Raw genomic sequence first — 56,141 nt, 5'->3', positions numbered from 1 at the left:
AAAATAGATGTGCGGGCAGGGTTGGCATCGATCAAGAGGTTGGCCCGGGCAAAGGGCACTTTATTGGCATGGGCCAATTGCTCCGATACGGACCGGTTGGAGGAGCCATCGTCGATATAGCCGATGCCGCGCGCGCCGAGCTCTTCCATGATGGGGCCGAAATCACCGGCCGAAGCGGTGAAGCGCGCGCCCATATTGTTGATGACGCCGAAATAGCCACCAAAGCGGGCCATGAGCCAGAAAAGCTTGTCGAGATTTTCGCGCGGGGCCTCGCCCGTCAGGAGCGTATGCGGGCCTGGATCGCTTTGCGGAAAGTCGAAGGGCTCGAGAGGGACTTCGAGCATGACTTCATGGCCACCATTGCGCGCGGCGGCGACAGTATTGGCCAAGCCCTTGCCGTATGGCGCAAAGGCCAACGTCACGAAATCGGGCAATTGGCCAATGGCGTCGAGTGAGCCCTGCTCGTTGATGCCAAGCCCCGTCACAATCAGTGCGACGCGGGGACCATTGCCGACGCTGGCGGCATCGAAGGGGTGCCGATAAGCGGCATAGGGCGTCTCGCCCGTGCCGGACATGCGCGGGATCGGGCCATTGGCCGTTTCCTCGGAAAGATCAGGCACAATTCCGGATGCGTCAGGTGTTGCGCCGGTGGAAGCCGGCGATCCGGCAACCAAAGGCGCTGCACCCTCGGAGCCGTTGGCCGCGTATTGCTGGGGATCGGCTGTGATAGTGACAGGGCCCGTAGCTGCCGTATCTGCGACAGGATTTGCCGCCTTGTTATCGACAATGCCGACTTCCTGGCTCGGACGCCCACCCATGGGGTCGTCGACAAGGATCAGGCGCGCTGCAACACCGATGCCGATCAGCGCGATCAGCCCAAAGAGCGCGCGACCGATTGGCAGGCGCGGACGGGCCTTGGCCTCCTGCGCGCGTTGCTTGCGGCCTTTCAAGGGGGTGCTCAGATCATTGGCCATCGGCAGCCGGCCCTATAGGTCAGTGTCACAACGAAAAAGCGCGACGGCGAATCACGCCGTCGCGCTTTCAGTTTAGCATGGAGCGACCACTACTCCGCCTTTGGCGGATAGGCGGCGTTGGTCTCTCCGCCGTTGATCAGCTTGATCGCGTATTGAAGCTGAGCATCGTCGGCAGCTTCAGGCGGTACGTAGACGGACGAGCCGACCGTGCTTTCTTCCTGGCCTTCGATCTTGATGTGACCTGCAAGCCCGGCTTCACCGACGATCTCATCGCGGCCCTGGAGTTCTTCGGGCACAACCTGATGGATCTCGATATCGGGTGTGATCCCGAGCGCCTGGATCGAGCGGTTGTCCGGCGTGTAGTAGCGCGCCGTGGTGAGACGCATCGCGCCGTCGGGTCCGAGCGAGATGATCGACTGGACCGAGCCCTTGCCGAATGAACGGGTGCCGACAAGCGTCGCGCGCTTATGGTCCTGAAGAGCGCCGGCGACGATTTCCGAAGCCGAAGCCGAGCCGCCATTGATCAGGACGACCAGCGGCACATCGGCGAGCTGCGCATCGAGCGGATCGGGCTGGGCGTCATAACGGGCGCTCTCGGCCTCCGTCCGGCCGCGCGTCAGAACAACGGCACCCTGCTTGAGGAAGGCGTCTGCGACATAGACGGCCTGATCAACGAGACCGCCGGGATTGTTGCGCAGATCGAGAATGATGCCCTTTGGCGCCTTGCCGTCGCGTTCGGCATAGATGTCCTTGATGGCGTTTTCGATGCCGATATAGGCCTGGGCCGAGAAGCGCGAGAGACGCAGCACGGCAACATCGCCATCCATGCTCCAGCGCACGGCGCGCATGGCGATCGTAGCCCGGGTCAGGGTGAATTTGAGCGGATCGGTCACGCCTTCGCGCACCACGGTCACGGTGATATCCGTGCCGATCGGCCCGCGCATCTTGGCAACTGCCTCGTCGAGCGACAGGCCCTGGATCGAGGTGCCGTCGAGTTCGACGATAAAGTCATTGGCGAGAATACCGGCTTTGGCCGCAGGCGTTTCATCGATTGGAGAGATGACCTTGATGGCCCCTTCTTCCATGGTCACCTCGATGCCGAGGCCTCCGAATTCGCCCGATGTGTCTTCGCGCATCTCATCGTAATCAGCAGGCGGCAAATAGCCGGAATGCGGATCGAGCGAGGTGAGCATGCCCTGGATGGCGGCGCGGATCAGCTCCTGCTCATCCGGGGGATCGACATATTCGGCGCGGATACGGTCGAAAATCTCGCCAAAGAGATTCAGGTCCGAATAGACTTCCAGCGGGTCGCGCGGTTCTTTCTTGAGATCCTCGGGCGCCGGCGCAGGCTGTTCGCCACTGGGATTGGGTTGCTCCACCGGCGTTTCCGGCGCGGCGGGCGCAGGGGTCTGATCCTGTGCAAGCAGCCCGGCGGTCGGCACAAACAATGCCGCGCCAAGCAGGGCAGCGCGAAGGGTGGTCAAGCGCATGGAATATTATCCCGTCTGTTCACTCTGGGCCCACCAAGTTTCCGGGTCGATGGGTTGGTTGTTCTGTCGCAGCTCAATATAGAGGGTCGGCTGGGCGTTGCCAGCATTGGTGGTTACGGTCCGTCCAATTGTGCGTGATCCCATCTGGCCCAAAGGTTCGCCCATCAGCACAAACTGGCCGATATCGACCGAGATGCTGTCGAGCCCGGCTAGCAGTGCCGTATAGCCCTGGCCGGTATTGAGAATGATGATCTGGCCATAATTGAGGTAAGGCCCCTTATAGAGCACCCAGCCATCGGCGGGGGAGACCACCTGCGCCTCTGCGCGCGTCACGACCGACTGGCCCTGAGCAATACCCCCGAACCCGTCGCCGGCACCGAATTGCACCACGGTGACGCCATTGGCCGGCTGAGTCAGGTAGCCACGCGCCATCGGAAAAGGCACGGCAGGTTCGGTGCGCGCCGCATTGGCAAAGGCAACCTGAATGGCTTCAGGCGAAAGCTGCGGCATATCGGGCGACGTGGTGGCCGTCGGCGTCGTCGCCTGATTGGCGCGGGCCGAGAGTGCGTCGATCAGTTCGCGGAGGGTGCTGGCTCGCTCGGCGAGCTCGAGTGCTGCGGCTTCTTCGGTATCGAGCTGGGCGCCGACCTGTTGGATGCCTTGTTTGCGCGCAGCGATGAGTGTCGCAATGCGCAACTGCTCTTCTTCGAGCACGGCATAATTGGCCTTGAGCGTTTTCTCCTCGGCCAGCGCCTGCTCCTTGATAGTCATCAATTGCTTGAGGTCGGCCGAGACGGTCTCAGCTCTTTCGCGCAATTGTGGTACGATGGCAGCGATCAGCATGGCGCCGCGCGCCGAACCCAGGGCGTCGCTCGGATCAACCACGAGAGCAGGCGGCGGATTGAGCGAGATGCGCTCGAGCGCGGCAAGCACATTGGCGATCTCGGCATCAGCGCCATCGAGCCGGCCGCGCACTTCAAGTTCTTCGACGATGAGATTGGAGAGCCGATCTTCGACATCGGTCACTTCGATTTCGGCGAGCTTTACCCTTTGGCCTGCTGCAATCAGGGCGGCATTCTGCTTGGTGCGATCGCCTTCCATCTCGGCAATCTCTGCCTTGAGCTCGTCGATCCGTTCGCGGCTGAGCTGCAGGGTCGCTTCGACTTCGGCAAGATCGGCGGCGCTGGATGTAGCCGTGTCCGGTTCTGCAGGTGCGGCTGGATCCCCTGCCGACGGAGTGGCGGCGGGCGCTTCGGAAATGGGAACCGGTGTCGTTTCCGGCACGGCGTCCGTGGTCGCCGGCGCCGGCGTTGTGGCTGTCGGAGGCGTTGCTGGCTGAGCCGTGGACGGCGCGGGAACAGCCGTTTGTGCCAGAAGCGGAATGGCGAGACCCGCGGTCAGCAGGATGCCGCCGACCACTGCCTTGACCAAAATCTCCGGCCTCACCGGCATGTTTTCTCCGTCGCTGAGGCCGCTGGCCCCGAATCACTGACGCGCAGATTAGCAAGCGGGAAGAAAACCATAGGTTAACTCTGCTTAACCATGTTTGGTCCGGCTGTCTGCGGCCCTGCTAGACTGCGGTTGAGCTTAAACTAAGGCAGTCACAGCGATTTCAGTCGCCGCGATGATAGGGGTGGCCAGAGAGGATCGTGGTCGCGCGGTAAAGCTGCTCGGCCAGCATGATCCGCACCAGTTGGTGCGGCCAGACCATGGGCGAAAAGCTCAGCGACATTTCGGACGATCGAACGAAGTCGGGATCAATGCCATCGGCGCCGCCAATTACGAAGGACACGGCGGAACGTCCCTCATCGCGCCAACGCGCGAGGAGATTGGCAAACGCTTCCGAGCCTATGGATTTGCCGCGTTCGTCCAGCGTGACGAGAATACCATCGGGCAGCGCGGCGCGGAGACCCTTGGCCTCTTCGCTCTTGCGGGACGCAGCAGATCCGGCGCGAGACTCGTTGAGCTCCGAAACATCAAATCCCGTCAGTGCCAGCGGTTTTCCGCTCGCCACTGCTCGTTCGAGATACCGGGAGACGAGTTCGCGTTCGGGGCCGGACTTCATCCGGCCCACGGCGGCTATGGCGATACGCATGACATGCCTTCGAAGACGTCGAGCGGCCTAGTGCGCGTCAGCGGCGAAGTCGGCCTGCCACATCTTTTCGATGTTGTAGAATTCGCGCACTTCGGGGCGGAAGATGTGGACGATGACGTCGCCCGTATCGACCAGGACCCAATCGCAATGCGGCAGACCCTCGACCCGTGGCTTGCCGAAACCATTTTCGCGCAGGGCGCGGATGATCTGGTCGGCGACGGCGCCAACGTGGCGCTGCGAGCGGCCGGAAGTCACGATCATGTGGTCGGCGAGCGAGGACTTGCCGGTGATATCCACCGCCACGGTCTCTTCTGCCTTGGCATCATCGAGAATATTGAGAATGAGTTCGACGGGGGACTTTTCCGAAGACATTGTCGGAACAGCAGGGGTCGAAACGGTATCGGTGGGCAGCGCGGCCATCAGAAACGGCCTTCCGCCCATGCGCGAGCATGGGTCATGCGTTGGTTCAGCATCCTTGGTTGTTGACCGGAATATTGCGGCGTCTTGGCAAACGGCAAGCCGTTAGTTCCTGTTCCGAAGACACGATCATTGCGTTGAATATGCCCTTTCGCGGGGTTTTTCGCAAGGTCACGGTTGATTCTTGTTATTTATGCTTGCCGGCGGCGCGGATAGCGCTCGAAGACAGTGGTGATTGCCGCCCGTGCAAGTAGACCCAGGTTGGAGCCGGAAGGCTTGCAAGAATAGGTGCGTCTTCCTGATCGATCTGGGAGCGGGAAAGGGCCAGGGCAACGCGCGAGGCCAGGGCGCGGCGCGAGGAGCCGGGGCGGGCATAGACGGCGATGGGGAGCGTTGCCGCGATGTCCTGCCAGCGTTCCCAGTTGTGAAAGCCGGCGAGACTGTCGGCGCCCATGATCCAGACGAAGTGCCGGTCGGGTAGGGATTGGGCGAGAAACCGGACGGTTTGCCAAGTGTAGCGGAAGTTTTTCTGGGCCTCGAAGCCGGTGACGTGGATCCGCGGATTGGCGATCGCAGCGCGGGCGGCTTCTACGCGCTGGGTGAGGGGCGCTAGATCGTCGTGATTTTTCAGCGGGTTACCGGGCGTGACGAGCACCCATAGGGCGTCGAGTTCGAGGCGGCGGAGGGTTTCTTCCATGACCAGCACATGACCGGCATGGATGGGATTGAAGCTGCCGCCGAAGAGGCCGATGCGCATGCCGGCCGCGGACGGCGGGACGCGCGTAAAGGACTGATTGCTCAAGGGTTTATGGTCTGACTTGGCCGGTGCCGCGGACGCGATATTTGAAGGAAGTGAGCTGTTCGACGCCGACGGGGCCGCGGGCGTGCATCTTGCCGGTGGCGATGCCGATTTCGCCGCCGAAACCGAATTCGCCACCATCGGCGAATTGGGTCGAGGCGTTGTGCATGAGGATGGCACTATCGATCTCGTTGAAGAATTTCTCAACGGCGACAGGGTCTTCGGCGATGATCGCTTCGGTGTGGTGGCTGGAATAATGCTCGATATGGGCGATGGCGTCTTCGATGCTGTCGACGACTTTGACCGAGATGATGGCGTCTTCGTATTCGGTACGCCAGTCTTCCTCGGTGGCCAAAACTGTTACCATTCCGGTAGCGTTGAGCGCCGCATCGCCGCGAATCTGGCACCCTTTGGTTGCAAGGGCGTCAAGCACGGGCTTGAGGTGGGTCGAGACGACGTCCTTGTGGACGAGGAGGGTCTCGGCGGCGCCGCAAATGCCGGTACGGCGCATCTTGGAATTGAGCGTGATCGAGACGGCCTTTTCGAGATCGGCTGATCGATCGATATAGACGTGGACGAGCCCTTCTAGATGGGCAAAGACCGGGACACGCGCTTCGGACTGGACGCGGGCAACGAGCGACTTGCCGCCACGGGGGACGATCACGTCGATATTGCCCGAAAGCCCCGTCAGCATTTCGCCGACGGCGGCGCGATCGGAGGTGGGGACAAGCTGGATACCGTCTTCGGGAAGGCCCGCCTGCTTGAGGCCGAGGCGGAGGCAATCGACGAGGGCGCGTGAGGAGTGGGCGCTATCGCTGCCGCCGCGGAGGATAACGGCATTACCCGATTTGAGGCAAAGCGCACCGGCATCGGCCGTAACATTGGGGCGGCTTTCGTAGATGACGCCGATAACGCCGAGCGGGGTGCGGACACGCTCGATGTGAAGGCCATTGGGCCGGTCCCATTCGGCAATGATCGAGCCAACGGGATCGGGCAGTTCGGCAATGGTGCGCAGCGCGTCGACGATACCATTGAGGCGCGCTTCGGTGAGAAGCAGGCGATCCTGGAAGGCCTGGGTCATGCCTTTGGCACGGGCATTTTCCATGTCGAGCGCATTGGCGGCGAGGATTTCGGCCTGGTGGTCATTGACCGCCTGGGCGGCACCGATCAGGGCTGCATGCTTGCGCTCGGCACTGGCGGTCGCAAGCTTTGAGGCCGCGGCGCGCGCCTTGCGCCCGAGATCGAGCATGATGGCAGGGAGGTCGCCCGACAGGATTTCGGCTGAGATCATTGGGTCATCTCCTCGACGGCTGCCGTGAGTACCATATTGTCGCGATGGATCATCTCGGCGCGATTGCCGCTGCCAAGCAATTCGACCATCGTATTGCTGCGCTTGCCCATGACGAGGCGGGCATCCTCGCTGTCGAGCCCGGCAAGGCCACGGGCGATTTCGCGGCCATCAGGATCGAGAATAGCGAGGGCATCGCCACGATCGAAGGTGCCAGTAATTTTGGTGACACCGATCGGCAGAAGCGAGCGGCCATTTTTTAAAGCGCCCGCCGCGCCAGCATCGACCTGCAAGGTACCGGCGACGGTGAGCGTGCCCATGATCCAGCGCTTTCGCGCCTGCGCGCGCGAGCGGGCGGGGTGGAAGAGCGTATGCCGGCCGCCTTCCGTCAGGATTTTTAGCGGATGGGTTTCGGTGCCCTTGGCGATGATCATGGCGGTGCCGGCGAGGGTCGCGATCTTGCCGGCTTCGACCTTGGTGGTCATGCCGCCGCGCGAGAGATGGCTTGCGGCACCCCCGGCCATGGCTTCGATGGCCGGCGTGATGGCTTCGACCACGGGAATATGCTGCGCGTTCGGGTCTTTGGCCGGCGGGGCGGTATAGAGACCGTCGATGTCGGAGAGGAGCACGAGGCAATCGGCTTCGATCATGGTCGCGACGCGGGCCGAGAGGCGATCATTGTCGCCATAGCGGATTTCGGCGGTGGCGACGCTATCGTTCTCGTTGAAGATCGGGATGGCGCCGAGGCCGAGAAGGGTCGTCACCGTGGTGCGCGCATTGAGATAGTAGCGGCGCTCTTCGGTGATGTTTGGGGTGATGAGGATCTGACCGGTAACGATGGAATGGCGCGCGAGCGCTTCGGCCCAGGCTTGCGAGAGCGCGATCTGCCCGGCGCTGGCAGCGGCCTGGGATTGTTCGAGCGTGAGGGAGAGGGCGGAGAGGCCAAGGAGCCCGCGGCCAAGGGCGATGGCGCCCGAGGAGACGACGACGATATCGCGGCCCTCGGATTTGAGAGCGGCGATGTCTTCGGCGAGATCATCGAGCCAGGCTTTGCGCAGCTTGCCCGATTTATCGACAAGGAGAGCGGAGCCGATCTTGATGGTAATGCGGCGATAGGGGGCGAGGGCGTTGGTCATGTCAGGGTCCGCTCATCCCAACCGATTTCCCAAATGCGAATTCGGTGAGCTTCGCGCCACCTTCTCCCCGAGAGGGAGAAGAATGGTGCGGCGCATACTGTCTATTCCTCTCCCACTTGGGGAGAGGGTGGATCGCCCGCAGGGCGAGACGGGTGAGGGGGCTTGTTGCAGACACCGAGCAAGAGGAAGACCCCTCACCGACCCGGCCAAGGGCCGGGCCACCTCTCCCCAAGTGGGAGAGGAATAAGAGAGGAGGGGCTGGCCGCTCGTGCGGATATCCAGTCCAAATGCTGCGGCTTTGCCCATCAGGGGGTCCACTTTTCTTCCGTCTTGGGCGCGAGGGCCTCGACTTCTTCGGCGCGGCTTTCGTCGATGATGGAAAGGACGGCGAACAGTACTTTTTCGACGCCTTCGCCGGTGGCGCCGGAGATGGTGTGAACTTCGGCCTTGCTGGCTTTTTTGAGCGCCTTGACCTTGTCCTTGAGCTCTTCGGGCGTCAGGGCGTCGATCTTGTTGAGGACGACGATTTCGGGCTTGTCGGCCAGGACGTCAGCATAGGCGGCGAGTTCATAGCGCACGGCTTTATAGACGTGGGCGACGTCGTCATTGGTGCCGTCGATCAGATGGATGAGCACGCCGCAGCGCTCGATATGGCCGAGGAAGCGGTCGCCGATGCCGATGCCTTCGCTGGCGCCTTCGATGAGGCCGGGAATGTCGGCGAGGACGAATTCACGCTCGCCGACGCGAACGACGCCAAGATTGGGGTGAAGGGTCGTAAACGGGTAATCGGCAATCTTGGGCTTGGCGGCCGAAACCGACGCCAGGAAGGTCGACTTGCCGGCATTGGGCTGGCCGACGAGACCGGCATCAGCGATCAGTTTGAGGCGCAGCCAGATGCCCTTTTCGGTGCCCAACTGGCCGGGATTGGCGTGGCGGGGCGCCTGATTGGACGAGGTCTTGAAGTAAGCGTTGCCGAAGCCGCCATTGCCGCCTTTAAGCAGCACGACGCGCTGGCCGATTTCGGTGAAATCGGCGATCAGGGTTTCCTGGTCTTCCTCAAAAATCTGGGTGCCCTTGGGCACGCGCAAGACGATATCTTCGCCATTGGCGCCAGCGCGGTTCTTGCCCATGCCATGGGTACCGGTCGGGGCACGGAAGTGCTGGGCGTAGCGGAAGTCGATCAGTGTATTGAGGCCTTCCGAGCAGACGGCGACGACATCGCCGCCGCGGCCGCCATTGCCGCCATCGGGGCCGCCGAATTCGATGAACTTCTCGCGGTGAAAGCTGACGGAGCCGCCGCCACCATCACCGGACTTGATATAGATCTTGGCCTGATCGAGAAATTTCATGTGCGTCGTGCCTTCCAGACGCCAAGCGTCAATTGTGTGTCGATATGCTCCACCTCTGCCTCGCGCGCAAGGCAGAGGAGAGCGCTTCGTCCTGTTTCGGTAAAGCCGAGCTTGTGCTGGATGGCCAGCGAAGCCTGGTTGAAATGAAAAACGCCGGAATAAACGATCGGTGCGCGGCTCGTGGCGAAGAACCAATCGAGCGCCGAGATCACCGCTTCGGTCATGATGCCACGACCCCAAAAGGGCTTGCCGAGCCAATAGCCAATCACCGGACCAAGTGCACCGGAATGAAAGCCGATATGGCCGGCATAGCCCTGACCCTTCACGTCGATGCTGAAATTGGCATCGGCGACGTCGACGTCAACATGGCGCGTGCGGAGCCAGGCCTGGGCATCGGAGAGATAATAGGGATGCGGCACGCGCGCGAGATTGCCCGCGACGTCGAAATCATTGAGGTAATGGGCGATCGGCTCTGCATCCTGAGCGCGCGGCGCGCGGAGGATCAGCCGGTCGGTCTCGATGATGGGCAACATCATCCGCGCCACTCCAGCACAAGGAGCGGTTTGCCGCGATGACGCTCGACGACGCTCTCGGTATGTTCGATGACGGCAAAGCCCGATTTTTCGAGGACGCGTTGCGAAGCGGGGTTGGAGACCAACACCCGGGCGCGAATGGCTTCGATGCCCGTTTGCCGCGCGGCGGCAAGAAGACCGCCAACCGCTTCGGGCGCAAATCCCTGGCCCCAATGGGATTCGGCGACCCAATAGCCCAGCTCGGGCGGATTGCCATCGCTAAACTTGAGGCCGACAATGCCGATCAGCCGATCATCATCTGCGCGAGCAATGGCATAGGGCCGTTGCTCGGGGTTTTTGGCAAAACGTTCGATGAAGCCGATGCCGTGCTCGGGCAGATAGGGGAAAGGCAGGCTGGCGGTGGGCTCGACCACCTTCCAGTTATTCACGCCCTCGACAAGGGCATCGAGATCGGTCAGGACGGGCTGGCGCAGGCGCAAGCGTTTCGTGGCGATTTCTCCGGGCAGGGCATCTCTCAGGCGCATAAGTCGATCCTTTTGGCCGCCCAGGTTTGCCGGCTCAATGCGGTCGTTACATGTTCGACATTGTGCTGCAGCGCCTGGGAAAACCGCATCTCCTTGCCGGTGACGACAAAGCCGAGCTTGGTCTTGAGGCGCAGGGACGCGACATTGTTGCGGTGGGCGCTCGAGGCGATCGCCTCGTTCTTCGTTTCGGCAAAATGCCAATCGATGAGCGCGGTCGCGGCCTCGCACCCATAGCCGCGATGCCAATGGGGGCGCGAAATCCAGAAGCCCAATTCATCAACGAGCGTGACGCAGCCGATGAGGCCCTTGGTTTTGTGCTCGATGATGAAGAACGACTTTTCGGGCGTGGGTGCTGGCGCTGTCCGGAGAAAGTCCTGGGCCATGGTGAGCGTATAGGGCCAGGGCGCCGGGGTCAGCCAGCGGGCAACGGCAAATTCGCTGACGCCCAGGGCGTAGCAGGGCGCATCTTCGGGCCGCGGCGCGCGGAGGATCAAGCGATCAGTGAGGAGTTCGGTCATTCCCGATCGAGCTCCAGCCGCATGAACATGATGGACTGGCCCATGAGCGTGCCCTGCTGGTCGGTGCCTTCGCCGATCTCGATAAAGCCAAGCTTCTTGAGGACGTTTCGCGAGGGCGCATTGCTCATGAGGGCGCGGGATTTGAGGCTCGTGGCTCCGGCCTCCTTGGCCGCCGCGATCACCGCGCGGGCGGCTTCGGTGGCATAGCCATGGTTCCAATAGGCTTCGCCCAGCCAATAGCCGAGCTCCGGGGCGGTGTCCGGGCCCATGCTGAGGCCAACGACGCCGATGAACTGGCCATCAAGGGTAATGGCGAAGCACTTTTCCTGCGGGTCGGGCACGACCTCGTTGATGAAGAAAAGCGCGTCGTCTTCGCTATAGGGGAAGGGCAGGCGCGACATGACGCGATGGACCCGCTCATTATTGGCGAGTGCGGCAATGCGCGGGACATGGGTGAGGTCAGGCGGGACGAGAACCAGACGCTCGGTCGATATCCGTTCAGGCAGGCGGTGCTTGAGCGCGATCATCTGGATATGTCCCTGAGGCACGATAGACCGACGACGCTGACCGACCATTTGGTCGAGATCACGGCATTTTGGGTGGTGGCCATTGCTGCAGCGGCGGCTGGGCGGGCGGTGGCGGCGAGGCGGCGGGCAGCAATGGTCATGAGATTTCTCCAGAAACGAAAAGGGGAACCGGTTGGCCGGTTCCCCTTCGCTGTTCTGGTGTGTCGCCAAACGCTGCCGGGGAACTGGTCACCGGCGGGTTGGTCAGGCCTGCCGGATTATTCGGCGGCCTCTGCCGGGAGGACAGACACGTGTACTTTATTGTTCGCGCGGGTGCGGAACGCCACGGTGCCATCGACCAGAGCAAAGATCGTGTGATCCTTACCGAGGCCAACACCGGTGCCGACAGCCCACTTGGTGCCGCGTTGACGGATGATGATGTTGCCGGCGATGACAGCTTCGCCACCGAACTTCTTCACGCCGAGACGACGGCCAGCGGTATCACGACCGTTGCGGGATGAACCGCCTGCTTTCTTATGTGCCATGGTCTAGCTTCCTCTTATTCCTGATCGGCCTTGGGAGCGGCCTTCTTGGCCGGGGCCTTCTTCGGCTTGTCAGCCGTTTCGCCTTCAGCGGCAGCGGCCTTCTTGGGCGCAGCCTTCTTCGGAGCGGCCTTGGCTTCGGTTGCGTCCGTGGCATCAGCCTTGGGAGCCGACTTCTTGGCCGGGGCCTTTTCGGTCACGGAGTCGGTGGTGTCGGCCTTGGCAGCAGCCTGGATCGTCGGCTTGGCGCCGCCGGTCAGGATTTCCGTGACGCGCACGGTGGTCAGCAGCTGGCGGTGACCGTTGCGGCGACGCGAATTGTGGCGACGGCGCTTCTTGAAGATGATGACGGTCTTCTGCTTCTTGGTCTCGACCAGCTCGGCAGCAACGAGTGCGCCTTCCACCAGCGGAGCACCAATCACATCGCCAACCATGAGGACTTCGTCAAAGGTGACGATGTCGCCGGCTTCGGCGTCGAGCTTTTCGATCTTGATGACGTCATTGGCAGCAACCTTGTACTGCTTGCCGCCCGTCTTGATGACTGCAAAAGTCATATGCACAACCGAACGTTTTTGACGCCCGGTCCCTTTTCTGTCGCGCCCTGCGGCACCGCGGCTTTCATGCCAGCTTTTTCGCGGTTTTTACGGGTGTAGGCCAAGATTTTGGCCGGCAGCCTCGAGCAGCGTTTTCAAACAAAACCAGCGCACAGGTTGGACCGGTGCGCGTGGGATCGGGGGCTTATCGTGAAAAAGGCCGGAAGAGTCAAGCGCCGTATGGGATTGAACGGCGCCTGAAAGGTCAGCCTTGCCCGTTGGGATACCAGTTGCGGAGGCGCACTTCGGTGTGGTCGCCGACGCCGGTTTCAAGCGGGGAGAGATCGCTCTCGCCATAGTGGTAGGGATAGACGATGCCCGGCTTGAAGGTGTTGATCGCCTCGACGGCCTGGTCGGGGGTCATGGTATAGGGCAGGTTCATCGGGAGGAAGGCGACGTCGATGTCGGTCAGGGCCAGCATCTCCTCGGTCGGCTCGGTGTCGCCGGCGATGTAGATCTGCTTGTCGCCGAGGGTCAGCACATAGCCATTGCCGACGCCGACGGGGTGGTAGTTCATGCGGTCGGCGGTGGTGTTGTGCGCGGCGATGGCCTTGAGTTTGATGCCATCGAGTTCGCCATCTTCGCCATTGGCGATGGATTTGGCATTGGCCTTGAGGGCTTCGGGCAGCTTGTCGAAAACGTCCTGATTGGTGAGAAGCGGCACGGAGCCGGCGATGGCTTCGAGCGTCGGCACGTCAAAATGGTCGCCATGGCCGTGGGTGATGAGGATGGCGGTTGGCTTGGGCAGGGCTTCATAAAGGGCCGCGCCGCCGACGGGATCGACATAGATGACCTTGCCACCCCATTCGAGGACGAGACTGGCATGTTCGACCGGGTGAATGATCAGGTCGCCTTCGCTGGTGGCGATGGTTTCGGGCATGGTTTGATCCTGGGCTGTGGCAAAGGTGGGGGCCAGGAGATTGGCGGCAAGTCCGGCCATTGGCAAGCTGGCGAGACCGGCAACCACAGAGCGGCGCGTGAACATCGGGTTCTCTCTCAAATGTGACACTATTTGACGGAACCTCAACGTGATAGCGCGCGATAAGATCGGGCAGCACGAGATTGTTATCAGGCAAGGACCCGCGCGTTTCTGTGCGTGCACTCAACAAGGGGTGTTGCAGCCCGGCGCGGCCTATGCCATAAGCCGCCCCGTATCGACCGGCCGGGAGTTTAAACACTCCCTTTTCGATCTCGCGGAGAGATGGCAGAGCGGTTGAATGCACCGCACTCGAAATGCGGCATGGGGGCAACTCCATCGGGGGTTCGAATCCCTCTCTCTCCGCCAGTTTCCTTCCCACACTTTTGCAATTGCGACCCTGAAGTCGGCTCTACGCTTATGATGTGCCGACCTCGGCTAGCTGTGCGTGCGTCAGAACGTTGCCATCGCGGCAGGCGAAGGGCAGGTGGCGTGTCGTGGCGACGATCGTATCGAGAAAGCCCGGGAAACGCGCGTCGAGATCCACGCGGCGCAGGGTCACGAAGCGTTTGGTGCCTTCGGGGCGCACATGGACCACGCCGGCCTCGCGCAATTTGGCGAGGTGGTAGCTCAGCGAAGTCTTCGAGCCGAGATCGAGAAACTGCCCGCAGGTCATGGCATTTTCTTCGTTGCGCGCGAGATGGCCGATGATGGCGAGCCTTGTCTCGTCACCCAAGGCGGTCAGTACATTGGCCAAGGTGATCTGTTCGGTATCGGGGTGCGGAAGGAAGGTCATGCCAAACACGTAGCCCATCTTTAGACCGTATTCAATGTTCAAGAACTTTTGAACTTTCGCTTGACAGGTTTGGTAATAGAGGTCCAAAGGTTCAATGAATTTTGAACTATGGGTTTCATCATGGATATCCGTTTGATCTGGCTTGCCGTCGGCACCTTCGCCATCGGCGCAGAAAGTTTTGGCATCGCCAGCCTCTTGCCGCAGATCGCCGAGTCGACCGGCGTGTCGCTGACCCAAGCAGGCTATCTCGTGCTGGTCTTTGCCCTCGCCAATGCGTTTGGCGCGCCGGTGCTCGCAGCGCTGACGGGGACGGTCGATCGGCGCCGCACGCTGACGGTGGCCGCGCTGGTCTTTTCTGCTTCCGCCTTGGGTGCCGCGCTCTCGCACGGCTACTTTGATCTGATGGCGGCGCGGGTCCTCATGGCCTTCTCGGCCGGGCTTTATAGCGCTACGGCGCAAGCGACCGGGGTCGCGATCGTGTCGCCCGATCATCGCGCGCGTGCCATTTCAGTCATCGTTGGCGGTACGACCATGGCCGTGGCTTTCGGCGCGCCCCTCGGCGCCTTTGTCGGCGGCGCGCTCGGGTGGCGCGGCGCGTATTTCATGGTGGCGGGCTTTGGTATCGTGGCGGCCCTTGCCCTATGGGTCATGCTGCCCGCAGGCCTTCGTGGTGCGCCACTGTCGCTGCGGCAGCGGGTTGGCGCGATTGCCTTGCCCGGTGTGCCCCCGGCTCTTCTGACCACCTGGCTGACCATGACCGGGGCCTTCGTCATCATCATCTACCTCGCCTCGATCACGACCCAGAGCGTGGGACTGCCAAAGAGTCTGGTGCCTGCAGTTTTGCTGACATTCGGCATCGGCGCGGCGATCGGCAATTTTATCGGCGGGCAGTTGGCAGATCGCCTTGGGCCAAACCGGACCATCTTGGGCACCGTCACCCTGATGGTGGTGCTGCAGCTCGCTATTTCCGAGGTGACCGTGCTGCCGACCACGGTTGCGGGACCGGTGTTCTTTGGCGTCGTGTTTCTATGGGGCGTCGCAGGCTGGGGGTTTTTCCCGCCGCAGTCGAGCCATTTGCTCAGCTTGTCGCCGGCCAGTGCGCCACTCGTGCTCTCGCTCAATGCGTCTGCGCTTTATCTGGGCATTGCCGCAGGGTCGTTGATAGGTGGATTGGTGCTGCAGTTCGGTACGGTCAATGATCTCGGTTGGGTTGGTGCCCTATTTCCCGCTGTGGCGCTGGCACTGTTCGCTTTGCGGGCGCAGATGCGTCCTCGCCCGGCATTCAGCCGATTTGGCTAGTTTCACGATTGACGGACGGGTTTGATGATCGAGGCGAAAGCCTCGGTCATCATCGCTCGTGAACGCGTATGACTTACTGACGATCGCCCGCGTTGTCCCAGCGCCTGAGTCCGGACGCCGTTTAGAGCGGTTTTACTCGCTGCAAACTCCCAATCCAACACATGCGCGCTGCGGTCGAGATATCTTGCGCCAGGACAAAATTTAGCATACCCCCCTATGCTATGTCGCATACAGTTGAAAACAAGACCAAGCTTCTTGCTCGGGTTCGGCGCCTCAAGGGGCAGATGGAAGCGATCGAGCGGGCGCTCGAGGCGGAGTTGGGTTGCGCCGATGTGCTGCAACTCGTCGCCTCGGTGCGGGGGGCGATGAACGGCCTGACCACCGAACTGATGGAGGATCATATCCGTCATCACGTGCTCGAGCCTGCTTCCGAGGCGGAACGCCAGCAGGGTGGCGAGGAATTGATCCAGATTCTCGGGACTTATCTGAAATGAGCGAATCCGCTACGCGCCTCGATAGCCCGCACGAGCATTTTTTCCTCGGCGACAACCATGAGCGCAATGAGCGCCGGACGTGGCTGGTGATTGCCATCACCGCCACCATGATGGTGGTCGAAATCACGGCTGGTTCCATCTATGGCTCGATGGCCTTGGTGGCGGATGGCTGGCACATGTCCACCCATGCCGCCGCGATGCTGATCGCAGCGCTCGCTTATCTCTTTGCCCGCAAGAACGCGCGCAATCCGCGGTTCACGTTTGGCACGGGCAAACTCGGCGACCTTGCCGGCTTTGCCAGCGCTGTGGTGTTGGCGCTTGTCGCCCTCTTGATCGGCTGGGAAAGCGTGCTGCGGTTTTATAACCCGGTGGCGATCAATTTCCCGCAGGCCATTTCGGTCGCCGTTATTGGCCTCGGCGTGAACCTCCTCTGCGCCTGGCTGCTTCGCGATGACCATTCGCACCATCATCATGGGCACGGGCATCACCACGATCACCATCATGATCACGGGCATACCCATGACCATCACGCGCCCGCCGCAGACAACAACCTGCGTGCGGCGTATCTGCATGTCTTGGCCGATGCGCTGACATCGGTGCTCGCCATTGCGGCGCTGGTGCTCGGCAGTCTTTACGGCTGGAACTGGATGGATCCAGCAATGGGCGTGGTCGGCGGCCTGGTCATTGCCCGCTGGTCATGGGGCTTGATGCGCGATGCCGGCGGGGTGCTGCTCGACTATATCCCGAGCGGCGAAGACCTGCCTGACGAAATCCGCGCGATCCTCGCAGTGGATGGAGACACGATCACGGACCTCCATATCTGGCAGCTTGGGCCGGGCCATCATGGTGCCATCGTCTCGCTCGTTTCGACGAACCCACAGCCGATCAGTGTCTACAAGGCACGGCTGGCCGGTATTCACGACCTGTCGCATGTGACGATCGAGGTCGCGGCGGTCTGAACGAGCAGCGCCGTAAAATGCAAAAACCCCGCCCTTGGAGAGGACGGGGGTGCATGGGATCGGACTTTGAACCTGCTGGTCAGTGGTAGCTTTCCATTTCGGCGGGAAAGAGCGCCGGCAGGTTGAGGATGCTGATCAGGCGATCCTGGATCTTGACCATGAAGGAGACGAAGCCGTCTTCGGTGCTCCGATCCTTGCCGGGGAGGGGGCGGATGTCGTCGGGCTGGGCGAAGACGATGTCGGAGACAGCATCGACGAGCAGGCCCACATCCTGATTGGCGAGCGAAACGACGAGCACCACGCGATTGGTCGCTTCATTGCCGCCGCTATGGCCGCCAAGGATGCGCTGGAGATCGTAGACCTGCACGATCTTGCCACGAATATCGAGAACGCCGATGGCCGAAAAGGGCTGGGAGGGCAGTTCGGTGACCGGAGACCAGCCGCGAATTTCGCGCACGCTCATGATGTCGATGCCAAAGCTGCGCTCGCCGGAGGTGAAGGTCACGAACTGGTTCGCAAGGCTTTTGACGGGTTGGAGTTCAGCGCCGGTTGGTTCGCCGACTTCGGTAAAGCTCGACATCAGAATTCACTCCAATCTTGCGAGACGGCTGCATTGCCTTGGCTCAGGAAAGTCTTGGCCGCGCGGCGCGCCGAGGGTTGTTGACGCGGTTCGGCCGAACGCGACGTCGTGGATTTCGGATCGCCGAGTTCGAAGACATCGACGATCATGTCGAGTTCGCCGGCCTGGCGCTCGGTCTGTTCGATCGCGGCATTGGTTTCTTCGACGAGAGCCGCATTGTGCTGGGTCATCTCGTCCATCTGGCGGATTGCGGTGCTGACTTCCGAAATGGAAGAGGACTGCTCGCGGCTGGCGAGGGAAATGTCCGAGATCAGCGTGGCGCTTTCCTTGACGCCGATCAGCATCTGGCTGAGCTTTTCCGTCGCTTCGGCAACGAGGCGCTCGCCGCCCGAGACTTCGCCGGCGGATTGTTCGATCAGCGTTTTGACCTCGGACGAGGCATTGGCAGCCGATTGGGCGAGGCGGCGCACTTCGACGGCGACCACCGCAAAACCCTTGCCGGCATCGCCCGCGCGCGCGGCTTCGACCGAAGCGTTGAGCGCAAGCAGATTGGTCTGGAAGGCGATGTCGTCGATGAGGCCGATGATGTTGGAAATGCGCGACGACGAGGAGCTGATGCGCTGCATGGCGTCGTTGGAGGCGCGCATGACCGTGCCGGCTTCCTCGGCCATGGTCGAGACGCTGCCGGCGCGATGGCTGGCGGCTTCGGCGCGCTTGGCGTTTTCGACGACGGTCGAGGCGAGCTGTTCCATGGCGGCGCTGGTTTCCTCGACGGCAGCGGCCTGCTTGCTGGTGCGTTCGGCAAGATCATTGGCGCCCGAGAGGATTTCGCCGGTTGCCTGGCGCAGGGCGCCGGAGGTGTTGCGGAGCTGGCCGACGATGTCGGTCAGTTTATCGGCGACGGCATTGGTGTCGTCCTTGAGGCGGCCGAATGCGCCCTGATAATTGCCGCGGACGCGGCTCGTCAGTTGGGCTTCGGCGATCTTGCCGAGAACGGAGCTGGTCTCAGCAAGGCCGCTATCGACGGTCTGGACGAGCTGGTTGACGCTGGCTGCGAGAGTGTTGAGTTCCTTGTCGGGGAATTCGGCCGTGACGCGATTGGAAAAATCGCCGGCAACGGCGGCATCGACCACGGTGCCGAAGGCATTTTGAAGCTCGGCCATCATCTTGGCGCGGTCTTGCTTGTCGGTCACGAGGCGACGGGCTTCTTCCTTGGTCATCTCGGCGATCTTGAGACCATTGTCGCGGAAGACCAGCGTTGCCTCGGCCATGGCCCCGATTTCGTCGCGACGCTTGGCGCCTTCGACTTCGGTTGCGAAATTGCCGCCGGCAATCTCGCGCATGGCTTTGGTCAGGCGCGAGACCGGGCTCGAAATATTGCTCCCGATGCCGATTGCGCCGGCGATGCCGAGGACGACGGCCGCGATCATGCCGGCGAGGACCGACCAGAATGTGGCGTCGACGGTGGCGTCATTATCGGCCTGACGCGTGTCCATCAGGCTCGATTCAGCGTCGATAAAGGTCTGCATGATGCCGCGGAACTTGTCGAAAAAGGCCTTGCCGCCGGCATTGGCGTCGAAGGTCACGACATCGTCCATGGTTGCGGTGGTGCCGACCGTGCGGCGCATGGCGATCTGGGTTTCCGCGACCTTGGTCTGCCAGTCGGTCATCACGGCTTCCGCTTCGGTCAGGCGCTGAACCTGGGCGGGGTTGTCGGCGACGGTCTGCTGGAGTTTGTCGACCAGATCGGCGAACTTGGCCTTGCCGGCGGTGTAGGGTTCGAGGAAAGCGTCTTCGCCTGAAATGGCAAAGCCGCGCATGCCGGTTTCCATGTCGACGGCGGAGGATACGATGGCATCGGCGTCGTGGATGACGTGCGTCGTGTGATCGACCCACCAGGCGGCCTGCTCCATGCGCGACAGGCCCCAAAGCGAGATGCCGCCAAGGGCCACACCGAGTAGAACGGGAACGCCTGCGACCATGAAGACTTTATTGCGGATTTTTATATCGGACAGACGCACGTCGCAGTTCCAAGGGGAAGGTAGAGTACTTCCTTTTACTGCGGCCCCATTAATTTAGGCTAAATGCGTTAACCATGCTGTAGCGAGGGCGAGGGCGGGTTATTGCGTCAGTTTTGACCTCTGTAACCTGGGCTAATGGGGGATAGTTAATCGCGCTCGCGCAAAAATTCCAAGCGTGGCGGAACTGTGGCGGCATTGAGACGTTCGGCCCTCGTTAAGTATGGAGACCGAATGATGGGAACGCATCAACGCGTGGACGCGTCGAGAAAAAAGCGCGGCGGTTGGTGGCCGATGGCGCTGGGCGTCGTTCTCGTTCTCATCGGCCTGCCGGTTGCGGCGAGTGGCGCCTGGCTCTTCGTTTCGGGGCTCTCGTGGTATTATCTGCCTGCGGGCGCCGGGCTGATCATCACGGGCTCTCTGCTCTTCAAGCGCGATAGCCTTGCCTTCTGGTCTTATCTCGTCACTTATCTGATGACGCTCGCCTGGGCGCTTTGGGACCTGGGGTTGAGCGGGTGGGCCGAGGCAGAGCAATTGATCGCGCCGACGGTCATCCTCGTTCTCGTCCTTTCGACGCTGCCCTTGCTGCATGGCCAGATCATGCGCGTGCGCACCGGTGTCGTTGCTGCCGTCGTGACCTTGTTTGGTCTCGTTGGGGTGATGACGGTTGGCGCACAGAGCGTCACGAGCGTAGCCGCTCAGGATTTGGTCTCGATCGAGAACCGCTAAGGGTTATCCCCGAGGGCTTTTGGGATGGCGACAAATCGTCGTCCCCCCGAGCATCGCTTTCAGGCATTGAATCAAGCGCGTAACCCCTGAATTCCATGGCTTATAGTGGGATAGTATAGTCCTGGCCGGGGCAGTTCTGAGCCGTGAAACGACTGCGTCAGACAGTGGCGCGCAAGTTCACCCCAATTTAAGCTTCTCACGCCGGATATGCATCCCTATACCTTGAGTAGAGATTCGAAGCCAAAGGACTGACACCCCTGCCTGCCATCCCCACTGACTTCGCCCTTCCCTTGCTTTGCATTCTGCCATTTCTGGCAAGTGTGCTCGTTCTTGCCCTTCCGGGCAGACGAAACAGGGGCGCCGTCTGGATCACCGCAGCGGTTGCCGCCATTCTCACGATCCTTACTCTTCTGCTCTTTCCGCAAGTGGCGGATGGGCAGGCGCTGGTCACGCGCACCGAGTGGATTCCACAATTCGGGCTCGACATCACGCTGCGCATGGATGGCCTCGCTTGGCTCTTTACGGTGCTCATCACCGGCATCGGGCTCATGGTCGTGCTTTATGCGCGCTATTATATGTCGCCGAAGGATCCGATCGCGCGCTTTTACTCGCTGCTGCTGGCCTTCATGGGGGCCATGCTGGGCCTGGTTCTCTCCGGCAATGTCATCCAGCTTGCGATCTTTTGGGAGCTGACGAGCCTCGTCTCGTTCCTACTTATCGGCTACTGGTATCACCGCGGCGAAGCGCGTGATGGCGCGCGCATGGCCCTGATCATCACCGGCACGGGCGGGCTCGCGCTTTTCGTCGCCATGATGCTGATCGGGCATATCGTCGGCAGCTACGATCTCGACGATGTGCTGGCCTCGGGCTCGATGATCGTCGAGAGCCCGCTCTATCCGGTGCTGCTGGTGCTGTTCCTCCTTGGAGCCTTCACCAAGAGCGCGCAGTTTCCGTTCCAGTTCTGGTTGCCAAACGCCATGACGGCGCCGACGCCGGTTTCGGCCTATCTCCATTCGGCCACGATGGTGAAGGCGGGCGTTTTTATCCTCACGCGCTTCTGGCCGGTGATGCACGATCACCAGCTCTGGTTCTGGATCGTCACCTATACGGGGCTCGCGACGCTGCTCTTCGGGGCCTATACCGCGCTGTTCCAGCGCGACCTCAAGGGGCTCCTCGCCTACTCCACCATTTCCCATCTGGGGCTGATCACGACGCTCCTCGGCATGGGTACGCCGCTCGCGGCCGTCGCTGCCATCTTCCACATCGCCAATCACGCGACCTTCAAGGCTTCGCTGTTCATGGCCGTGGGCATCATCGACCACGAGACCGGCACGCGCGATGTGACCAAGCTCAGTGGCCTTCGCAAATATATGCCGTTCACCGCGACGCTGGCGATCATCGCAAGTGGCGCGATGGCCGGTGTGCCGCTTCTGAACGGTTTCCTATCCAAGGAAATGTTCTTTACCGAGACGGCCGAGTTCGACCCCAATATCTTCGTCAATCTCTCGCTGCCGATCGGCGCGACGCTCGCCGGCATGCTCAGCGTCGCCTATTCGATCAAGTTCGTGCATGGCGTGTTCTTCGGGCCGCCGCCGACAGAGCTCGATGTCGTGCCGCATGAACCTCCGGCGCTGATGCGCCGTCCGATCGAAATTCTGGTCCTTCTCTGCCTTGCCGTCGGGATTATTCCTGGCATCACCATCGGACCGTTTCTGGCTGCGGCGGTGCATTCCGTTCTGGGCGGGGAAACGCCCTATTATAGCCTTTCGGTCTGGCACGGGTTCAACCTGCCGCTGATCATGAGCATCATTGCTCTTGTCGGTGGGGTCGTCATCTACGTGCCCTATTACCGGAGGCTCCGGAATATCGATGGCGTGCCGCTGACCCGTGGCCTGCGCGGACAGCGCGTGTTCGAGCGGTTGCTGGTGACGGCCACCAATCGTTGGGCGCGGCATGTCGTCGGCGCTTTCGGCACGCAGCGTTTGCAGCCGCAGATTTTCACCGTGGTCTTTCTGGCGCTCGCGGCAGGTGTCGGCGCAGGCTGGACCCGCCTTGGCAATCTGCCGCTGCCGAGCAATTTCGATCCGGTGCTCGGTCTCGTCTGGTTGGTCGGTGGCATCAGTGCGCTCGCTGCCGCGCAGCAGGCAAAGTTCCACCGGCTGGCGTCCATGATCCTGATGGGCGGGGCGGGGCTTGCGACCTGTTTGACCTTTGCCTGGTTCTCGGCGCCGGATCTGGCGCTCACTCAGCTTCTGGCCGAAATCGCGACGACCGTGCTGATCCTTCTCGGCCTTCGTTGGCTCCCCAAGCGCAGTCCCTTTGCCGAGGCGACGCCGATCGCCGCGCGATTCCGCCGCTATCGCGACGTTGGCCTTGCCGCCCTTGTCGGGCTTGGCACGGCGGTAGCGAGCTATACCATCATGACCCGCGCTGCGCCCGAGGGCATTTCGGACTTCTTCCTCGCCAATGCCTATAAGGAAGGCGGCGGCACTAATGTCGTCAATGTCATGCTGGTCGATTTCCGCGGCTTTGACACCATGGGAGAAATCACCGTGCTGGGCGTCGTAGCGTTGACCGTCTTTGGTCTCCTCCGTCGTTTCCGCCCGGCCTCGGACAGTGCCGAGCGGCCAGAACAGCAGCGCATGCTCGATGATTATGCGCCTGGGGCAAGCCAGCACGTGGCCGACGATTTCCTGCGCATCCCCTCGCTGATCATGAACTGGATGTTCCCCGTCGTGATCGTCATCGCGCTTTTCATGTTCCTTCGCGGCCATGATCTGCCCGGTGGTGGCTTCATTGCCGGCATCATCATGTCGCTGGCCTTCATCCTCCAATATATGGCGGGGGGTACGCGGTGGGTCGAAGAACGGCTGCGCATCCTGCCGGTGCTCTGGATCGGCTGGGGCCTGTTGCTCGCACTCCTGACCGGGCTTGGAGCCATGGTGCTCGGGCATCCGTTCCTCACTTCGGCCTTTGCCTATGCCGATCTGCCGCTGATCGGGAAAGTGCCGATGGCGACGGCGCTGCTCTTTGATCTCGGCGTCTTTGCGCTCGTCGTCGGCGCGGCTGTGCTCATGCTCATCGCCCTTGCGCACCAGTCCATCCGCCGACCGAAGGCCGCAGGCTCAAGCAAGCCCAAGCAGCGTGTGGGGCTCGACAAATGGAACTGACCCTCGCCATCGCCATCGGCGTTCTCTCGGCTTCCGGCGTCTACCTGATCCTGCGCCCGCGCACGTTCCAGGTGATCATCGGGCTCTCGCTCGTCTCCTACGCGGTCAATCTCTTCATCCTCGCCATGGGCCGGTTGCGGACGGATGCCGCGCCTATTCTGTCCGGAGCTGACGCCAATATCGCCGACTATACCGACCCGGTACCGCAAGCGCTGGTGCTGACCGCCATCGTCATCGGCTTTGCCATGACGGCTTTGTTCCTCGTCGTGCTGCTCGCTTCGCGCGGGCTTTCCGGTTCCGACCATGTCGATGGACGAGGGGACTGAGCATGACCGGCATGAACCATATCGCCATCCTGCCCATCCTCATTCCCATGGCGGCGGCTATCGCCAATCTCTTCATGGGCGACCACCGCAGCAATAGGCGGATGATCGGGCTCAATCTCGGTTTCGGCTTCCTGTTGGTGATCGTGTCGGCGCTGCTGCTGGTGGTGCTGACGCAATCGGGCACGTCGGCAGCCGCGGTCTATCCGCTCGGCAACTGGCCTGTTCCTTTCGGCATCGTGCTCGTCGCCGATCGGCTCGCCGCCATGATGGTGCTGACGACATCCATCCTCTCGCTTGCCGCGCTCGCCTATGCTTCAGCACGCTGGCATAGCCGCGGGCCCAATTTCTTCCCGCTCTTTCATGCGCTGGTGATGGGGCTTAACGGCGCCTTCCTCACCGGCGACCTCTTTAATCTTTTCGTCTTTTTCGAGCTGCTGCTCGCCGCTTCCTATGGGCTTGCGCTCCATGGTGGCGGCCGCAATCGCGTGCGCGCGGCGATGCATTACATCGTCATCAATCTCGTCGCCTCGTTCCTTTTCCTCATCGGCGTGGCGCTGATCTATGGCACGACCGGCACGCTCAACATGGCCGATATTGCCCGTGCTGTGCCGCTGATCGCGCCGGAAGATCGGGGCCTGTTCGAGGCGGGTGCGGGCGTTCTGGGTGTTGCGTTCCTCATCAAGGCCGGCGCCTGGCCGCTGCACTTCTGGCTGCCGAACACTTATTCGGCCGCCGCGCCGCCGGTTGCCGCGCTCTTTGCGGTGATGACCAAGGTAGGCTTTTACGCCATTCTCAGGCTCTGGACGTTGGTCTTTGCCAATGGCTCGGGCGCCGAAGTCGCCTTTGGGCAAAACGTGCTCTTCGTCATCGGCATCGCGACCGTTGCCTATGGCAGTATCGGGGCGCTGTCGTGCAAGGCACTCGACCGGCTCGCGAGCTATCTGATCCTCGTTTCGGCGGGCACACTGCTGCTGGCAGTGGCCTATAATTCGCCGGGGGTGACGACCGGCGCTCTCTACTATCTCGTCGTCGCGACCTTCGCCGCGGGCGCGCTTTTTCTCCTCAAGGATGTCATCGACCAGGTGCTGCCGGCTGAAGCGCAGGTTTTGGCCGTGTCGCTCGAACTCTATGGTGACGAGGAAGAAGCGATCGACGAAGACCAGGAAGTCAGCCGCACCATTCCGGCGGCGGCAACCATTTTGTCCTGGTGCTTTGCCGTTGCGGCTCTGGTCATGGCGGGGCTGCCGCCGCTCTCGGGATTTATCGCTAAATTTGCGATGATCTCGGCGGCGCTCAACGCGGAAAATGGACCGACCGCTGCGACCTGGTGGCTCACCGGCGCCTTCATCTTTTCCGGGCTTTTCGTGCTGATCTCGATGGTCCGGAACGGCATCAACATCTTCTGGACCTCCTTGCCCGAAGACAACACGATGCGTCTGCGCATACTCGAGATCGGGCCGATCGTGGCGCTGCTGGCGCTCTGCGTCCTGATGTCGGTCGCCGCGGGGCCAGCCATGACCTATTTTGCCGAGACGGCCGCCTTCATCCATGCCCCGCTCGGCTATATCGAGACTGTCTTGCCTGCGGAGGCTGCATCATGAAGCGCCTCCTGCCGCACCCCTTGCTGGCCGCGATCATCCTCGCGCTCTGGTTGATCCTGCAGCAATCGGCGGGCCTCGGGCATTTGCTCCTCGGTAGCGCCATTGCCATCGGCGTGTCGCTTGCCGCCAGCGCCGTGCTGCCCGAACGCGTTGAGATCGGCAAAGCGCACAAATTCATTCAGCTTCTCGCCGTCGCTGGGCTCGACATCATCCGTTCCAACCTTGCCGTCATGATGGTGCTGTTCCATCCGCGGCCTGCGCCAAAGGCGGGTTTCATCGAGATGCAGCTCGAACTCAAGAACGAGACGGGGCTCGCCATTCTCGCGGTGTTGCTGACCGCGACGCCGGGCAGCGCCTGGCTCGAGTATGACCGCGCGCGCAGCACGGTCCTGATCCATGTCTTCGATCTCGTCGATGCCGACGAATGGGTGAAGATGGTCAAGCAACGCTACGAGGTTCTACTCCTGGAGATTTTCCCATGAGCGTCACCATTTTGGGCTGGAGCCTTTTCGTTGCGCAGGTGCTGCTCGGCATCGGCATGTTGGCGACGGTTTATCGCATGGTCATCGGGCCGCGCGCGCAGGACCGGATCCTGGCGCTCGATGCGCTTTATGTCGTAGCGCTGCTGCTGCTCATCACACTTGGGATCCGCAACAATTCGCAGATCTATTTCGAGCTCGCCATGCTGATCGGCCTTTTGGGCTTTGTCGGCACGGTGGCGCTGGCCAAATTCCTGATGCGCGGCGAGGTGATCGAATGATCGACGATCTGCCGCTCTGGCTTTCGATCCTAGTGTCCACCATGGTGGTGCTTGGCGCGCTTCTGACCATGGCCGGTTGCTTTGGGTTGGTACGGCTCAAGAGCTTTTACCTCCGCATCCATAGCCCGACCATGGGGACGAGCATGGGCGGGGGGCTGATCCTCTTGGCTTCGGCGATCTATTTCACCATCACGCGCGAGCGGCTGGTGCTGCATGAGCTGGTGATTTTTCTCTTCGTCACGCTGACGACGCCGGTGACGCTGATGCTTCTTGCCCGCGCGACTTTGTTCCGCGATCGCGTCGAAGGCAATGACGGCGTGCCGCGCCGGCCGGCAAAGCAAGAGCCGGATAGTCCCGGCCCCGTGGTCTGATTTTTATGCGGCCCGGCGGCGCTTGGGCAGAACGGCTTCTGCATCAAGGCTCGTATCTGCCATCGAGGCCATTGTGCTGGCGACCTTGGTGTCGTCGGCGTCGAGGGTGATAATCACCACATCGTAGAGTTCGGCCAGGGCCTGGATCAGGATGCGGACCGGGCGCGCGCGCGCGTCGAGGTCGTGCTGACGGCCCCAGGGCACGAGCGCGGCTTCATCGGCCCCGCTGCCATGGACGATATCGGCAAACGAGGCGAGACCGAACGAGAGATCGGAAATGCCGGGGACGCGACCGCGGCGGCGGCTCGAGGCGTCGACGACGCAGACGCGTTTGCCTTCCTCGTCAAGCTTGGCCAGCAACCGGCGAGCGGCAATGCTTGCCTCGCCAGCGCGACCGGTGAGCGCGATGACCTCGGCGCCATCGATGGGCTGCTCCTGGCGCTGGGGGGCAGCTTTGGCGGCGGGGCGGATGGGTTCGGGCTGAGATGGTTTTTCGGCTTCCGCCTCGCCGAGCCAATTGGCGGAGACGGGAATTGCGGCGACCGGAACGGCGGTCAGCCAATTATGCAGGGGGGCCGCGGGTGGGATTTGTTCAACCGGCTCAGCCTCTTCGGCTTCCTCGACGAGGTCCTCGGTTGGGGCGTCTTCGGCGAGAGGCTCAATGAATTCAAGATCTTCGAACTGCTCTTCGACCAGCGGACGTGGGCGGAAGAGGGCGAAAAGACCGATCTGGCCAAAGAAGGCGAGGCCGCCGGCGAGACCGAGCGCAAGATCGGTGCGGACCGGGCGCGGCAGGGCGGTGACCTGCGGCTCCGTTGGACCGGTGATGGAGCCGGTGGTGACGCTGGTATCGATCGCCGGGACATTGGCGGCGGCGGCGAGTTGATCGCGGAGGCCGTCCTCGAGGCGCCGGGCGGCGTCGCGATCGGCGGTGACGAGGGCGGCAAGCTGTTGGACGCCCTTGGAAATCTCGGAATTGAGGCTATCGATTTCCTCGGCCAAGGTCCGCATGGTCGGATGATTGGGGAGGTAGGTGATTGCGAGCTTGTCGCGCTCGGTTTCGAGCTGCGCTAGATCGTCGAGCTGGCGGCCGAGACCGGGGAGATTTTCTGCGTCCATGGCCAGCATGGTGTAATTGCCTTCGGCAATAAGGCCCTCGATGCGGCGGGCGCGGCTCTCGAGTTTGACCCGGTCCTCCCAGGCTAGGCTGAGGCGCTGCTGCAGGGTTTCGACGGTGTTTTCCGCGCCGGGAGCGGGCTTAACTGCCTCTGCGGTCTCGGCAATTTTGGGCTCGGGCGCGAGGGCCGGCGGCAGTTCTGCCTTGGCCATATAGTTGGCGGCCGTCGCTTCGACGATGGCGCGGGCGCGGGCCGGGGTGCCGGCGAGAGCGGCGAGTTTGAGGGCAGCGGTCTTGGCGTCGGGAGTGAGGATAAGTCGCTGGCGGAGGAGCGTGGTCGTATCGGTGATGCCGCCGCCATTGCGGCGCATTTCGGCGATGATATCCGGGGATAGACGCGAGACGACTTCGGCGAGGTGCTGCTGGTCGAGCAATTGGCTCGCGGCCTCGTCCATGCTCGATCCGGCAGGGAGACCCACGGCGAGTTGCGCCTCAAAGGTCTGCGGAATGAACTGGATAGCGGCAAAAGTGCCGAAGACCACGACTGCCGTGACCGCCGCCATGCGCGGGAGGCGCGGGGCGAGGCTGGCGATGAACCGCCGGTCGTCAGCATGCTCGGGCAGGGGGGATAGATCTGTGTGGGTCATCGCGGATTCCATTCGATCCGAGAATGACCCAACGTGGTTAATATTCCCCAAACCGGGATTGCAGAATGGGATTGGAAAAAGCGCTTATCAATCGGGCGTTAAGCAGTGGTTTTGTTAGCATTCCGTTAACGGCGAGCGCTGCTTAAGCCCAATTGGGTATTAGTGCGCGTTCTGGCGGGTGCGCGATGAGAAAACCGTCAAGAACACGATCCAGATATCGAGGAGCAGTGACCAGTTTTCGGCGTAGTAGAGATCGTGAAGGGTGCGGGCTTCGATCTTGTCTTGGGTGGAAGTATCGCCGCGGAAACCGTTGACCTGGGCCCAGCCGGTGATGCCGGGCTTGATGCGCTGTCGCTGGGCATAGAGTTCGAATTTGCCCGAGAGTTCGTCGTCATGGGAGATGGCGTGGGGGCGGGGACCGACAAGGCTCATATTGCCTTTGAGAACATTGATGAGCTGTGGGAGTTCATCGATGCTGGTGCGGCGGATGAAGGCACCGACTTTGGTGACGCGGGGATCGTCCTTTTGCGCCTGACGCATGGCGTGGCCGCTTTCCATGACGCGCATGGAGCGGAATTTATAGATGCGGAAATTGCGGCCGTTGAAGCCACGACGCTCCTGTAGGAAGAGCGCGGGGCCGGGGCTGGTGAGGCGCACGGCGGCGGCGACCACGAGAAGGATCGGCGAAAGCAGGATGAGGCCGGCGCCGGAGGCGACGATATCGAAAGCGCGCTTGAGGAAGCGGCCGGTCTCGTTCATCGGGGCGCTGAGGAGGCGGAGCGAATTGCCCGAGCCCAATGGCACGATGTCGATGAGGCTGATCTTGTGGCTCGCAAGACTTGCCTTGGGATAGAGCAGGAAGTTAAGCGCGAAGGGGCGGCAGGGGGCGAGGAGATTGCCGATGCCATCGAGATCGTCGAGATCCCCGATGAGGAGGACGTGCTGGCAGTTCTTCTCGACGCAGTCGCGGGCAAAGTCGGCAATGGTTTTGGCCGGTGGCAAAGCGCCGCCAAGACCTTCGGGAAGCACGAAGCTCGTGACGACCTGACCACCCTGCTGCCAGACGCGGGGATCGGCGCGAAGATGCTCGACCGAAGGTGCATCGCCTATGATGCCGAAGCGTTCGACCTGCAATTGGCCCAGCGACATCATATGGGCAAGGCGGCGATAGAGCACGATACGCAGGGTAAGGATCAGCGCAGCAGCGAGGGCGAACCAGGCCCAGAACAGGAGGCCGGGGCTAAAATCCCAATCGGCCACGGCGCCGCCGACGAGCCCGGCGATGGCTGATGCTGCGATCCAGCTAAAAAGCGCGTGGAAGGCATAGGGCTGGCGCAGATCGGCATAGGCGAGGAATTTGCGCGCGGCCCGGACGGCAAGGAGGCCATAGACGAGGGCGGCGGCCGCAGCCATGCCGAGCGCGACGGGCAGGGCGTGGTCGAGAATGAGAATGAGGCTCAAAAGGCCCGCGACGAGGCCTTCGCCGAGCCCGAGAAAGGCCGCCGTCACATCGCGACTGGGCAAGCGAAAGCGCCGACGGCGCCTTGCTTCACGTTCTTGGAGCAAGATGGTCATACCCGGGATTACTCGTCGACAGGCCTGTGGCAGTTGAATTTGCCTAGCATTCCCTAAGATAGAAATGCAGCGTAGACTTAGACTTGAGTTAAAATTGTCAGTATTTGACGACGGCATCACTTTTGCCGGGCAAATTAAGGTTTGCTAAGCGCCGGACCCGTATTTTGCCTGCCGGGGACAAAGGGGCAAAGCAATGTCATCGATCGATATGGGACAGCGTGCGCGGACAGGCGGGCTGATTGGGATAGTGCGTCAGCCGCTGGTGTGGTTAGGGCTGGCGCTGATTATACTCGTGGTGCTGCTAAGCCTGCCGCTGACCATCGCGATAGGGCCGATGTATTGGGACACCTATCTCTATATCGACGCGGCGCAGCGGATCGCCAATGGGCAGATTCCTTCGGTCGATTTCATCGCCCCGGTGGGTCCGCTGGCCTATTATCTCTTCAAGTGGGGCCTGTCGCTCTTTCCCAATGCGCAATTGCTGTTATTGGCGCAATGGTGCCTGCTGGCCGTGACGGCGCCGCTGATGGCGCTAGTGGTTGCCGATGTGGCAAAGCGCAACGTGTCACTGGCCTTTGCGCTGCTGATCCCGTTCCTGATCTTCACGATCTGCCCGGCCAATGTGAAATTCTACCACGCCTTTCCGGGCCTTGATGGCTTCGGCATCTATAACCGGCACGGCATCGAACTGCTCTATGTGCTGACCTCAGGGTTGCTGTTTCTCAAGCAGGGCCGCAAGCTTGCCTGGTTTTGCGCGCTGGCCATGCTCGCGCTGTTTCTGGTCAAGATCACCGCCTTTATCGCGGGGGGCATGATCGGGCTCGTGGCCATCCTTGCCGGACGGCTCAAATGGACCGATGTGCTGCTTGCAGCCGTCATCTTTGCCGTGCCGCTCATTGCCATAGAGATCACCACCGGTTTCGTTTCCGCCTATCTCGGCAGCATTGCCGAACTGATCGGGATCAATGAAGGCGGCATTCTCGGCCGCTTCCTCGGGGCAGGCTCTAGCAAGCTCGATGTCGTACTCCCTCTCGGGATCATTGCGGTCATGCTCGGCTGGTCGCTGCTGTCGGGGAGCGAACAGCATGTCAAATTCTTCGACCGCAGTTTTTGGTGGCTGGCAGTCGCGATCGTTGCAGGTACCTTTTACGAAACGCAAAATACCGGCAGCCAGGAATATATCTTCGTCTGGCCTGTGCTGCTCGTGATCTGGGGGCGGTTGATGGGCGCGCCGCAGCGGAGCCGGCAATTGTTCCTGGCGCTGGCCGCCTTTGCCTGCGTGCCCTCGGTTTCGGTCGTGCTTTATAAAACCATCCGCTCGGTCGTCGTGATGCCGACCTATGAAAGCCTCGACCTGCCGATCGTGCGCAATATGGAACGGGTGGCTTCGCGGCCGGAAATCGTCGACATGGCGAAGCTCCTCGTCGATCATTACATCGAATATCCCGAGCCCTATGCGGCGCTGGCGGCCAAGGGTCATCTGCCGAGCTGGCAGTATTTTTCCGAGCTCGACTTCCAGCTGTTCTGGGTGCTGACGGTGGCGCGCGGGGCCGAGGCTGTGCTGGCCTTCGAAAAAGAGAACAATGTGCATCTCGACTCGCTGATGGCGCTCGATTTTACGAGCCCGATGCCGTGGATTCTCAATCGCGTGCCGACCAAGCATATTCAGATCGGGGCCGATCCGATGCGGACCATTCCAGAGATGTCCGAAGAGACCAAGGCGGCGATCGAGGCGACGGATGGTGTGTTGCGGGCCAAATGCCCGAGCATGCCGGCGCGGACCGATATCGAGACGATCTACAAGGCGGCGCTGACGGACCGGGTGGTCGTGCCGATCGATGCGTGCTGGGATTTGTTGGTGCGGCCGGGGATTTTGCCGTCCTAGGGGGGGGTATTGAGACCCCTTCACCTCTCCCTTGGGGGAGAGGTCGGCCCAACGGCCCGGGTAAGGGGGCCTTTGGGAGGTAGGCGGTTGCCGGAAGGCCCCCTCACCCGCCGCTGCGCGTCGACCTCTCCCCCCAGAGGGAGAGGTGGGTGGCTCGCGGTGTGTTGTGAAACTCAAATAATTCCGTTGTCACCCCGGCTTTCGCCGGGGTGACATTTTGTGAGGGATCAGCCGACCTGGGCTCTGACGAAGTCGGTGACGATTTTGACGACGCCGCGGGAGAGGACTTCTTCGAGGGCGGTGATGAATTCGTCGACGTTTTCGCGGGTGCAGATCAGCGGGGGTTCTAGGCGGATGACGTTGCGGTTGTATTCGGTGAAGGCCACCAAGACGCCGTGATCGCGGAGGAGGTGGCTGCCGATGAAGCCGGGGAGCGAGCCCTTGAGCTTGTCGTCGAGCGCGGCGACGACCGGGCGGAGGACGAGCGGCAGGGTCTGCGAGAAGTCGTGGAATTCGACGCCCACCATGAGGCCGCGACCGCGCACATCCTTGAGGAGGGTCGGGTATTTGGCCTGGAGGCCACGCAGCTTTTCGAGGAGGTAATCGCCGACCTCGGCTGAATTGTCGATGAGGCCCTCATCGTAGAGCAGGTTGATGGCTTCGATGGACGTGATCGAGGCTTCGCCGATGCCGCCGAAGGTGGCCATGGCGTGGATCATGGCGGTTTTATTGGTGCCATAAGCCTTCATATAGACGTCGCGCTTGGCGATCATGGCGCCGACTGCCGCCTTGCCGCCGCCGAGGGATTTGGCCAAGGCGGTGACGTCGGGGACGACGCCATAGTGCTCGAAGGCGTAGAATTTGCCGGTACGGCCGAAACCGCACTGCACTTCGTCGGCGACCCAGAGGACGCCATATTTGTCGCAAAGGGCGCGGAGCTTGGTCCAGAATTCCTGGCTTGCCGTGATGATGCCGCCGCCGCCCTGAACGGTTTCGAGCACGATCGTGCCGATGGCGGGATCAGACTTGAAGGCGGCTTCGATGGCGTCGATGTCACCGAAGGGGACGCGAACCGTGTTGTCGGTCAGCTTGAACTGGCCGCGATAAAGCGCGCCATCGGTGATCGAGAGCACGCCCTTGGTTTTGCCGTGGAAGGAATTTTCCGCATAGACGATCTTGGGGCGCGCGGGGCCGGCGGCGCGTTCGGCGACCTTGATGGCTGCTTCCATCGCTTCGGAGCCCGAGGAGCCGAGGAAGACCATGTCGAGATCGCCGGGGGAACAGGCTGCGATATTGCTCGCGAGCGCTGTGGCATATTGCGAGAGGAAGGCGATGGCGATTTCCTGGCGCTTTTCTTCGGCGAATTTCTTGCGCGCTTGAAGAATACGCGGGTGGTTATGGCCAAAGGCGAGCGAGCCGAAGCCGCCGAAGAAGTCGAGGATTTTACGGCCGGTCTGGTCGTAATAATACATGCCCTCGGCACGCTCGATCTTGATCTTGTGAAAGCCCAGCAGCTTCATGAAATGGAGCTGGCCGGGGTTCATGTGCTGGGCAAAGAGATCGTTGATGGTCTTGATGTCGAGCGACTTGGCGTCTTCGACGCTGAGGAGCTTGGGCTTGACCGTCTTGGTTTCGGGGAGGGGCAGGTTCATGACACTGGACACCGGGTTGTTCCTCACGCGGCCTTGGATTGGGTGACGGCGGCGGGCTCGTTGCCGGCCAGTTTCTTGCGGTATTCGGTATAGGCGGCGATGAGCATGTCTTCGTCGCGATATTGCGGGACCCAGTTGAGTTCGCGTTCGCCCTTGGAGACATCGAGAATGCACATCTCGTCGGCGATCAGATATTGCTCGGGGTCCATGATCGGCATGTTGAGAAGATCGAGGAAATCGAGCGTGCGCTTGACGGCCCAGCCGGGCGTGGGGACCAGCAGCGAACGCGAGCCGGCATGCTTGATCAGCTTGGTGAGCAGTTGGCGCGTCGTCGGCGGGTTGAGCGAGCCAAGATTATAGACTTCGTTGGGGACGCCGGCCGTATAGGCGGCGTGGGCGGCGGAGGCGCAATCGAAGACCGAAATGAACTGGTAGGGGTTTTTGCCCGAGCCGATCATCGGGACCGGCAGGTTCATGTCGATCAGCTTGAAAAGCTTGGCGAGAATGCCGAGGCGGCCGGGGCCGATGATGAGGCGGGGGCGGAAGAGGGAAATGTTCATGCCGCGCTGGCGCCAATCGGCGGCCAAGAGCTCTGTCTTATATTTCGAAAGGCCATATTCGCCCAAGGGGGCGCAGGGATGGTCCTCTTTCTGCGGCCAGGTATAGGTGTGGCCATAGACCATGTCCGTGGTGAAATGGACAAGGCGATTGGCACCGGCCTTGTCCATGGCGCGGATGATGTTCTCGGTGCCGTAGTAATTCACCGGGAAGAAGAAATCGTGGCGCTTGGCGCGGACCTGGATCGGCGAGAGCATTTTGGCCGAGAGATTGTAGACCATGTCGTCGGGCTTGATGCCAAGCGCGCGAATGGACACTTCGCTCGTGACGTCGGTCTCGACGAAGGCCACATCGCGATAATGCGGCAGATCGGATTTGACGATGTCGGCCACGATCACCTCGTGTCCGTCATTGAGAAGTTTTGGGGCCAGGTGCCGGCCGACAAAGCCATCGCCGCCGAAAATGATGTGTCGCATTCGTTGTCCCGCTCTGAATGTCTGAAGGATGAGTGTCGATGGATCAGGTGCTGGCCCGATTGAGGCTTGCGACCGTTTCCGTTGGTTCGGTGTGTTTGGTGCCGCCCTGGGCGATCAGTACGGTGCCGACGCAGATGAGCGCGATGCCGGCAATTTTGAGGGCGCCGAGATCTTCCTTGAAGACCAACCAGGCGAAGATGGCGACGGCCACATAGGCAAGGCTGAGGAAGGGATAGGCGAAGGAAATATCGACCTTGGAGAGCACATAAAGGTGCGAGGCCATGGAGATGACGAAGGTCGTCAGCCCCGCGAAAACCCAAGGGTTGAAGACGATCTGGAAGATGCGAAGGATCGCGGTATCAGCGGTGAAGCTGATCGAGCCCATGGAGGTCATGCCCGCTTTCAGCATGAGCTGGGCGGCCGCATTGGTGAAGACGGTGAAGAGGATGAAGGGGAGGTAAGCCATTATTGTCCTCTATTCGGCGGCCAGCGCCGGCATGGGATGGGAAAGGGCGAGCGCGGTGCGTCGCCAGAAATTGGAATTGAATTTTGGATCGCGGAGGTGCTCGAGCTTTTCCCACTCGGGGAAGCCGGCAGCGAAGGTTTCGGCGTCCATGTGCTGGTCCTTGTAGGGGTTCACACGGCCGCCGGCAGCGACGGTCATGGCGTCGAGGCGATCGAGGAGGGCTCGGGTCGAGGCGCCGCGATTGGAAAAATCCATGGTCAGCGTGTAGCCGGGCCGGGGGAAGGAGAGGAGGCCGGGGGAGGGCACGGCGCCGAAGCGTTTTAGGACCGTTAGAAAGGAGGCCTCGCCGGCATCGCGGCTGGCGGCAAGGAGGGCCGGTATGGTTTTGCGCGCGGCGGCGAAGGGGATGATGCTCTGGTGCTGGTAAAGGCCCTTTGGGCCATAGAGGCGGTTCCAGTTTCCGACGGCGTCGAGGGGATAAAAGAAGCTGCCATAGGGGCTGAGATGGGCGCCCGACTTGCGCGCCTTGGCGTGGAAGTAGGCGGTGTTGAAGCCGCGGAGACTGAGGCCGTTGAGCATGGAGAACGGCATTTCAAATGGGACGGTGAGCTTTGTCGCGCGGGGGAAGACGGCGAAATTGCCGTTGTCGGCGTGGTTGCCGGTGAGAAGGACGCCGCGGCCGGTGTTCTTGCCGGTGGCGAGCTGATCGACCCAGGCGACGGCATATTCGTTTTCGGCGTCGGCGGCTTCGGCCATGTCGAAATAGGCGTCGAGCGACCGGAACGGCGTTATGGTTTCGGCGATATCGAGCGAGCCGACGCGCATCAGGCGGATCGCGGCGGTGAGGATGATGCCGGTCAGGCCCATGCCGCCGATTGTGGCGTTGAAGAGCTCGGGGTTCTCGTCCTTCGAGCAGGCGTGGACTGTGCCATCGGAGCGGAGGAGTTCGAAGCCGGTGACGTGGCAGCCGAATGAGCCGCGGCGGTGGTGGTTCTTGCCGTGAACATCATTGGCGATGGCGCCGCCGAGGGTGACAAAGCGTGTGCCGGGGGTGACGGGCAAGAAATAGCCGTGCGGCGCGATATGGGCGATCAGCTCTTCAAGCGTCGCGCCGGCTTCGGCGGTCAGAATGCCGGTTTCAGGATCGAAATCGAGAATGGCGCGGCGGCCACGCATGGGAACGAGCGCGCCGCCGTCATTGTGGCAGGTGTCGCCATAGGATTTGCCGTTGCCGAAGGCGAGAAAACTCGTCGTCGTGGTCCCGGCGCGCATGGCAAGGATGGCGGTTTCGGGCGGGATGGATTGCCGCTTGCGGCGATCGAGGCGCCCAAAGCTGTCGAACGCGCCCATCAGAAAATGCTCCCGATCAGCATGAAGACCGCGCCGATCGCGACAAAGAGCTGGCTGCGCCAATCAGTAGCGATGAAGACGACGGGGTCGTCATGCATCTCGCGGCGATAGGCGAGGATCCAGATGCGGATGGTGATGTAGAGGACGATCGGGACGAGCGGCCAGATCAGCCAGGGGGAGGTGTAAAAGCCGATGACATCCTGGCTCTGAATATAGAGCGCGAGAACGAGGGCGGCGGTGAAGGCGGAGGCGATGCCGGCCTGGCCGACGATGAAAATATCCTCCGGCCGATAGCCGCGCCCGGCGATCCGATCGCGCTCGGAGACCTTGGACGTTTGGAGTTCCACATAGCGCTTTACGAGCGCCAGGGAGAGGAAGAAGAACATCGAAAAGGCGATGAGCCAGAAGGACAAGGGCAGGTTGGCCGCCGCCTTGCCGCCAATGATCCGAAGGGTGTAGAGGCCGGCAAGGCACAGCACATCGACCAGCAGCATGCGCTTGATAGCGAAGGAATAGGCGGTAGTGGTGACTGCATAGAGCGCGATGACGAGCGCAAAGAGCGGCGGCAGCGTGAAACAGATTGCTGCAGCCAACACCATGAGGCCGCCGGAAGCGGTGAGGCCGAAGGGGATGGAGAAGGTGCCATTAGCAAACGGCCGATTGCGCTTGGTGGCGTGCTGGCGATCGAGCGGCAGGTCGATGATGTCGTTGAGGATGTAGATTGCCGAGGCCGCCGCGCAGAAAGCGAAGAAGGCCAGGAGCGACTCGAACATCACCGCGGCATTGGTGACCTCGTGGGACAAGACGGCTGGGGCAAAGACCAAGGCGTTCTTAAGCCATTGATGGCAGCGCAGCATCTTGGCATAGGTTTTTAAGCTCGACTTCGGGGCATCGAAGCGCTGGGCGCCGGTGCGCTGCTGATAGCGATGGGCGGCTACGTCGGGGGCGACGACGATGGCGTTTCGCGCAGCATCGAAGACTTCGATATCGGCCCGATCGTTGCCGGCATAGTCAAAGCCCTTCTCGCCAAAGGTATCGGTGAGGAGTTTTGCCTTGTTGTGGGCGGCGAGATTGACCGTGTCGTCGGAACTGTAGACGGCCGAGAAGATGCCCAGGTGATCGGCGACGGCGCGCGCGAAAGGCGCGGCGGCGGCGGTGACGAGGATGAGATCGCGACCAAGGGCCTTTTGCGTCGTCAGGAAAGCGAGGAAATCCTGGCGATAGGGGAGGAGGCTGGCATCGAAGTCGATGCGCCGGGCGATCTCGGCCTTGAGCCGCGCCTTGCCGCTCAGCGCCCAGATCGGCACGAGGAAGACGAAAAGCGGGTTTTTCTTGAGAAGCTGAAACAGACTCTCCCACAGCAAATCCGCCTGGATCAGCGTGCCGTCGAGATCAACTGCCAAAGGCAGGTCCATAGCGTTCTGTACCCGTACGTTCATTGTCGCACACCCCATTTCGGGAGCAGCGCTTGGAGAGGGAGCCTGTTTGCGCTCGCTTCCGGTTACGCCGTCCCGCCGGAGGCTTCTGCTTCCGGCATCGTGCCCATTTGGGCTTGTCTTGGCGTTGATCTAGGGGTTCAACCTGTTAATTAGGTCTGATCTTGCGCCTTTGACTGCGGCAGAACTTGGCGGCGGGCGGTCATATCTTGGGCCAAGGTTTAAAGAGCTTTGGCAGACAAGGTAAAGTTTTATCGAACGGCAGGGGTCGGCTTGGGCGAGGCGGCAAGCGTTTTGAGACGTGTGCGAATGCCGGCAATATCGAGCCCATAGGCGGCCAGCCCGTAGGCGAGGACGCCGGCAAGGATGGGCAGGGCGATGTCGAGCGCGCCATAGCCCGGCATGACCCGGTCGAGCCAGAAAGCGGGGAGGGCCATGATCAGGGTCGCCAAGCCAACCCTGAGGAGCGAGGGCGGCGCGAGAGGTAATTGGTAGGACCAGCGCGTCAGGACATAGCCGATGATCATGCCCAGTGCTTCAGACAGCACCAGGGCCCAGGCGGCGCCGGCAAGGCCGAAGCGCGGCACGAGGATGAAAAGGGCGGCGGCATTGAGCGCCAAGGTGACGACGCCCTGGGCCAGCATGAGGCCGGGCTTGCGTTTGACCTGAAAACTGACATGGAGAATCTGGTAGGTCACGGAGCGGAAGAGCCAGGCGAGGGCGAGAATGGGGATCAGGCTCGTGGCCTCGATCCGAAACTCTTCGCCGAGCACGACGAAAGCCAGCTTGCCGGCGACGATGGCGAGGCCCGCGGCGGCGGGTGCCAGAATGGCGAGCAGCATTTCGGTGCTTTCCACCAGGTGCTGATCGAGCCCGTTATGATCGTCACGCGCCAGAAAATGGACGGCAATGGGCACGACGGCGGTGCCGATGGCAACGCCGGGAAAGAGCATGATCTGGCGCACGAGATCGGCCGAGGCGCCATAAAGCCCTGCGGCGTGCTCACCCATGGCGCCGGCCAGCACGAAGCGATCGAGCATGGTCTGAAGGACGAAGACCGTGCTCGAGACGGTCATCGGCAGACCAAAGACCAGCAGGGCGCGGAGGAGTTTTGGCTCGAAGGGTTTTAACGGGCCCCGCCAGATGGTGGCGGCAAAGAGCAGGCTCGTCAGCCCGTAGGACAGCGCCACGCTCGTGACGAGACCGGTGCCGCCAAGGCCAAAGACATTGACGAGAAGCAGCGAGAGAATGAGCGCGAAAACGGCGCGGACGATGGTCGAGACGAGGTAAAGCCGGGTCTTTTGCCTGGCGCGATAGGTCTCGAGATAGAATTCGAAAAGCCCGATACCGAAGGCAAGAAGAATGGCAGGAAGGAGACTTTCCGCATAGCCGGGCGCCAAGGCAGCAATGGCAAAGTAGAGCACCGGAATAAGCGGGGTCATGCACAAAAGGGCGAGCCCGGCGGTGAGGCGGAGATCGGTTTCCTCATGCCCGGCCGTGAAGGGCACGACGGAGGACTTTATCCAGTTAAAGAGAAAGGCCGAAAGCATCGAGGCCAGGCTAAAGCCCAGGATATAGACGCCATAATCGTGCGGGCCCAGGAGCCGGGTGAAGATCATCACCGAAGCAAAGCCCAGGATCGCCGTGACGATATTGGCGACCAGATATGTTGAGACCTGGCGGACCATCAGGAAAAGCTATGGGTAAACTCTTGGATGACGTCCATGAGTGGCTTGGGCTTGAAATCGGCATCGAGCGGCAGCGGCCGGTTGGGCAGGCCATCGCCGCGGCTGAACCAGATCGGCACCCAGGTGTGCTGATCGGTGATGCCCCAGGTGAGAACGCGTTCGGGTCGCGCGGCGGCGCCGATGGCGGCAAGAAATTGTCGGGCGCATTCGGCGACGGCTGCGTCGCGCTCGGCGATATCGGCGGGCAATTCGTTGTCGATAACGTCGAGCTCGGTGACGAGGATGGCAAGGCCCATGGCCTTGACCTCAGCGACGAAACTGGTGAGCCCAGACGAGTCGATCGGGACGGCGCCATGCAGGTGTCCCTGAATGCCCACAGCATGAAGGGGAACGCCGCGATCGAGGAGATCGCGCAGCAGATCGAGTAGGGCCTTGCGGCGGGCCCGGCCGCGATCGGTGGCCTGTTCGATATCATAATCGTTGATGACGAGCTGGGCTTCGGGATCGGTTTCGGCGGCGGTGCGCAAGGCAAGCTCGATATAATCGGCGCCGAGATATTTCTGCCAGACGGATTCGCGGATGAGATCGCCGGGCTTGGGGTGATCGGCGAGGGGTTCGTTGACAACGTCCCAGCTCTTGATCCGACCCTTGTACCGGCCAACGACGCTGCGGATATGGCTGGTCAGTTCGAGGCGCGCTTCATCGGCGCTCGCGATCTCATTGGTCCAATCGGGCATGGCACCATACCAGGCCAGGGTATGGCCCCGCATTTCAAGCCCATGCTCTTCGGCAAAAGCCATGAGCTGGTCGGCCTGTTCGAAGTTGAAGGTATGGCGATCTGGCCGCAGGTCGCCCCATTTGAGATTGCCTTCACTCCCCACGACCTGGCAATAATCGAGCACGGCCTTCTGATAGGCGGGATCACCAAAGAGCGGATCGGTGCGGATGCAGGTGCCATAGGGGATGGGCTCGCCGCCGGCCGCCATGGCGGCCAGGGTCGGCGCCAGATAGGACAGGGCACTGGCGCCAAGGGCACCCAAGACAAAATCCCGTCTCTGCATGCTCGATCCTTCACGGAAAAATGCCGCAAGGGCTGCGGCTTCCTGCCATTATGCGCGCTAGAGCCAGTAATCTCACCAAGTGGCGGGTTTTAGCGTTAACGCTCTATCAGCCAATTGCGCTTTGGCTGAACCAATTATGCAGACTTTTCTGGCAGATTGGCCAAAGAAAATGCGGCCCGGACGGGAAGAATAAGACAGTGTCCGACGAGGAACTGCACAATCATAATCCCCAGGGTGGCTGGTTCGCCGCGATGCTTTTCGTGGCGGTATTTTGCTATTTCTGGATCGGTATCAGTCCTTTGTCCGACCCAAAAGCCGGCACGCTCGCCGCCTATGGCGATACGTCCAACGCCTTGAACCAGCTGATTGTGCTGGCCATGTCGATGCTGGTCATGACCATGCTGGCGCTGCATCCGAGCCGGGAGCTGGTGCTCAGGGCCTATTGGCCGCTGGCGGCGATCTTTTTGTGGATTGCTCTGACCATTCCATTCGCCGACTCGCCCGATAGCGCCATCCGGCGCTCGGTCTATTCGCTGCTTGTCTGCATCTGCGCCAGCGCGGTGCTGCTCTTGCCGCGGGACACCAACCAGTTCGCCCGGCTCGTCGGGATCTGTCTGTTCTTGGCGGTGGGGCTTTCTTATTTCGGCGTCATCGTCTTGCCGGCGCGGGCCATTCACCAGGCGACGGACCTATCCGAACAGGCGCTGGCGGGCGACTGGCGCGGGCATTTCGGACACAAGAATACCGCGGCGGCGGCCATGGCCTTTGCCGTGTTCTTCGGGCTTTACCTGATGAAGATGCAGCGGTTCTGGATCGGGCTGGTGCTGGTGGTGCTGGCGGGGATTTTCGTGCTCAATTCCGGGGGCAAGACGGCTGCGGCGATGTTGCCCGCCGTTCTGGTCGCGACCTGGATTTTCGAGCGTGCGGGACCGATGCGACTTGTGCTGGTGGTCGGGACGCTCATTGTCTTCAATGCCATCATCCTGACGGTTGCGGTGTCGCCGCCGGTCGCCGCCTTCGTTTCGGGACTGGGGATCGATGCGAGCTTTACCGATCGCACTTCGATCTGGCAGCTGGCGCTTTCCGCCGTGGCTGATCGGCCCCTGACGGGCTATGGGTTTCAATCGTTCTGGCAGACCGATGCGCTGTTCTACGGCAATCACTCGGCCTCGACCTGGGCCGTGACGGCGGCCAATGCGCATAATGGCTATGTAGATCAGCTGATCAATGGCGGCTGGCCGCTGCTGATCCTCGTTCTTATCTGGATCGTCATCCTGCCCTGCCGGCAGGCTTCGGTGGCGCTGGCGCGAGGGACCGATCCGGACCTGACGCGGCTCTATCTGCGGATCTGGCTGTTCGGGCTTTTGACCAGCTGCCTTGAAAGCCCGATCTTTGAGAATAGCGGGCCGCTGTGGTTCACGCTGCTGATTGCGGTGTTTGGCTTGCGGCTGCAGGCGACCGCAGGACTGGTGGGTGCGGCGCCGCAGCTTGAGCCTCGTGGGCCGCGGTTTGCAGGAGCGCATTCATGAGCCGCGCGATCGAGGCTATCGTTTGCATTCCGACTTTCCGGCGGCCCGATTGGCTGGCGCGGACGATTGGCTCGGTCCTGGCGCAAGAGACCGATTTTGGCTTTGCGGTCGTGGTCGTCGACAATGATGCCGGGGGGCAGGAGGGGGCGGCGCGGGCGCGGACGATGTTTGCCGACCCCGGGGTCGAGATGCGGATAGTGGTAGAGAGCGCGCAGGGCAATTGCCATGCGATCAATCGGGCCTTTGGGACGGCGCTGAGCGAATTTCCGGATGCGCGACACTTTTTGATGATCGACGACGATGAAATGGCGTTGCCCGGTTGGCTGCAGGCCATGGTCAGTACGGCGAAACGGGAAAAGGCCGATATCGTCGGGGGACCGGTGATCCGGCAATTCGATGTGCCGGTGCCCGAAAGTCTCGCGCAGCATCAGTTGTTCGTCTCGATCGAGGGGGAGACGCGGGCGCTCGATCAAATCCATGGCTCGGGCAACTGCCTGATCGGGCGGCACGTGTTCGAGGCGATGCCCAAGCCGCCCTTCGATGTGCGCTATAATTTCCTCGGCGGCGGGGACATGGATTTTTTCACCCGCTGCAAGCAGGCTGGCTTTACCACTTGGTGGTGCGCAGAGGCGGTGGTGCATGAGTTCGTCGCGGCGGAGCGGGTGACCGTAAAATTCCTGATGCAGCGTTCGATCCGGACGGGCAGTATCAACTATGTCGTCGACCGGACGCATTTGTCGGGGCCGGCGGCTTGGGCGAAAAATGGGGTGAGCCTGGTGCTGGGGGCGGGGCGGAGTTTTGGTCTGCTGCTCAAAGGCGGATCGGTCGTCAGCGCCAGCCATCCATTGCTGGTTTCCGTCGGGCGGGTGGTGGCAAGCCTTGGCTTCTTGCCGCAGCCCTATAAGGCTGGCGCTAAGCCAAAGCCGCGGCGCGGATAAGCTCGATCGGCGTGCCCGAATGGGACTGGATGGCGATGGCCACCTGATCCTCGGTCATGCCGGCGATGAAGGCGCCGAGATCCTCGCGGGTGAGCGGGGTACTGTCCCAATGGGTGCGGCAGAGGCTTTTTTTGGTGAGCGCGTGGCGGGCAGCGAGGGCCGGATCATGGGCAGTGGCGACGCCATAGAGCAGATATTCGGAGAATTGGCGGCGGCGGCAGAGGCTGGCCCACCACTTTGCGCCGGTGGTCGCTTCGATGCGGGCAAGAATGGTGGCAACGCTCTCGCGCTCCCAGGTAATCATCTGGCCGATATAGTCGGGGCCGGGAAGTGTGGGCTGGGAGAGGCCGAGGACGGCGTGGGCGGTTTGTAGCCAGGAGAGATGGGCGGGCCTAGTTTCGTCGATGTCGTTTGGCGCCCAAAAAAGCGGGGTCTTCTCGGCGTGGGCGAGGGCGCTGAAGTCGACGGGACGCACGAAGCAGTTGTCGGAGTCGATGCACATGACGCGCGGCTGGCTCTGGTGCAGGGTCATGGCGAGCTTGCGCAATTGCTGCAGGTGCCAGCCATAGACTGGGAGGCCGATTTCGGGGCGCCACCAATAGCGACGACCGCGCCAGCGCCCGACGGAGACAAAGCGCGGCAGGAGCGCGCTGTGGGGCACGACTTGGCGGCGCGGGCCGGCAAGTGGCGCAAAGAGCGAAGCATCTTCGTCGCCGACGACGAGATAATGCCGGTCAAAGCCAGTGACGTGACGATCAATGGAGGCGCAGAGCAGCTGACAGCTCGCAAAATCCCCGGAATAGCTGGGTGTGATCAGCGAGATCGAGGCGGTCATGGTTTCTCCTGCCGGATGGGGCAAGCCGACGTTAACGGGGCGAGGCTAAGGTAGCGTTACCCGGCCAGAGCCTCGGAATCGAGATAGACGTGCGCCCAAAATACCTCGTTCTGATTTCAGCGGCGGCGGAGACGTGTGGGGTCGAGGCGTTTTCGCGGCTTTTGGCTAAGGCGCTGGGCGGCAGGGGAGACACCGCTGTTCTGGGGGCGGGGCTTTCCGGCTTGCACCGGGCCATTGCCGCGAGCGATGCGGTGGTTTTCAATTTTCCGATCGTTGCCTGGAAGAAGAAGCTCCTGGCGCCGGGGCTGACGGCGCTTTTGGCGCGGGTGATGGGCCGGGACGTGGTGAGCGTGCTGCATGAATGGCTGGCGCTCGACTGGAAGCGGCGGATCGTCTTGATGCCGGTCGTGCTGCTCTCGAACCGGCTGGTGTTTTCGGCGCCCGAGATTGCGGCGGAGTTTGCAGGAACGCGGCTTTCGGGGCTCGTGACGCGGGAGCGGGAGGTCATTCCCATTCCGCCCAATATCGCGCCCGAAATGGTGCCGCGGCCGACGGTCCATAGCGCGCGCCTACAAGAGATGCAGGCGGCGGGGCGGATGATCCTTGGGCAGTTCGGCTCGATCTATCCCAAGAAGCAGTCTGGGCTCGTGCTCGATGTCGCGGCGCGCCTCTTGGCCGAGGGCCACGATGTGGGCGTCGTCTTTGCCGGCTCGTTCATCAAGGGAATGGACGATGTCGAGGCGCAGTTTTTTGCGCGGGTCGAGGCGCTGGGATTGCGCGATCAGGTGATTGTCACGGGGTTTGTCGCGAGGGACGATGAGTTGGCCGGCATATTCGAAGCGGTGGACGTGTTCTGCTATATTTTTGCCGAGGGGCTGACGGCGCGACGTGGCAGCGTGCTGGCCGCGGCGCTTTCGGGCAAGCCCGTCGTCGTCAATGCGCCCGAGCATGATGAGGCGCTGGCCCATCATCGACTGTTCCTAAGGTTAATAGCCGAGGGACAGATCCATCTCGTGCCGTTCGAGGCCGACATTCCCGCCATTGCCGAGGCGGTAATCGCTGCAAAATCGAGTGCTCACAGCACCTTGTCTGCGGAGGCGGAAATCGATACGCTTTGGCAGGACATTACTCATCGTCTTGACGGGCCGGCAGCTCGTTAAAATGCGATCTATCGTTCCAAACGGCCATTAATGCTTCGCCTAGTCTGCGTTTTACACCTCCTGCCCCCCATGGCACTGCTGATGTGACGTAGTTTGAAGGTAAGCCCATGAAGCCTTTCGAGCCCACGAAAGACGGCTTGGTCATCGAAGAACCGACCACCGTCATCGGCGGACTTCCCGTGTCGGTTCTCGGCATGGAAGAGTCTGCGCGCATGCTCGTGCGCACGGCACTCTGGGCGCGTGGCCAGGACGTGCGTCCCTTCTATTCGACGTCCGCCAATGGGCAGGTGATCGCGCTCGCTTCCGAAGACGAGGCGTTTCGCGCGCTGGTGACTGAGGCCGACCAGGTACATGCCGACGGGATGCCGATGGTCAAGCTCTCGGGCTATGTGGCGAGCGACGAAATCACCGAGCGCGTCGCCACCACCGATCTCATCCATGCCGTCGCCCGGCTCGCTCAAAAGGCGGGCGTCAGCTTTTATTTTCTGGGCGCAACGCCGGAGGTCAATCGGCGGTCGGTGTCGAACATGCGCTGGCGCTATCCCAACCTGATCTTTGCCGGAGCCCGCGACGGCTATTTCAGCCGGGATCAGGAAGCAGCGGTGATCGCCGAGATCGTGGCCACCAAGCCGGACATTCTCTGGATCGGCCTTGGCGTGCCCAAGGAGCAGGAATTCGTCGCGCGCAATATCGAGGCGCTGCGCGGGGTCGGGGTGATCAAGACCGCGGGTGGCCTCTTCGATTTTCTTTCGGGCAAGAATAGCCGGGCGCCGAAGTGGATGCAGGATATCGGCATGGAATGGGCCTATCGCGCCATTCTCGAGCCAAGGCGGCTTTTGGGGCGCTATATCAAGACCAATCCCGCCGCGCTCTGGCAGATTATCTTTCATTCGAAGTAGTGGCGGTCATCCGGGCGAGGATTTTCGCTGAAGCGGGATGACGTTTTGGGAGGCGGGCATGCCCCAACCTCTGTCTTTCCCTCGGGCTTGACCCGAGGGTCACTTGCTCATGCCGAAATGTTGTGGCTCCCACACGGGCCCTCGGGTCGAGCCCGAGGGAAGGGCGGTGGTTGGGGAAGAGCTGTGCCCTGAGGGAAGAGGGTGGCTTGTGGCTGGTCCAAATGTGTTTGGATTGGACCGTCGCCAGGTGGGCGGGGATCGAGCTTGAGATCTGAGGATGGGCCCCGGCTTTCGCCGGGGTGACAGCCAGTGGGGTGGGAGCTGCGACGCTTTAGGCGGCTTTGACCCTGGTCTTTTGCGCGCGGCGCGGGCGTTGGGGCATGAGGGTGGTGAGGAGGCCGAGAGCGGCGGCGAGGGCTAGGCCAAGCATGAGGCCGCCGAAGAAGCCGCCGGCGGCGAGGACCATGCTGCGGGGCGGATAGCTGCGGGCGATGGGTTCGACAGCGGGAGAAATGACGCGCACTTTTGAGGTGTTGAGCTGGCTGCGTTCGGCAACCTGCTGGGCGCGGGTGAGATAGGCTTCATAAATGGCGACGCTCGAGGCGGCGGTGCGCTCGAGCTGGCGCAGTTCGAGTTGGGCCTGTTCGTCGGTAAAGACATTGCCCATCTGCGTGCCGGCCGCATTGCTGAGCTGGTCGAAGACATCGCGGGCGCGCTGGAGATCGGTGCGGGCGGTCTCGACGGTGCGAGCCACTTCGGCATCGATCTCGCCCTGGAGCGCAGTCTGTTCGGCGCGGGCGGTCGCAAGATTGGGATGGCGCGGGCCCATGGTGGCGGCGAGCGCATCGGCCTTTTGCTTAGCGATGGCATATTCGCGGCGGAGCTGGGCGAGGGTCTCGGTTTCCTGCGCATCGGCGCTGGCCGTGCCGGAATTGAGAGCGGCATAGCGCGCCTCGGCAGCGATCAGCGTTTCGCGCGCGGTATCGACCTGGGTGTTGATCTGGACGGCGCTCTGGGTGCTAAGCTGGCCATCGCTCGACATGGGGAGGTTATTGGCCCGGCGATAATCGACGACGGCAGATTCGGCGGCGGCGGCATCGTTGCGCAATTCGGTCAGGCGCAGGTTGAGGGCATCGGAGGCGTTGCGCGCGCCCTCGGAATCGGCATCGGCCAATTCGACGAGGAAGGCATTGACGAGAGAATTGGTGATGGCCGCCGAAAGGGCGGGGGTGCGGGCCCAGGCGGAGGCCGTCACGACATAGGAGCGTTCTTCGCGGCTGACGCGGACGCGATCGGCAAGGGAGCGGATGGCGGCGAGGCGATTATCGGAGCCGGCCTGGTTCGCATCGGCGGGATCGGCGAAATCGGGATTTTCGGCGAGGTTGAGTTCATCGACGACGCGGCCGAGAACGCTGATCGAAGAGAGGATGCGCATCTTGCTTTCGACGTCGATCAATTGCGCATCGCCCTGGGCGGCGCGGGAATAGAGATCGTCGGCAACGAGCTGGAGATCGTTGGGATCAAGCAAAATATCGGAATAGCTGGTGTAGCGCGGCGGAATGATCGTGCCCGCGGCATAGCCCGCTATGGCGCCGAGAACGGCGAGCACCAGCGCGATGAGCCAGAAGCGACGAACCCAGCCGAGAATGACGATCGGGGTGATGGTCGCGAGGACCGCCTGAGGCGGCTTTGGCTGCACAAGCGGCTCGATACGCAGCGGGCGCTGCCCAATCGGACGGCGCGGAAGCCCGGCGGGGGCAGGCGCAACAGCATCGGATTTGAGTGGCTGATACATGCGGCTCGGCTGTCTGACAGTTTTCCGAGCAGCACTATAGGCGAGAAGCGTAAAATCCGCGTTGCCAAATGCCCAACGCGGTTAAGCAGATACTGCCTCGGGCCTTGGTCAAACTGCGACTGTGTCCGGCAGGGCGCTTGGCAAATAGATGCGGAGCGGGCGGATTTCATAAGCGCCGGGGCCGGGATTGGCGACCGAGAGCTTTTTGGCGAAATCGACGGCTTCATCGATGGTGTCGACGTCGGCGACGTAAAAGCCGAGGAACTGCTCCTTGGTTTCGGCGAAGGGGCCGTCAAAGACCACGTGCTCGCCATTGGCCTTGCGCAGGGTCTTGGCCTCGGTGGTATTTTGGAGGCGCACGACGGGGCCGAGCTTGCCGACGGAGCGCAGCCCATCCTGGACTTCGCCGAGGCGGGCCATGCAGGCGTCGTCTTCTTCCTTGGTCCAGGTCGAGACGGCTTTTTCGTCGTTATAGCAGAGAATTGCGTACAGCATGGTGGACCTCGCTCCCGACACACTCACGGGCAGGCACTATGCTGATGGAACAGGAAAAATCCAGCCTTAGTGTGCGATCGGTGCCGGTTTCGGGATGGTGGCGGTGGCGCCGATCGAGGCGAGGATGATGGCGGCCATGCCAAGGATCTGCAGGAGCGTCAGGGTTTCGCCCAGGATGACGAGGCCGGAGAGGGCCGCCATGGCCGGTTGACCGCTCATCAGAATGCCGAAGAGGCGGGCGGGGATCAGCGGCAGGGCGACCATGTCGAGGGTATAGGGGATGGCGCTCGAGAGGAGGGCAACGGCAATGCCGAGGGGGAGGATGGTGGGGTCAATGAGGGCTGTACCGGCCGTCGCGATGCCGAAGGGAAGGGCGATGAGCGCGGCCGTTGCGACGCCGAGCGCGGCGATATGGGGGCCGCCACCGGTGCCGGCGCGCTGGCCGAAAATGATATAGCCGGCCCAGCAGGCACCGGCGCAAAGGGCGAGGGCGACGCCGACGGGCGAGATATCGCCGGCAAAGCCAGTCCAGGGCAGAAGAAGCGCGAAGCCAGACAAAGCGAGGACGATCCAGAGGAAATCGAGCGGGCGACGGGCGCCGAAGAGGGCGACGGCGAGGGGGCCGGTGAATTCGAGCGCGACGGCAATGCCAAGGGGAATGTGTTCGAGCGCGGCGTAGAAGGTGAGGTTCATGGTGCCCATGACGGCGCCATAGAGTAGCACGGCGCGCCATTGCACGCGAGTGAGGCGATAGCGCCAGGGGCGGAAGACAGCGATGAGCACCACGGCGCCGATGGTGAGGCGGAGCGTGGTGGCCCCGGCTGCGCCGACAAGCGGAAACAGCATTTTGGCAAAGCTGGCGCCGGTCTGGGTGACGATCATGCCGAGGGCGATCAGCAGCACGGGGAAGAGAACGGAATTGGGCCGCACGATCGGGCTTTCGGAGGAAAATCGTTAGATGAAGAGGCCGGTGCCCGCATCGTCCTTATAGCGGATCTGGGCGGCGGCGAGGATTTCTGGATCGAGCAGGCGCGCGTTGATGCCGAGGCTCTCACGGCTTGCCTTGCGCGGATACCAGTGGGTCACGCAGCCGCAACCGGAGCAGCGGTGGAAATCGACGTTTTTGCCATTCCAGGCATAGGTGTCGGTGGGCTTTTCTGACGTGATGGTGACATCGGCTATGGCGTAATAGGTCCAGAGCACGCCATAGCGTCGGCAGAGGCTGCAATTGCAATGGGTGATTTCGGCTGGCGCCTTGGGGAGGCGGATCGAGACCGATCCGCAATGGCAGGTGGCAAGGACGTGTTCTGCGTGAGCCATGATGATCCCCGATTGCTGGGGCTGCTTAGCGGGTTGCGGGCACGGGCGCCATGGGAATTTCCAAGAGCAAGATTGACCCGACTCCCGCAAGTCTTTAGCCCTTGGGGAGAAGAACAAAGGAGGAATGGCCGATGGAGTATCGCTATCTCGGACGATCGGGGCTGAAGGTCTCGACCCTGACCATGGGCACCATGACCTTTGGAGGCAGCGAGAAGATCGGCAATACCGATAAATCGGCGGCGGCGCGGCAGGTCGATCTCTGCCTCGATGCCGGGATCAATCTCTATGACACGGCCAATGTCTATAATGCCGGCGTGTCCGAAGAGATCTTGGGCGAGGTGTTGAGCGAGAATGGGCGCCGGCAAAAAGCGCTGATCGCGACCAAGGTGCGGTTCAAGATGGGCGATGGGCCCAATGATATCGGGCTGTCGCGGCACCATATCATTGCCGAGTGCAAGGCGAGCTTGAAGCGTCTCAAGACCGATGTGATCGATCTCTACCAGGTGCACGAATGGGACGGGCGGACGCCGATCGAGGAGACGATGGAAGCGCTCGATACGCTCGTGCGCCATGGCCATGTCCGCTATATCGGGTGCTCGAATTATTCGGGCTGGCACATCATGAAGGCGCTGATGGCGGCGGGGGTTCGGCACGGCGAGCGGTTCGTGTCCCAGCAGATCCACTATTCGCTCCATTCGCGCGATGCCGAATATGAACTGGTGCCGATTTCGCAGGATCAGGGTCTGGGGATCCTGGTCTGGTCGCCGCTGGCCGGCGGGCTGCTTTCAGGAAAATATCGCCGCAATGGTGGGCCGGAAAGCGGGCGGCACGTCGGCGGCTTCCGCGAGCCGCCGGTCTATGACTGGGACAAGCTCTACGATGTCATCGACGTCGTCGTTGCCATTGCCGAAGAGCGCGGCGTATCGGGCGCGCAGGTGGCGCTGGCCTGGCTGATCGGGCGGCCCGGCGTGACCTCGGTGGTGATCGGCGGGCGCAACGAAGAGCAGTTTCGCGACAATCTCCTCGCCGCCGATTTCAAACTGAGCGAAGTGGAACGCAAGCGGCTGGACGATGTCAGCCGGCCCAATTTGCTTTATCCCTATTGGCACCAATCGTTTACGGCGCAGGATCGCCTGAGCCCGGTCGATCTCGACCTCATCGGACCCTATGCAGAGGATTTCAAGCGTGGCTGATTTTCTATTCGAGCCGCATGCCCCGGTTTCCATCCCCATCGCGCGCGGTGGGCTCTTTGCCGTGCGGCGCGTCTATTGCGTTGGGCGCAATTATGCCGAGCACATCAAGGAAATGGGCAATGACGTAAAGGACCCGCCATTCTTCTTTGCCAAGCCCGCCGATGCCGTCGTCGTTGGTGGCGCTGGCATCGACTATCCGCCGCAGACTTCGGACTTTCACCATGAGGTGGAGCTGGTTGTTGCTATCGGCAAGGATGGGGCGGATATCGCGGCGGAAGACGCGCTGACCCACGTTTATGGTTATGCGTGTGGGCTTGATATGACGCGGCGCGATCTGCAGGCGGTGGCAAAAAAGGCAGGGCGGCCGTGGGAAATGGCCAAGGGGTTCGATCAATCAGCACCGATCGGGACGATCGAACCGGCCGAGGCCATCGGGCACCCGACGAGCGGGGCGATCACGCTGTTGGTCAATGGCGAAGAACGCCAGCGCGGCGATCTCGGCGACCAGATCTGGAGCGTGCCCGAAACTATCGCTTATCTCAGCCAATTCGTGACGCTGCGGGCAGGTGACCTGATCATGACCGGCACGCCGGCTGGCGTTGGCCCGGTGGTGCGGGGCGACAGGATCGAGGGCGCGATTGCGGGCGTGGGCACGGTGCGGACGGTGATCGGCTGATGGCGCATATCTGGTCCGGACAGCAGGATGCCGCGCTCGTTGCGGTATCCAAATGGCTCAAGGACAAAAACGGTCCGCAGGTGTTTCGGCTGTTTGGCTGGGCCGGGACCGGCAAATCGACGCTGGCCGTGCATCTGGCGCAGGATATCCGCTCGGTCAAATATGCGGCCTTTACCGGCAAGGCGGCGCTCGTCATGCGCAAGCGCGGCTGCAAGGGCGCACAGACCATCCACTCGCTGATCTATACGCTCGTCAGCGAAAAAGAGGGCGAGCCGCGCTTCGTGCTCGACCCCGAAAGCCCGGCGGCGGATGCGGACCTGATCGTCATCGACGAAGTCTCGATGGTCGACGAGCAGCTCGGCGCTGATCTCCTCAGCTTTGGCACGAAGATCCTGGTTCTCGGCGATCCGTTCCAATTGCCGCCGGTGCAGGGGGCGGGCTTTTTTACGGCCGAAGAGCCCGATGTCATGCTGACCGAAATTCACCGTCAGGCGGCCGACAATCCGATCATCCAGCTGTCGATGGCGGTGCGCGAAGGCGGGTTTTTAGAGCATGGCCGCTATGGCGAGAGCATTGTCGTCGGGCGCGATAAGGTCGATCGCGATGCGGTGCTTGAGGCGGACCAGGTGCTGGTGGGGCGCAACAAGACGCGCCTGACCTATAATGATCGGCTGCGCGAATTGAAGGGACTGCCCTTTCATGAGCCGGTGGTGGGCGACCGCATGGTGTGCCTCAGAAACAATCCGCGCAAGAAACTGCTCAATGGGCAGATCTGGATCGCGACCGATGTGACCCGGCGCTCGAACGGCAAATGGAGCCTGATGCTCGCCGATGATGAGGGCAAGGGCGAAGCGAAGGTGCTGACCCACAAGGCCTTCTTCTCAGGCGAAGAAGAAAGCATGGCCTGGACCGAAAGACGGCAATTCGACGAATTCACCTTTGGCTATTGCCTGACCGTCCACAAGGCGCAGGGCAGCCAATGGGACAATGTGTATCTGTTCGACGAGAGTTTTGTATTCCGCGAGGAGCGGGCGCGGTGGCTGTATACCGGGATCACGCGGGCGGCGGAGAAGATTACGATTGTGAGTTGAGGGGGGATTTTTGCCCTCACCGTGCTTCATCTCAGTCATCGATCTTCCCTCGGGCTTGACCCGAGGGTCACTTGGCCGATCCCGGATGTGGTGGCTCCCGCATAGGCCCTCGGGTCGAGCCCGAGGGAAGGGCGGAGTTCGCGGGAACGGATTAGTAGCCCCGAAATGGCGAGACTGCTTCTGGTTGCGTGGGCGCTCCACCTTGATAGCTGAGGATAGGCCCCGCTTTCGCCGGGGTGACATCTGGTGGTTGTTGAAGGGGTGAGGCAAAGCCCAAGACGCCAGGCCATTCCTGGCTGAACGGGGGATGAATGGGGGCGACATCATTCAGCCAAGTTTGGACCGTTTCTGACTTGCATTGCCGTGTTCCGCCAAGGGATTGACCCAGGAGGGCGATCCGCGCTTGCGTGGGAAACGGCGATACACCACTATTGCCATAGAGATTTCCCCTCAAAGCCCCGGAGCCCTGTCCATGCACCATGGTACCCCCCTGATCTCGACGATCGTCGCGGGTCTGGTGCTGGCCTATATTTTCGGGATGATCGCCAACCGGCTGCGACTGCCGCCGCTCGTGGGCTATCTTTTTGCCGGTGTGTTGGTCGGGCCGCATACGCCAGGCTTTGTCGCCGATCAGGCGCTGGGCGCGGAGCTTGCCGAACTTGGCGTCATCCTTCTCATGTTCGGCGTGGGTCTCCATTTTTCGCTCAAGGATTTGATGAGCGTGCGGGCGCTCGCCATTCCGGGGGCCATTGCGCAGATTGCCGTCGCGACCGCGCTGGGCGCGGGGCTGGGAACGCTCTTGGGCTGGCCGATCGGCGGGTCGCTGTTGTTTGGTTTGGCGCTGTCGGTGGCGTCGACCGTGGTGCTGCTCAAAGCCTTGCAGGATCGTCGCTTGATCGAGAGCGAACGCGGACGGATCGCGGTCGGCTGGCTGATCGTCGAAGACCTTGCCATGGTGCTGGCACTCGTTCTGGTGCCGGCGATCGCGAGCCTCAATGGCGTCGATACCGGGGTGCATGACCCCTTCGTGTCCTTCGTCGAGCGGATCGTCAACGCGCCGGTGGGAATCTGGGGCGTGCTGATTATCACGCTCGTCAAGGTTGCGGCCTTTGTCGGCTTCATGCTGATCGTCGGGCGGCGGCTCATTCCCTGGGCGCTGCATCTGACGGCGCATACCGGGAGCCGCGAACTGTTTCGGCTGGCCGTCCTCGCCATTGCGCTCGGAGTGGCCTTGGGGTCGGCGGTGCTCTTTGGCGTGTCGCTGGCGCTCGGCGCGTTCTTTGCCGGCATGATCCTTTCGGAGAGCGAACTCAGCCATCGGGCGGCCAACGAAACGCTGCCGCTGCGCGATGCCTTTGCGGTCTTGTTCTTCGTCTCGGTGGGTATGCTTTTTGATCCCACCATCATCATCACCAATCCGCTGCCGGTGCTGGCGACGGTTTTTATTATTGTCGTCGGCAAGTCGATCGCGGCTTTTGGGATCGTGCTGCTGTTCCGGCGGCCGGTGGGGACGGCGCTGACCATTTCGGCGAGCCTGGCGCAGATCGGCGAATTTTCCTTCATTCTCGCAAGCATGGGCGTGAGCCTCGCCATCCTGCCGCAAGAGGGGCAGGACCTGATCCTGGCCGGGGCGCTGATTTCCATCGTGCTCAACCCGATCGTTTTCTTCCTTCTGGAGCGGATGCGGCCAAAACTTGAGACGCGCTATGGGCGGCCAGTGGCCGCGGCTGCAGCGGCGGGCGATGGGCGGGTGGAGCCGGGTGAATTTGCGACTGTGTCGCAGGGGCCGGCGACGAGCGATATTCCGCGTGAGGCGGGGATCGAGCGCGGGGCGCTGGGGGCGGACGATGATCTCACCGAGCCGCTGACGCTGAGCGGGCACGCCGTGCTCGTTGGCTATGGGCAGGTCGGGCGGATCGTTGCCGATGGTCTCAAAACGTCCGGGCGCGACGTGGTGGTGATCGAGGATTCCGATCATGACGTGGCGGCGGCGCGGGTCGCTGGGCTCGAGGTGATCTATGGGAATGCGGCGAGCCAAGATGTCTTGAAACTCGCCAATCTTGGTGGGGCCAAGAACCTTCTTGTCGCGATCTCAAATGCATTCGAGGCGGGGTCGGTGGTCGAGAGCGGGCGCAAGCTCAATCCCGAGATATCGATCGTGGCGCGCGCCTATTCGGAAGAAGAAGAGACGTTCCTTCGCGGGCTGGGGGCCAGTGTGGTCATTCGCGGCGAGCGCGAAATCGGCAAGGGGATTTTGGCGCTGTTGCAGGCTGGGGAAGACAAGCCGGCCCCAGTGACGCCCGAACCGGACGAGCCGAAACTGCCGCCGACGGAGAATATCGTGGCGCAGGCGGCCGGCATGGCGCTGGCTGTGTCGCCGATTGCCGAAGTGGTCGAGATCGTGCGGCCGGAGGCGACGGAAGTTGAAGTGCTCTATGCGCCGACGGTGATCGAATTGCCGCCGCCGGCTGTGAAGGAGCCGGAAGCCCCGGTGGTGCCACCGGCGGAGGTCGTCGAGATCGAGGCGGAGACGGACGAGCCGGCCGAGGTTGCCGGTAGGGACGAAACGCCATCGATTGGCGAGCCGCCGGCGGCCATCGATGAAGTGGTGGTTGTGGCGCCGGAGAGTGCTGAACCTGTTGAGCCTGCGGCGCCTGCGGTTGAAAAGGCGGTGGTTCCGGAGCCAGTGGTGGAGGTAGAGACGCCGACTTTGGTGGCGTCGGACCTGCCGGTGGTGGGGCCGGTCGAGCCTGTGATCGCCGTTACGCCGGCAGCGCCTGTTGAACCGGTCTTGGCCGAGGAGCCGGCAGCGGACGTGGTTGCCGAGCCGGCCTTCGAAGAGGCGCCTAAACCGTCGCAAACTGTTGCAGAGAATGGCGAAAACGGTGACAGTGGGGCCGAAAAGCCCGCTGCGACGGATGACGAGCCCGATGCGGACGCGGCCAATACCGAGACGCCGGGCATTCCGGTGGTCAAGCCGGAGCCGAGGGATTAGGCGCGATGATATCGCAAAAGGCCAAATATGCGTTGCGGGCTCTGGTGGCCCTGGCCCGCGCCGGTCGGGGGGAAAGCCGGATGATCGGCGAAATCTCTCGCGACCAGGCGATCCCGAAGAAGTTTCTTGAACAGATCCTGCTTGAGCTTAAGCGCGCTGGGTTTGTCACGAGCCGCCGAGGGCGCATGGGCGGATACGAACTGGTGCGGGCGCCCGAGGAGATCATGTATGGCGAAGTGTTGCGCCTGATAGACGGGCCGATCGCGCCGCTGCCGTGCCTGTCCAAGATCGCCTATCGGAAGTGCGAGGATTGCAAGGACGAAGCGGCTTGCGAGATCCGCCATGTGTTCGAGCGCGTGACGCTGGCGACGCGGGCGGTGCTGGACCGGACGAGTTTGGCGGATTCGCTGAATCTGGAGGATTTGCCGGTGGATGAGGTGGCTTAGGGTCCGGCCTCTGGGCATTCTCGATTGTCACCCCAGGCCTGACCCGGGGCCTATCCTGAGATCTCAAGATGGGTC

The 56,141-nt window shown here is 62.0% G+C and carries 53 protein-coding genes, 1 tRNA gene and 1 pseudogene (1 of these 55 only partly in view); 21 read left to right on the top strand and 34 right to left on the bottom strand.

The features are described from left to right. The 17 genes from DevBK_RS12965 to DevBK_RS12885 form a co-directional block, all read right to left on the bottom strand. Positions 1–950, bottom strand: partial view of a divergent polysaccharide deacetylase family protein gene (locus DevBK_RS12965; RefSeq protein WP_317185757.1) — the 5' portion only. Its footprint begins 160 nt before the window's first position; 950 of the gene's 1,110 nt are visible here — the first part of the coding sequence; it begins with the start codon at positions 948–950; the stop codon falls past the left edge of the window. A 113-nt stretch (positions 951–1,063) separates the two neighbouring features. Then, positions 1,064–2,464, bottom strand: coding sequence for a S41 family peptidase (locus DevBK_RS12960; RefSeq protein ID WP_317185756.1), 1,401 nt, complete (start codon positions 2,462–2,464; stop codon positions 1,064–1,066). A 6-nt stretch (positions 2,465–2,470) separates the two neighbouring features. Then, entirely contained in the window at positions 2,471–3,916 is a 1,446-nt protein-coding gene (locus DevBK_RS12955; protein WP_317185755.1) for a murein hydrolase activator EnvC family protein, read from the bottom strand. 160 nt (positions 3,917–4,076) lie between these two features. Next, positions 4,077–4,559, bottom strand: coding sequence for a 23S rRNA (pseudouridine(1915)-N(3))-methyltransferase RlmH (gene rlmH, locus DevBK_RS12950; RefSeq protein WP_317185754.1), 483 nt, complete (start codon positions 4,557–4,559; stop codon positions 4,077–4,079). Positions 4,560–4,586: 27 nt separating this feature from the next. Next, complete coding sequence (rsfS, locus tag DevBK_RS12945) at positions 4,587–4,979, bottom strand: ribosome silencing factor (protein WP_082461190.1); 393 nt, start codon at positions 4,977–4,979, stop codon at positions 4,587–4,589. 184 nt (positions 4,980–5,163) lie between these two features. Continuing rightward, positions 5,164–5,778, bottom strand: a complete 615-nt coding sequence (locus tag DevBK_RS12940) for a nicotinate-nucleotide adenylyltransferase (protein WP_317185753.1) — start codon at positions 5,776–5,778, stop codon at positions 5,164–5,166. 4 nt (positions 5,779–5,782) lie between these two features. Then, entirely contained in the window at positions 5,783–7,066 is a 1,284-nt protein-coding gene (locus DevBK_RS12935; protein WP_317185752.1) for a glutamate-5-semialdehyde dehydrogenase, read from the bottom strand. Continuing rightward, on the bottom strand, positions 7,063–8,199 hold the full coding sequence (proB, locus tag DevBK_RS12930; protein ID WP_317185751.1) for a glutamate 5-kinase: 1,137 nt from the start codon (positions 8,197–8,199) through the stop codon (positions 7,063–7,065). Before proB ends, DevBK_RS12935 begins: the two co-directional genes overlap by 4 nt. Positions 8,200–8,504: 305 nt before the next feature. Next, on the bottom strand, positions 8,505–9,548 hold the full coding sequence (gene obgE, locus DevBK_RS12925) for a GTPase ObgE (RefSeq protein ID WP_317185750.1): 1,044 nt from the start codon (positions 9,546–9,548) through the stop codon (positions 8,505–8,507). Beyond that, positions 9,545–10,084 (bottom strand): GNAT family N-acetyltransferase, encoded by a 540-nt coding sequence (locus tag DevBK_RS12920; RefSeq protein WP_062630653.1) that lies wholly within the window; start codon positions 10,082–10,084, stop codon positions 9,545–9,547. Before DevBK_RS12920 ends, obgE begins: the two co-directional genes overlap by 4 nt. Then, entirely contained in the window at positions 10,081–10,605 is a 525-nt protein-coding gene (locus tag DevBK_RS12915; protein ID WP_317185749.1) for a GNAT family N-acetyltransferase, read from the bottom strand. The genes DevBK_RS12920 and DevBK_RS12915 overlap by 4 nt, the downstream gene beginning before the upstream one ends. Further along, on the bottom strand, positions 10,596–11,123 hold the full coding sequence (locus DevBK_RS12910) for a GNAT family N-acetyltransferase (RefSeq protein ID WP_317185748.1): 528 nt from the start codon (positions 11,121–11,123) through the stop codon (positions 10,596–10,598). Before DevBK_RS12910 ends, DevBK_RS12915 begins: the two co-directional genes overlap by 10 nt. Next, complete coding sequence (locus tag DevBK_RS12905) at positions 11,120–11,650, bottom strand: GNAT family N-acetyltransferase (protein WP_317185747.1); 531 nt, start codon at positions 11,648–11,650, stop codon at positions 11,120–11,122. Before DevBK_RS12905 ends, DevBK_RS12910 begins: the two co-directional genes overlap by 4 nt. Continuing rightward, positions 11,647–11,790, bottom strand: a complete 144-nt coding sequence (locus DevBK_RS12900) for a hypothetical protein (RefSeq protein WP_317185746.1) — start codon at positions 11,788–11,790, stop codon at positions 11,647–11,649. The genes DevBK_RS12905 and DevBK_RS12900 overlap by 4 nt, the downstream gene beginning before the upstream one ends. A gap of 117 nt (positions 11,791–11,907) precedes the next feature. Further along, positions 11,908–12,174, bottom strand: a complete 267-nt coding sequence (rpmA, locus tag DevBK_RS12895) for a 50S ribosomal protein L27 (RefSeq protein WP_061908351.1) — start codon at positions 12,172–12,174, stop codon at positions 11,908–11,910. Positions 12,175–12,188: 14 nt separating this feature from the next. Beyond that, complete coding sequence (gene rplU / locus DevBK_RS12890; RefSeq protein WP_317185745.1) at positions 12,189–12,725, bottom strand: 50S ribosomal protein L21; 537 nt, start codon at positions 12,723–12,725, stop codon at positions 12,189–12,191. 244 nt (positions 12,726–12,969) lie between these two features. Beyond that, positions 12,970–13,749 (bottom strand): MBL fold metallo-hydrolase, encoded by a 780-nt coding sequence (locus tag DevBK_RS12885; protein WP_317185744.1) that lies wholly within the window; start codon positions 13,747–13,749, stop codon positions 12,970–12,972. A 210-nt stretch (positions 13,750–13,959) separates the two neighbouring features. Here DevBK_RS12885 and DevBK_RS12880 point away from each other — a divergent pair. Further along, positions 13,960–14,049: transfer RNA gene (locus tag DevBK_RS12880), tRNA-Ser, on the top strand. Between the two features lie 49 nt (positions 14,050–14,098). On the opposite strand, the gene DevBK_RS12875 is transcribed toward DevBK_RS12880, so the two are convergent. Further along, positions 14,099–14,476 carry a helix-turn-helix transcriptional regulator gene (locus tag DevBK_RS12875; RefSeq protein WP_317185743.1) on the bottom strand — a complete coding sequence of 126 codons (378 nt, stop codon included), beginning with the start codon at positions 14,474–14,476 and terminating at the stop codon, positions 14,099–14,101. 120 nt (positions 14,477–14,596) lie between these two features. Here DevBK_RS12875 and DevBK_RS12870 point away from each other — a divergent pair, with 120 nt between their 5' ends. From DevBK_RS12870 to dmeF, 3 genes are all read left to right on the top strand, one after another. Continuing rightward, positions 14,597–15,775: an MFS transporter gene (locus DevBK_RS12870; RefSeq protein ID WP_317185742.1), complete on the top strand. Its 1,179-nt coding sequence runs from the start codon at positions 14,597–14,599 to the stop codon at positions 15,773–15,775. A 221-nt stretch (positions 15,776–15,996) separates the two neighbouring features. Continuing rightward, positions 15,997–16,269, top strand: coding sequence for a metal/formaldehyde-sensitive transcriptional repressor (locus DevBK_RS12865; protein WP_317185741.1), 273 nt, complete (start codon positions 15,997–15,999; stop codon positions 16,267–16,269). Further along, positions 16,266–17,228 (top strand): CDF family Co(II)/Ni(II) efflux transporter DmeF, encoded by a 963-nt coding sequence (gene dmeF / locus DevBK_RS12860; protein ID WP_317185740.1) that lies wholly within the window; start codon positions 16,266–16,268, stop codon positions 17,226–17,228. Before DevBK_RS12865 ends, dmeF begins: the two co-directional genes overlap by 4 nt. A 79-nt stretch (positions 17,229–17,307) precedes the next feature. Here the strand turns inward: dmeF and DevBK_RS12855 are convergent, their stop codons facing one another. Continuing rightward, positions 17,308–17,808, bottom strand: coding sequence for a chemotaxis protein CheW (locus tag DevBK_RS12855; protein ID WP_061908288.1), 501 nt, complete (start codon positions 17,806–17,808; stop codon positions 17,308–17,310). Then, positions 17,808–19,829 (bottom strand): methyl-accepting chemotaxis protein, encoded by a 2,022-nt coding sequence (locus DevBK_RS12850; protein WP_317185739.1) that lies wholly within the window; start codon positions 19,827–19,829, stop codon positions 17,808–17,810. Before DevBK_RS12850 ends, DevBK_RS12855 begins: the two co-directional genes overlap by 1 nt. A gap of 234 nt (positions 19,830–20,063) precedes the next feature. On the opposite strand from DevBK_RS12850, the gene DevBK_RS12845 reads away from it, so the two are divergent. The 7 genes from DevBK_RS12845 (at position 20,064) to mnhG (ending at position 26,783) form a co-directional block, all read left to right on the top strand. Then, a complete protein-coding gene (locus DevBK_RS12845; RefSeq protein ID WP_317185738.1) occupies positions 20,064–20,555 on the top strand; it encodes a hypothetical protein in 492 nt (163 codons plus the stop codon). Positions 20,556–20,821: 266 nt separating this feature from the next. Beyond that, entirely contained in the window at positions 20,822–23,725 is a 2,904-nt protein-coding gene (locus DevBK_RS12840) for a monovalent cation/H+ antiporter subunit A (RefSeq protein ID WP_317186110.1), read from the top strand. Then, positions 23,716–24,051: a Na+/H+ antiporter subunit C gene (locus tag DevBK_RS12835; RefSeq protein ID WP_061908285.1), complete on the top strand. Its 336-nt coding sequence runs from the start codon at positions 23,716–23,718 to the stop codon at positions 24,049–24,051. Before DevBK_RS12840 ends, DevBK_RS12835 begins: the two co-directional genes overlap by 10 nt. 2 nt (positions 24,052–24,053) lie before the next feature. Then, positions 24,054–25,652 carry a monovalent cation/H+ antiporter subunit D gene (locus DevBK_RS12830; protein ID WP_317185737.1) on the top strand — a complete coding sequence of 533 codons (1,599 nt, stop codon included), beginning with the start codon at positions 24,054–24,056 and terminating at the stop codon, positions 25,650–25,652. Next, positions 25,649–26,134, top strand: a complete 486-nt coding sequence (locus tag DevBK_RS12825) for a Na+/H+ antiporter subunit E (protein ID WP_317185736.1) — start codon at positions 25,649–25,651, stop codon at positions 26,132–26,134. Before DevBK_RS12830 ends, DevBK_RS12825 begins: the two co-directional genes overlap by 4 nt. Continuing rightward, positions 26,131–26,412 carry a K+/H+ antiporter subunit F gene (locus tag DevBK_RS12820; protein WP_061908283.1) on the top strand — a complete coding sequence of 94 codons (282 nt, stop codon included), beginning with the start codon at positions 26,131–26,133 and terminating at the stop codon, positions 26,410–26,412. The genes DevBK_RS12825 and DevBK_RS12820 overlap by 4 nt, the downstream gene beginning before the upstream one ends. Beyond that, entirely contained in the window at positions 26,409–26,783 is a 375-nt protein-coding gene (gene mnhG, locus DevBK_RS12815) for a monovalent cation/H(+) antiporter subunit G (RefSeq protein ID WP_062630663.1), read from the top strand. The genes DevBK_RS12820 and mnhG overlap by 4 nt, the downstream gene beginning before the upstream one ends. A 3-nt stretch (positions 26,784–26,786) precedes the next feature. On the opposite strand, the gene DevBK_RS12810 is transcribed toward mnhG, so the two are convergent. Then, positions 26,787–28,547, bottom strand: coding sequence for a hypothetical protein (locus tag DevBK_RS12810; protein WP_317185735.1), 1,761 nt, complete (start codon positions 28,545–28,547; stop codon positions 26,787–26,789). 159 nt (positions 28,548–28,706) lie between these two features. Continuing rightward, a complete protein-coding gene (locus DevBK_RS12805) occupies positions 28,707–30,071 on the bottom strand; it encodes an exopolysaccharide biosynthesis polyprenyl glycosylphosphotransferase (protein ID WP_317185734.1) in 1,365 nt (454 codons plus the stop codon). 244 nt (positions 30,072–30,315) lie between these two features. Between DevBK_RS12805 and DevBK_RS12800 the strand changes: the two genes are divergently transcribed. Beyond that, entirely contained in the window at positions 30,316–32,007 is a 1,692-nt protein-coding gene (locus DevBK_RS12800) for a hypothetical protein (RefSeq protein ID WP_317185733.1), read from the top strand. A gap of 227 nt (positions 32,008–32,234) precedes the next feature. Here DevBK_RS12800 and DevBK_RS12795 read toward each other — a convergent pair whose 3' ends face one another. From DevBK_RS12795 to DevBK_RS12765, 7 genes are all read right to left on the bottom strand, one after another. Continuing rightward, positions 32,235–33,659 (bottom strand): aspartate aminotransferase family protein, encoded by a 1,425-nt coding sequence (locus DevBK_RS12795; RefSeq protein ID WP_317185732.1) that lies wholly within the window; start codon positions 33,657–33,659, stop codon positions 32,235–32,237. A gap of 23 nt (positions 33,660–33,682) precedes the next feature. Further along, positions 33,683–34,693 carry an NAD(P)-dependent oxidoreductase gene (locus DevBK_RS12790; protein ID WP_317185731.1) on the bottom strand — a complete coding sequence of 337 codons (1,011 nt, stop codon included), beginning with the start codon at positions 34,691–34,693 and terminating at the stop codon, positions 33,683–33,685. 43 nt (positions 34,694–34,736) lie between these two features. Further along, positions 34,737–35,159 (bottom strand): transporter, encoded by a 423-nt coding sequence (locus DevBK_RS12785; RefSeq protein WP_061908277.1) that lies wholly within the window; start codon positions 35,157–35,159, stop codon positions 34,737–34,739. Between the two features lie 9 nt (positions 35,160–35,168). Continuing rightward, on the bottom strand, positions 35,169–36,509 hold the full coding sequence (locus tag DevBK_RS12780) for an FAD-binding protein (RefSeq protein WP_410494072.1): 1,341 nt from the start codon (positions 36,507–36,509) through the stop codon (positions 35,169–35,171). Next, a complete protein-coding gene (locus tag DevBK_RS12775; RefSeq protein WP_317185730.1) occupies positions 36,509–37,948 on the bottom strand; it encodes a UbiA family prenyltransferase in 1,440 nt (479 codons plus the stop codon). Before DevBK_RS12775 ends, DevBK_RS12780 begins: the two co-directional genes overlap by 1 nt. 248 nt (positions 37,949–38,196) lie before the next feature. Further along, complete coding sequence (locus DevBK_RS12770) at positions 38,197–39,633, bottom strand: oligosaccharide flippase family protein (RefSeq protein ID WP_317185729.1); 1,437 nt, start codon at positions 39,631–39,633, stop codon at positions 38,197–38,199. After that, positions 39,633–40,694, bottom strand: coding sequence for an endo-1,4-beta-xylanase (locus tag DevBK_RS12765; protein ID WP_317185728.1), 1,062 nt, complete (start codon positions 40,692–40,694; stop codon positions 39,633–39,635). Before DevBK_RS12765 ends, DevBK_RS12770 begins: the two co-directional genes overlap by 1 nt. Before the next feature lie 197 nt (positions 40,695–40,891). Between DevBK_RS12765 and DevBK_RS12760 the strand changes: the two genes are divergently transcribed. Then, the gene (locus DevBK_RS12760) at positions 40,892–42,223 is read left to right on the top strand and encodes an O-antigen ligase (protein ID WP_317185727.1); all 1,332 of its coding nucleotides are present in this window, start codon (positions 40,892–40,894) and stop codon (positions 42,221–42,223) included. After that, a complete protein-coding gene (locus DevBK_RS12755; RefSeq protein WP_317185726.1) occupies positions 42,220–43,161 on the top strand; it encodes a glycosyltransferase family 2 protein in 942 nt (313 codons plus the stop codon). Before DevBK_RS12760 ends, DevBK_RS12755 begins: the two co-directional genes overlap by 4 nt. Here DevBK_RS12755 and DevBK_RS12750 read toward each other — a convergent pair. Next, a complete protein-coding gene (locus DevBK_RS12750; RefSeq protein ID WP_317185725.1) occupies positions 43,136–43,996 on the bottom strand; it encodes a DUF6492 family protein in 861 nt (286 codons plus the stop codon). The genes DevBK_RS12755 and DevBK_RS12750 overlap by 26 nt on opposite strands. Positions 43,997–44,085: 89 nt before the next feature. Between DevBK_RS12750 and DevBK_RS12745 the strand changes: the two genes are divergently transcribed. Together DevBK_RS12745 and DevBK_RS12740 are read left to right on the top strand one after the other, a co-directional pair. Next, positions 44,086–45,156 (top strand): glycosyltransferase, encoded by a 1,071-nt coding sequence (locus DevBK_RS12745; protein WP_317185724.1) that lies wholly within the window; start codon positions 44,086–44,088, stop codon positions 45,154–45,156. 107 nt (positions 45,157–45,263) lie between these two features. After that, positions 45,264–46,055 (top strand): WecB/TagA/CpsF family glycosyltransferase, encoded by a 792-nt coding sequence (locus tag DevBK_RS12740; RefSeq protein ID WP_317185723.1) that lies wholly within the window; start codon positions 45,264–45,266, stop codon positions 46,053–46,055. Positions 46,056–46,386: 331 nt separating this feature from the next. Here the strand turns inward: DevBK_RS12740 and DevBK_RS12735 are convergent, their stop codons facing one another. The 4 genes from DevBK_RS12735 to DevBK_RS12720 form a co-directional block, all read right to left on the bottom strand. After that, entirely contained in the window at positions 46,387–47,850 is a 1,464-nt protein-coding gene (locus tag DevBK_RS12735) for a GumC family protein (protein WP_317185722.1), read from the bottom strand. A gap of 108 nt (positions 47,851–47,958) precedes the next feature. Continuing rightward, positions 47,959–48,345, bottom strand: a complete 387-nt coding sequence (locus tag DevBK_RS12730; RefSeq protein ID WP_317185721.1) for a YciI family protein — start codon at positions 48,343–48,345, stop codon at positions 47,959–47,961. Between the two features lie 66 nt (positions 48,346–48,411). Next, entirely contained in the window at positions 48,412–49,275 is an 864-nt protein-coding gene (locus DevBK_RS12725) for an EamA family transporter (RefSeq protein ID WP_317185720.1), read from the bottom strand. A 24-nt stretch (positions 49,276–49,299) separates the two neighbouring features. Beyond that, entirely contained in the window at positions 49,300–49,665 is a 366-nt protein-coding gene (locus DevBK_RS12720; RefSeq protein WP_317185719.1) for a GFA family protein, read from the bottom strand. A 131-nt stretch (positions 49,666–49,796) separates the two neighbouring features. Between DevBK_RS12720 and DevBK_RS12715 the strand changes: the two genes are divergently transcribed. The 5 genes and pseudogenes from DevBK_RS12715 (at position 49,797) to DevBK_RS12695 (ending at position 56,066) form a co-directional block, all read left to right on the top strand. Further along, complete coding sequence (locus DevBK_RS12715; protein WP_317185718.1) at positions 49,797–50,858, top strand: aldo/keto reductase; 1,062 nt, start codon at positions 49,797–49,799, stop codon at positions 50,856–50,858. Next, positions 50,851–51,534, top strand: coding sequence for a fumarylacetoacetate hydrolase family protein (locus tag DevBK_RS12710; protein WP_410494071.1), 684 nt, complete (start codon positions 50,851–50,853; stop codon positions 51,532–51,534). Before DevBK_RS12715 ends, DevBK_RS12710 begins: the two co-directional genes overlap by 8 nt. After that, positions 51,534–52,625 carry an ATP-dependent RecD-like DNA helicase gene (locus DevBK_RS12705; protein WP_061908262.1) on the top strand — a complete coding sequence of 364 codons (1,092 nt, stop codon included), beginning with the start codon at positions 51,534–51,536 and terminating at the stop codon, positions 52,623–52,625. The genes DevBK_RS12710 and DevBK_RS12705 overlap by 1 nt, the downstream gene beginning before the upstream one ends. A 472-nt stretch (positions 52,626–53,097) precedes the next feature. After that, a pseudogene (locus tag DevBK_RS12700) lies at positions 53,098–54,960 on the top strand (cation:proton antiporter); the annotation flags it as partial. A 665-nt stretch (positions 54,961–55,625) separates the two neighbouring features. Then, a complete protein-coding gene (locus DevBK_RS12695) occupies positions 55,626–56,066 on the top strand; it encodes an RrF2 family transcriptional regulator (protein ID WP_061908261.1) in 441 nt (146 codons plus the stop codon). Positions 56,067–56,141: the final 75 nt, after the last annotated feature.

It is taken from the genome of Devosia sp. BK, assembly GCF_032907385.1.
In the GTDB taxonomy this organism is placed as follows: domain Bacteria; phylum Pseudomonadota; class Alphaproteobacteria; order Rhizobiales; family Devosiaceae; genus Devosia.
Note: the sequence above shows the minus strand (reverse complement) of the source record. Positions and strands in the feature narration are given on the sequence as shown.

Excerpts from the sequence above, each read along its gene's own strand:
- DevBK_RS12960 (WP_317185756.1), bottom strand. The coding sequence starts at position 2,464 with ATGCGCTTGACCACCCTTCGCGCTGCCCTGCTTGGCGCGGCATTGTTT.
- DevBK_RS12955 (WP_317185755.1), bottom strand. The coding sequence starts at position 3,916 with ATGCCGGTGAGGCCGGAGATTTTGGTCAAGGCAGTGGTCGGCGGCATC.
- rlmH (WP_317185754.1), bottom strand. The coding sequence starts at position 4,559 with ATGCGTATCGCCATAGCCGCCGTGGGCCGGATGAAGTCCGGCCCCGAA.
- rsfS (WP_082461190.1), bottom strand. The coding sequence starts at position 4,979 with ATGGCCGCGCTGCCCACCGATACCGTTTCGACCCCTGCTGTTCCGACA.
- DevBK_RS12935 (WP_317185752.1), bottom strand. The coding sequence starts at position 7,066 with ATGATCTCAGCCGAAATCCTGTCGGGCGACCTCCCTGCCATCATGCTC.
- proB (WP_317185751.1), bottom strand. The coding sequence starts at position 8,199 with ATGACCAACGCCCTCGCCCCCTATCGCCGCATTACCATCAAGATCGGC.
- obgE (WP_317185750.1), bottom strand. The coding sequence starts at position 9,548 with ATGAAATTTCTCGATCAGGCCAAGATCTATATCAAGTCCGGTGATGGT.
- DevBK_RS12920 (WP_062630653.1), bottom strand. The coding sequence starts at position 10,084 with ATGATGTTGCCCATCATCGAGACCGACCGGCTGATCCTCCGCGCGCCG.
- DevBK_RS12915 (WP_317185749.1), bottom strand. The coding sequence starts at position 10,605 with ATGCGCCTGAGAGATGCCCTGCCCGGAGAAATCGCCACGAAACGCTTG.
- DevBK_RS12910 (WP_317185748.1), bottom strand. The coding sequence starts at position 11,123 with ATGACCGAACTCCTCACTGATCGCTTGATCCTCCGCGCGCCGCGGCCC.
- DevBK_RS12905 (WP_317185747.1), bottom strand. The coding sequence starts at position 11,650 with ATGATCGCGCTCAAGCACCGCCTGCCTGAACGGATATCGACCGAGCGT.
- DevBK_RS12900 (WP_317185746.1), bottom strand. The coding sequence starts at position 11,790 with ATGACCATTGCTGCCCGCCGCCTCGCCGCCACCGCCCGCCCAGCCGCC.
- rpmA (WP_061908351.1), bottom strand. The coding sequence starts at position 12,174 with ATGGCACATAAGAAAGCAGGCGGTTCATCCCGCAACGGTCGTGATACC.
- rplU (WP_317185745.1), bottom strand. The coding sequence starts at position 12,725 with ATGACTTTTGCAGTCATCAAGACGGGCGGCAAGCAGTACAAGGTTGCT.
- DevBK_RS12885 (WP_317185744.1), bottom strand. The coding sequence starts at position 13,749 with ATGTTCACGCGCCGCTCTGTGGTTGCCGGTCTCGCCAGCTTGCCAATG.
- DevBK_RS12875 (WP_317185743.1), bottom strand. The coding sequence starts at position 14,476 with ATGACCTTCCTTCCGCACCCCGATACCGAACAGATCACCTTGGCCAAT.
- DevBK_RS12870 (WP_317185742.1), top strand. The coding sequence starts at position 14,597 with ATGGATATCCGTTTGATCTGGCTTGCCGTCGGCACCTTCGCCATCGGC.
- DevBK_RS12865 (WP_317185741.1), top strand. The coding sequence starts at position 15,997 with ATGTCGCATACAGTTGAAAACAAGACCAAGCTTCTTGCTCGGGTTCGG.
- dmeF (WP_317185740.1), top strand. The coding sequence starts at position 16,266 with ATGAGCGAATCCGCTACGCGCCTCGATAGCCCGCACGAGCATTTTTTC.
- DevBK_RS12855 (WP_061908288.1), bottom strand. The coding sequence starts at position 17,808 with ATGTCGAGCTTTACCGAAGTCGGCGAACCAACCGGCGCTGAACTCCAA.
- DevBK_RS12845 (WP_317185738.1), top strand. The coding sequence starts at position 20,064 with ATGGGAACGCATCAACGCGTGGACGCGTCGAGAAAAAAGCGCGGCGGT.
- DevBK_RS12835 (WP_061908285.1), top strand. The coding sequence starts at position 23,716 with ATGGAACTGACCCTCGCCATCGCCATCGGCGTTCTCTCGGCTTCCGGC.
- DevBK_RS12830 (WP_317185737.1), top strand. The coding sequence starts at position 24,054 with ATGACCGGCATGAACCATATCGCCATCCTGCCCATCCTCATTCCCATG.
- DevBK_RS12825 (WP_317185736.1), top strand. The coding sequence starts at position 25,649 with ATGAAGCGCCTCCTGCCGCACCCCTTGCTGGCCGCGATCATCCTCGCG.
- DevBK_RS12820 (WP_061908283.1), top strand. The coding sequence starts at position 26,131 with ATGAGCGTCACCATTTTGGGCTGGAGCCTTTTCGTTGCGCAGGTGCTG.
- mnhG (WP_062630663.1), top strand. The coding sequence starts at position 26,409 with ATGATCGACGATCTGCCGCTCTGGCTTTCGATCCTAGTGTCCACCATG.
- DevBK_RS12810 (WP_317185735.1), bottom strand. The coding sequence starts at position 28,547 with ATGACCCACACAGATCTATCCCCCCTGCCCGAGCATGCTGACGACCGG.
- DevBK_RS12800 (WP_317185733.1), top strand. The coding sequence starts at position 30,316 with ATGTCATCGATCGATATGGGACAGCGTGCGCGGACAGGCGGGCTGATT.
- DevBK_RS12795 (WP_317185732.1), bottom strand. The coding sequence starts at position 33,659 with ATGAACCTGCCCCTCCCCGAAACCAAGACGGTCAAGCCCAAGCTCCTC.
- DevBK_RS12790 (WP_317185731.1), bottom strand. The coding sequence starts at position 34,693 with ATGCGACACATCATTTTCGGCGGCGATGGCTTTGTCGGCCGGCACCTG.
- DevBK_RS12785 (WP_061908277.1), bottom strand. The coding sequence starts at position 35,159 with ATGGCTTACCTCCCCTTCATCCTCTTCACCGTCTTCACCAATGCGGCC.
- DevBK_RS12780 (WP_410494072.1), bottom strand. The coding sequence starts at position 36,509 with ATGGGCGCGTTCGACAGCTTTGGGCGCCTCGATCGCCGCAAGCGGCAA.
- DevBK_RS12775 (WP_317185730.1), bottom strand. The coding sequence starts at position 37,948 with ATGAACGTACGGGTACAGAACGCTATGGACCTGCCTTTGGCAGTTGAT.
- DevBK_RS12770 (WP_317185729.1), bottom strand. The coding sequence starts at position 39,633 with ATGGTCCGCCAGGTCTCAACATATCTGGTCGCCAATATCGTCACGGCG.
- DevBK_RS12765 (WP_317185728.1), bottom strand. The coding sequence starts at position 40,694 with ATGCAGAGACGGGATTTTGTCTTGGGTGCCCTTGGCGCCAGTGCCCTG.
- DevBK_RS12755 (WP_317185726.1), top strand. The coding sequence starts at position 42,220 with ATGAGCCGCGCGATCGAGGCTATCGTTTGCATTCCGACTTTCCGGCGG.
- DevBK_RS12750 (WP_317185725.1), bottom strand. The coding sequence starts at position 43,996 with ATGACCGCCTCGATCTCGCTGATCACACCCAGCTATTCCGGGGATTTT.
- DevBK_RS12740 (WP_317185723.1), top strand. The coding sequence starts at position 45,264 with ATGAAGCCTTTCGAGCCCACGAAAGACGGCTTGGTCATCGAAGAACCG.
- DevBK_RS12735 (WP_317185722.1), bottom strand. The coding sequence starts at position 47,850 with ATGTATCAGCCACTCAAATCCGATGCTGTTGCGCCTGCCCCCGCCGGG.
- DevBK_RS12730 (WP_317185721.1), bottom strand. The coding sequence starts at position 48,345 with ATGCTGTACGCAATTCTCTGCTATAACGACGAAAAAGCCGTCTCGACC.
- DevBK_RS12720 (WP_317185719.1), bottom strand. The coding sequence starts at position 49,665 with ATGGCTCACGCAGAACACGTCCTTGCCACCTGCCATTGCGGATCGGTC.
- DevBK_RS12715 (WP_317185718.1), top strand. The coding sequence starts at position 49,797 with ATGGAGTATCGCTATCTCGGACGATCGGGGCTGAAGGTCTCGACCCTG.
- DevBK_RS12705 (WP_061908262.1), top strand. The coding sequence starts at position 51,534 with ATGGCGCATATCTGGTCCGGACAGCAGGATGCCGCGCTCGTTGCGGTA.
- DevBK_RS12695 (WP_061908261.1), top strand. The coding sequence starts at position 55,626 with ATGATATCGCAAAAGGCCAAATATGCGTTGCGGGCTCTGGTGGCCCTG.